At 73.0% G+C, this 55,988-nt stretch carries 53 protein-coding genes (1 of these 53 only partly in view); 34 read left to right on the plus strand and 19 right to left on the minus strand.

The genetic code is table 11. From position 1 onward, the window contains the following. Positions 1 to 69: 69 nt before the first annotated feature. On the minus strand, positions 70 to 876 hold the full coding sequence (locus AB0M36_RS12915) for a tyrosinase family protein (protein ID WP_364155953.1): 807 nt from the start codon (positions 874 to 876) through the stop codon (positions 70 to 72). A gap of 54 nt (positions 877 to 930) precedes the next feature. Then, the gene (locus AB0M36_RS12920) at positions 931 to 1,377 is read right to left on the minus strand and encodes a tyrosinase family oxidase copper chaperone (protein WP_364155955.1); all 447 of its coding nucleotides are present in this window, start codon (positions 1,375 to 1,377) and stop codon (positions 931 to 933) included. A gap of 329 nt (positions 1,378 to 1,706) precedes the next feature. On the opposite strand from AB0M36_RS12920, the gene AB0M36_RS12925 reads away from it, so the two are divergent. The 3 genes from AB0M36_RS12925 to AB0M36_RS12935 all read left to right on the plus strand — a co-directional run bounded on the left by AB0M36_RS12925 (position 1,707) and on the right by AB0M36_RS12935 (position 3,562). Continuing rightward, positions 1,707 to 2,117 (plus strand): tyrosinase family oxidase copper chaperone, encoded by a 411-nt coding sequence (locus AB0M36_RS12925; protein WP_364155958.1) that lies wholly within the window; start codon positions 1,707 to 1,709, stop codon positions 2,115 to 2,117. Between the two features lie 588 nt (positions 2,118 to 2,705). Beyond that, the gene (locus AB0M36_RS12930) at positions 2,706 to 3,068 is read left to right on the plus strand and encodes a metalloregulator ArsR/SmtB family transcription factor (RefSeq protein ID WP_364155961.1); all 363 of its coding nucleotides are present in this window, start codon (positions 2,706 to 2,708) and stop codon (positions 3,066 to 3,068) included. Beyond that, a complete protein-coding gene (locus AB0M36_RS12935) occupies positions 3,065 to 3,562 on the plus strand; it encodes an SRPBCC family protein (protein ID WP_364155963.1) in 498 nt (165 codons plus the stop codon). The genes AB0M36_RS12930 and AB0M36_RS12935 overlap by 4 nt, the downstream gene beginning before the upstream one ends. Here AB0M36_RS12935 and AB0M36_RS12940 read toward each other — a convergent pair. Together AB0M36_RS12940 and AB0M36_RS12945 are read right to left on the minus strand one after the other, a co-directional pair. Further along, on the minus strand, positions 3,538 to 4,005 hold the full coding sequence (locus tag AB0M36_RS12940; RefSeq protein ID WP_364155966.1) for a hypothetical protein: 468 nt from the start codon (positions 4,003 to 4,005) through the stop codon (positions 3,538 to 3,540). The two genes, AB0M36_RS12935 and AB0M36_RS12940, sit on opposite strands and share 25 nt — an antisense overlap. Before the next feature lie 10 nt (positions 4,006 to 4,015). After that, complete coding sequence (locus AB0M36_RS12945; RefSeq protein ID WP_364155969.1) at positions 4,016 to 4,513, minus strand: hypothetical protein; 498 nt, start codon at positions 4,511 to 4,513, stop codon at positions 4,016 to 4,018. Positions 4,514 to 4,830: 317 nt separating this feature from the next. On the opposite strand from AB0M36_RS12945, the gene AB0M36_RS12950 reads away from it, so the two are divergent. The 3 genes from AB0M36_RS12950 to AB0M36_RS12960 are packed head-to-tail and all read left to right on the plus strand — an operon-like array spanning position 4,831 to position 6,730. Beyond that, complete coding sequence (locus AB0M36_RS12950) at positions 4,831 to 5,697, plus strand: hypothetical protein (protein ID WP_364155972.1); 867 nt, start codon at positions 4,831 to 4,833, stop codon at positions 5,695 to 5,697. After that, on the plus strand, positions 5,694 to 6,116 hold the full coding sequence (locus AB0M36_RS12955; protein WP_364155975.1) for a phage holin family protein: 423 nt from the start codon (positions 5,694 to 5,696) through the stop codon (positions 6,114 to 6,116). Before AB0M36_RS12950 ends, AB0M36_RS12955 begins: the two co-directional genes overlap by 4 nt. Then, complete coding sequence (locus AB0M36_RS12960) at positions 6,092 to 6,730, plus strand: DUF3618 domain-containing protein (protein ID WP_364155977.1); 639 nt, start codon at positions 6,092 to 6,094, stop codon at positions 6,728 to 6,730. Before AB0M36_RS12955 ends, AB0M36_RS12960 begins: the two co-directional genes overlap by 25 nt. Before the next feature lie 173 nt (positions 6,731 to 6,903). On the opposite strand, the gene AB0M36_RS12965 is transcribed toward AB0M36_RS12960, so the two are convergent. After that, entirely contained in the window at positions 6,904 to 8,301 is a 1,398-nt protein-coding gene (locus tag AB0M36_RS12965; protein ID WP_364155981.1) for an aldehyde dehydrogenase family protein, read from the minus strand. 141 nt (positions 8,302 to 8,442) lie between these two features. Between AB0M36_RS12965 and AB0M36_RS12970 the strand changes: the two genes are divergently transcribed. From AB0M36_RS12970 to AB0M36_RS13030, 13 genes are all read left to right on the plus strand, one after another. Continuing rightward, positions 8,443 to 10,086 (plus strand): carbamoyltransferase C-terminal domain-containing protein, encoded by a 1,644-nt coding sequence (locus AB0M36_RS12970; RefSeq protein WP_364155984.1) that lies wholly within the window; start codon positions 8,443 to 8,445, stop codon positions 10,084 to 10,086. Next, positions 10,083 to 11,081 carry a glycosyltransferase gene (locus AB0M36_RS12975; protein ID WP_364155988.1) on the plus strand — a complete coding sequence of 333 codons (999 nt, stop codon included), beginning with the start codon at positions 10,083 to 10,085 and terminating at the stop codon, positions 11,079 to 11,081. Before AB0M36_RS12970 ends, AB0M36_RS12975 begins: the two co-directional genes overlap by 4 nt. After that, positions 11,078 to 12,655: an HAD-IIIA family hydrolase gene (locus AB0M36_RS12980; protein WP_364155991.1), complete on the plus strand. Its 1,578-nt coding sequence runs from the start codon at positions 11,078 to 11,080 to the stop codon at positions 12,653 to 12,655. The genes AB0M36_RS12975 and AB0M36_RS12980 overlap by 4 nt, the downstream gene beginning before the upstream one ends. After that, on the plus strand, positions 12,652 to 13,587 hold the full coding sequence (locus AB0M36_RS12985; RefSeq protein ID WP_364155994.1) for a glycosyltransferase: 936 nt from the start codon (positions 12,652 to 12,654) through the stop codon (positions 13,585 to 13,587). Before AB0M36_RS12980 ends, AB0M36_RS12985 begins: the two co-directional genes overlap by 4 nt. Further along, positions 13,572 to 14,798 (plus strand): glycosyltransferase, encoded by a 1,227-nt coding sequence (locus AB0M36_RS12990; RefSeq protein WP_364155997.1) that lies wholly within the window; start codon positions 13,572 to 13,574, stop codon positions 14,796 to 14,798. Before AB0M36_RS12985 ends, AB0M36_RS12990 begins: the two co-directional genes overlap by 16 nt. Beyond that, entirely contained in the window at positions 14,798 to 15,412 is a 615-nt protein-coding gene (locus AB0M36_RS12995) for an SIS domain-containing protein (RefSeq protein ID WP_364156000.1), read from the plus strand. The genes AB0M36_RS12990 and AB0M36_RS12995 overlap by 1 nt, the downstream gene beginning before the upstream one ends. Next, positions 15,409 to 16,806: a PfkB family carbohydrate kinase gene (locus AB0M36_RS13000; RefSeq protein ID WP_364156003.1), complete on the plus strand. Its 1,398-nt coding sequence runs from the start codon at positions 15,409 to 15,411 to the stop codon at positions 16,804 to 16,806. Before AB0M36_RS12995 ends, AB0M36_RS13000 begins: the two co-directional genes overlap by 4 nt. Before the next feature lie 2 nt (positions 16,807 to 16,808). After that, positions 16,809 to 17,489 (plus strand): SDR family oxidoreductase, encoded by a 681-nt coding sequence (locus AB0M36_RS13005; protein WP_364156006.1) that lies wholly within the window; start codon positions 16,809 to 16,811, stop codon positions 17,487 to 17,489. Further along, positions 17,486 to 18,418: a glycosyltransferase family 9 protein gene (locus AB0M36_RS13010; protein WP_364156009.1), complete on the plus strand. Its 933-nt coding sequence runs from the start codon at positions 17,486 to 17,488 to the stop codon at positions 18,416 to 18,418. The genes AB0M36_RS13005 and AB0M36_RS13010 overlap by 4 nt, the downstream gene beginning before the upstream one ends. Beyond that, on the plus strand, positions 18,402 to 19,370 hold the full coding sequence (locus tag AB0M36_RS13015; protein WP_364156012.1) for a DNA topoisomerase IB: 969 nt from the start codon (positions 18,402 to 18,404) through the stop codon (positions 19,368 to 19,370). Before AB0M36_RS13010 ends, AB0M36_RS13015 begins: the two co-directional genes overlap by 17 nt. A gap of 83 nt (positions 19,371 to 19,453) precedes the next feature. Next, complete coding sequence (locus tag AB0M36_RS13020) at positions 19,454 to 21,655, plus strand: TIR domain-containing protein (protein ID WP_364156015.1); 2,202 nt, start codon at positions 19,454 to 19,456, stop codon at positions 21,653 to 21,655. Then, positions 21,652 to 22,533, plus strand: a complete 882-nt coding sequence (locus tag AB0M36_RS13025) for a RyR domain-containing protein (protein WP_364156018.1) — start codon at positions 21,652 to 21,654, stop codon at positions 22,531 to 22,533. The genes AB0M36_RS13020 and AB0M36_RS13025 overlap by 4 nt, the downstream gene beginning before the upstream one ends. A gap of 23 nt (positions 22,534 to 22,556) precedes the next feature. Beyond that, complete coding sequence (locus tag AB0M36_RS13030) at positions 22,557 to 23,129, plus strand: histidine phosphatase family protein (RefSeq protein ID WP_364156022.1); 573 nt, start codon at positions 22,557 to 22,559, stop codon at positions 23,127 to 23,129. On the opposite strand, the gene AB0M36_RS13035 is transcribed toward AB0M36_RS13030, so the two are convergent. After that, complete coding sequence (locus AB0M36_RS13035) at positions 23,107 to 24,090, minus strand: DMT family transporter (RefSeq protein ID WP_364156025.1); 984 nt, start codon at positions 24,088 to 24,090, stop codon at positions 23,107 to 23,109. The two genes, AB0M36_RS13030 and AB0M36_RS13035, sit on opposite strands and share 23 nt — an antisense overlap. A gap of 25 nt (positions 24,091 to 24,115) precedes the next feature. Here AB0M36_RS13035 and AB0M36_RS13040 point away from each other — a divergent pair, with 25 nt between their 5' ends. Then, the gene (locus AB0M36_RS13040) at positions 24,116 to 25,000 is read left to right on the plus strand and encodes a LysR family transcriptional regulator (protein WP_364156028.1); all 885 of its coding nucleotides are present in this window, start codon (positions 24,116 to 24,118) and stop codon (positions 24,998 to 25,000) included. Between the two features lie 118 nt (positions 25,001 to 25,118). Next, complete coding sequence (locus AB0M36_RS13045) at positions 25,119 to 25,415, plus strand: antibiotic biosynthesis monooxygenase (protein WP_364156031.1); 297 nt, start codon at positions 25,119 to 25,121, stop codon at positions 25,413 to 25,415. A gap of 82 nt (positions 25,416 to 25,497) precedes the next feature. Here AB0M36_RS13045 and AB0M36_RS13050 read toward each other — a convergent pair whose 3' ends face one another. From AB0M36_RS13050 to AB0M36_RS13075, 6 genes are all read right to left on the minus strand, one after another. Continuing rightward, complete coding sequence (locus AB0M36_RS13050; protein ID WP_364156034.1) at positions 25,498 to 28,236, minus strand: AAA family ATPase; 2,739 nt, start codon at positions 28,234 to 28,236, stop codon at positions 25,498 to 25,500. After that, the gene (locus AB0M36_RS13055; protein WP_364156037.1) at positions 28,203 to 28,397 is read right to left on the minus strand and encodes a hypothetical protein; all 195 of its coding nucleotides are present in this window, start codon (positions 28,395 to 28,397) and stop codon (positions 28,203 to 28,205) included. The genes AB0M36_RS13050 and AB0M36_RS13055 overlap by 34 nt, the downstream gene beginning before the upstream one ends. A gap of 121 nt (positions 28,398 to 28,518) precedes the next feature. Continuing rightward, positions 28,519 to 31,284 (minus strand): IPT/TIG domain-containing protein, encoded by a 2,766-nt coding sequence (locus AB0M36_RS13060; protein WP_364156040.1) that lies wholly within the window; start codon positions 31,282 to 31,284, stop codon positions 28,519 to 28,521. Between the two features lie 110 nt (positions 31,285 to 31,394). Then, positions 31,395 to 34,643 carry a thiol reductant ABC exporter subunit CydC gene (gene cydC, locus AB0M36_RS13065; protein WP_364156043.1) on the minus strand — a complete coding sequence of 1,083 codons (3,249 nt, stop codon included), beginning with the start codon at positions 34,641 to 34,643 and terminating at the stop codon, positions 31,395 to 31,397. Further along, positions 34,640 to 35,620, minus strand: coding sequence for a cytochrome d ubiquinol oxidase subunit II (cydB, locus tag AB0M36_RS13070; RefSeq protein WP_364156046.1), 981 nt, complete (start codon positions 35,618 to 35,620; stop codon positions 34,640 to 34,642). Before cydB ends, cydC begins: the two co-directional genes overlap by 4 nt. Before the next feature lie 13 nt (positions 35,621 to 35,633). After that, the gene (locus AB0M36_RS13075) at positions 35,634 to 37,013 is read right to left on the minus strand and encodes a cytochrome ubiquinol oxidase subunit I (protein ID WP_364156049.1); all 1,380 of its coding nucleotides are present in this window, start codon (positions 37,011 to 37,013) and stop codon (positions 35,634 to 35,636) included. Positions 37,014 to 37,089: 76 nt separating this feature from the next. On the opposite strand from AB0M36_RS13075, the gene AB0M36_RS13080 reads away from it, so the two are divergent. Continuing rightward, complete coding sequence (locus AB0M36_RS13080) at positions 37,090 to 37,449, plus strand: BlaI/MecI/CopY family transcriptional regulator (protein WP_364156052.1); 360 nt, start codon at positions 37,090 to 37,092, stop codon at positions 37,447 to 37,449. Then, on the plus strand, positions 37,446 to 38,366 hold the full coding sequence (locus AB0M36_RS13085; RefSeq protein WP_364156055.1) for a M56 family metallopeptidase: 921 nt from the start codon (positions 37,446 to 37,448) through the stop codon (positions 38,364 to 38,366). The genes AB0M36_RS13080 and AB0M36_RS13085 overlap by 4 nt, the downstream gene beginning before the upstream one ends. A 24-nt stretch (positions 38,367 to 38,390) precedes the next feature. Here AB0M36_RS13085 and AB0M36_RS13090 read toward each other — a convergent pair whose 3' ends face one another. Then, positions 38,391 to 39,836 (minus strand): sensor domain-containing diguanylate cyclase, encoded by a 1,446-nt coding sequence (locus AB0M36_RS13090; protein WP_364156058.1) that lies wholly within the window; start codon positions 39,834 to 39,836, stop codon positions 38,391 to 38,393. Positions 39,837 to 40,108: 272 nt separating this feature from the next. Between AB0M36_RS13090 and AB0M36_RS13095 the strand changes: the two genes are divergently transcribed. Then, entirely contained in the window at positions 40,109 to 41,260 is a 1,152-nt protein-coding gene (locus AB0M36_RS13095) for a YibE/F family protein (protein ID WP_364156061.1), read from the plus strand. A 57-nt stretch (positions 41,261 to 41,317) separates the two neighbouring features. On the opposite strand, the gene AB0M36_RS13100 is transcribed toward AB0M36_RS13095, so the two are convergent. After that, complete coding sequence (locus tag AB0M36_RS13100) at positions 41,318 to 42,457, minus strand: hypothetical protein (RefSeq protein ID WP_364156064.1); 1,140 nt, start codon at positions 42,455 to 42,457, stop codon at positions 41,318 to 41,320. Positions 42,458 to 42,576: 119 nt separating this feature from the next. Here AB0M36_RS13100 and AB0M36_RS13105 point away from each other — a divergent pair, with 119 nt between their 5' ends. From AB0M36_RS13105 to AB0M36_RS13130, 6 genes are all read left to right on the plus strand, one after another. Continuing rightward, positions 42,577 to 44,169, plus strand: a complete 1,593-nt coding sequence (locus tag AB0M36_RS13105) for a methyl-accepting chemotaxis protein (RefSeq protein ID WP_364156067.1) — start codon at positions 42,577 to 42,579, stop codon at positions 44,167 to 44,169. 87 nt (positions 44,170 to 44,256) lie between these two features. Further along, entirely contained in the window at positions 44,257 to 44,583 is a 327-nt protein-coding gene (locus tag AB0M36_RS13110) for a hypothetical protein (RefSeq protein ID WP_364156070.1), read from the plus strand. Positions 44,584 to 44,634: 51 nt separating this feature from the next. Further along, on the plus strand, positions 44,635 to 45,300 hold the full coding sequence (locus AB0M36_RS13115) for a response regulator transcription factor (RefSeq protein WP_364156073.1): 666 nt from the start codon (positions 44,635 to 44,637) through the stop codon (positions 45,298 to 45,300). Positions 45,301 to 45,377: 77 nt separating this feature from the next. Then, positions 45,378 to 46,736 (plus strand): ATP-binding protein, encoded by a 1,359-nt coding sequence (locus AB0M36_RS13120; protein WP_364156621.1) that lies wholly within the window; start codon positions 45,378 to 45,380, stop codon positions 46,734 to 46,736. An 88-nt stretch (positions 46,737 to 46,824) separates the two neighbouring features. Continuing rightward, on the plus strand, positions 46,825 to 47,568 hold the full coding sequence (locus AB0M36_RS13125; RefSeq protein ID WP_364156076.1) for a YcnI family protein: 744 nt from the start codon (positions 46,825 to 46,827) through the stop codon (positions 47,566 to 47,568). Next, positions 47,565 to 48,125: a sigma-70 family RNA polymerase sigma factor gene (locus tag AB0M36_RS13130; protein WP_364156079.1), complete on the plus strand. Its 561-nt coding sequence runs from the start codon at positions 47,565 to 47,567 to the stop codon at positions 48,123 to 48,125. Before AB0M36_RS13125 ends, AB0M36_RS13130 begins: the two co-directional genes overlap by 4 nt. 1 nt (position 48,126) lies before the next feature. On the opposite strand, the gene AB0M36_RS13135 is transcribed toward AB0M36_RS13130, so the two are convergent. Further along, entirely contained in the window at positions 48,127 to 48,759 is a 633-nt protein-coding gene (locus tag AB0M36_RS13135; RefSeq protein WP_364156082.1) for an SRPBCC family protein, read from the minus strand. Then, on the minus strand, positions 48,752 to 49,120 hold the full coding sequence (locus AB0M36_RS13140) for a metalloregulator ArsR/SmtB family transcription factor (RefSeq protein ID WP_364156085.1): 369 nt from the start codon (positions 49,118 to 49,120) through the stop codon (positions 48,752 to 48,754). The genes AB0M36_RS13135 and AB0M36_RS13140 overlap by 8 nt, the downstream gene beginning before the upstream one ends. A gap of 82 nt (positions 49,121 to 49,202) precedes the next feature. Between AB0M36_RS13140 and AB0M36_RS13145 the strand changes: the two genes are divergently transcribed. Then, the gene (locus AB0M36_RS13145) at positions 49,203 to 49,922 is read left to right on the plus strand and encodes a hypothetical protein (protein ID WP_364156088.1); all 720 of its coding nucleotides are present in this window, start codon (positions 49,203 to 49,205) and stop codon (positions 49,920 to 49,922) included. Between the two features lie 3 nt (positions 49,923 to 49,925). On the opposite strand, the gene AB0M36_RS13150 is transcribed toward AB0M36_RS13145, so the two are convergent. After that, positions 49,926 to 50,195, minus strand: coding sequence for a DUF2277 domain-containing protein (locus AB0M36_RS13150; protein WP_364156091.1), 270 nt, complete (start codon positions 50,193 to 50,195; stop codon positions 49,926 to 49,928). 35 nt (positions 50,196 to 50,230) lie between these two features. Here AB0M36_RS13150 and AB0M36_RS13155 point away from each other — a divergent pair, with 35 nt between their 5' ends. Further along, complete coding sequence (locus AB0M36_RS13155) at positions 50,231 to 51,886, plus strand: glycosyltransferase family 39 protein (protein ID WP_364156094.1); 1,656 nt, start codon at positions 50,231 to 50,233, stop codon at positions 51,884 to 51,886. A 7-nt stretch (positions 51,887 to 51,893) separates the two neighbouring features. On the opposite strand, the gene AB0M36_RS13160 is transcribed toward AB0M36_RS13155, so the two are convergent. After that, the gene (locus tag AB0M36_RS13160; protein WP_364156097.1) at positions 51,894 to 53,951 is read right to left on the minus strand and encodes an EAL domain-containing protein; all 2,058 of its coding nucleotides are present in this window, start codon (positions 53,949 to 53,951) and stop codon (positions 51,894 to 51,896) included. 99 nt (positions 53,952 to 54,050) lie between these two features. On the opposite strand from AB0M36_RS13160, the gene AB0M36_RS13165 reads away from it, so the two are divergent. Further along, positions 54,051 to 55,196, plus strand: coding sequence for a branched-chain amino acid ABC transporter substrate-binding protein (locus tag AB0M36_RS13165; protein ID WP_364156100.1), 1,146 nt, complete (start codon positions 54,051 to 54,053; stop codon positions 55,194 to 55,196). An 84-nt stretch (positions 55,197 to 55,280) separates the two neighbouring features. After that, positions 55,281 to 55,622, plus strand: a complete 342-nt coding sequence (locus AB0M36_RS13170) for an anti-sigma factor antagonist (protein ID WP_364156103.1) — start codon at positions 55,281 to 55,283, stop codon at positions 55,620 to 55,622. Positions 55,623 to 55,732: 110 nt separating this feature from the next. Here the strand turns inward: AB0M36_RS13170 and AB0M36_RS13175 are convergent, their stop codons facing one another. After that, a protein-coding gene (locus AB0M36_RS13175) for a SigB/SigF/SigG family RNA polymerase sigma factor (protein ID WP_364156106.1) crosses the window boundary here: on the minus strand, positions 55,733 to 55,988 show its 3' end. The gene runs 503 nt beyond the window's last position; 256 of the gene's 759 nt are visible here — the last part of the coding sequence; the start codon falls outside the window, past its right edge; the stop codon is at positions 55,733 to 55,735.

Consider the following 55,988-nt stretch of genomic DNA (forward strand, 5'->3'; position numbering starts at 1 on the left):
ACCGTGCGCTGGGCGTCGGAGAGGCCGCCCGGCACTCAGGTGCCGGGCGGTGTCGCCTCAGGTCGGGACTCAGGCGTAGCTGTAGTTGAGGGTGCTGATGTCGCGCACCGCCGACGGTGTTCTGCCGATGGCGAACGGGCGCATCGTTTCGGTGTTGTCGGTGACGCCGGTGGTTCCGGTTCGGGGCTGGTAGGTGTCGATGCCGCGGCTGCGCTGCCACTGCCACCAGAGCCGGTCGACGTTGCAGTGGTGCAGCCAGAAGACCGGGTCGTTGGGTGCCTCGCGGGTGCCCATGTGGCCACCCACGTAGTTGTGAACGCGGTTGTGCAGGTCGATCTCGTTGCGGTTGCGGTAGCTGTTGCTCACGGTCGAGTTCCACGGGAACTGGTCGTAGACCGTGTAGCTCTGCACCGTGCTCACCGTCGTGGCGGTGGGACGGGTAGCGTTCTGGCCGAGCCGGCGCTGCAGGAACGATGTGGCGATGCTGCTGCGGTAGAGCGACCAGCCCCAGGCGGGGCTGAAGTTGCCGCTCGAGACACTGCCGCTGGTGATCGCGCCGAGGAAGTCGGCGGTGAACGGCGTGGCGGTGCCGGTCCAGTCCCAGTACGGGATGAAGATGTTCGGGTTGCCACTGACCGTCTGCAGGTCGAGCTCCAGCAGCCGCAGGTACTCGCGGTGCCAGGGGAAGAACGACGGCGACTGGTGCGCGTGGCTGATGTTGTCCGTGGTGCGGGCGAAGAACGAGATGTGCTGATCGATGTACCAATTGTAATTTCGTCCGTTGGCGGACGTCGTCTTGAATTGGCGCAGAGCGTTGATGAACGCGGTCTTTTCCGCGGTGGTCAAAGCGGCGACGCTCTTACGTACGACAGCCATTGTTCAGTTACCTTTCAGGTGCGGGAGAGAGGTCGGGGCGCGCGGACGCCGTGGTCAGTGGCGGTGTTCCTGCGCCGCCTCGTCGCTCAGCTCGAGGTCACCCAGGGTGTCGACGGTCTTCTTGGCCAGCTTCTTGAGGCCGTCCTTGTTGGCGTCGGCGTCGATCTCCATCGGGTCGTAGTGGTTGACGGCGCTGATGTACCCGACTCCCACGTGCGGTGCGGACCCGTCCTCCGGTACGAACAATGTGTCGATTGCGGTCAGTGCCAGCTTCTTGTTGTTGATGCGCAGCTCATGCTTGCCGTTGGAGTTGTGGACGCCCTTGATCTTCTTGCCTTTGTAGACCTCGTCGAAGTCGCGAGAGTCCGGGGCGGCGGGGCTCTGCGGGGCCGCGTCGGAGCGTGCCGCGGTGATGGTCTGCATGCCCATCCCGACGGTGGCGACGGCCACCACTCCGGCTGCGCCGTAGCGCATGACGTCACGACGGTTCAGGTCGGCCATAGAATCCTCTTCTGGAAGAAAGCCATACGATGCGGGCATCTCGTGGTTGCCTGACACCGTGGCCGGTGCATGGTCAGGAATGTCGTCGCGGCATTCTCTCGGCCGCGGTAACAGGAAAAAGCTACTGGCGACGGAAGGGGCTCGCAATGGGACGGACGTGGCAGATAACGAGCCCTTTAGCCATTGCGGAGCATCAATGGTCGGGCGCCGCCGGGCGGGCGCCCCGACGAATGGCGGGTTGGCCAGCGGGGATCGACATCCGTCACTGCACGGTGGACGATGGGTCTGCCGCACCCGGGCGGAAACAGGAAAGAAACTGAGGAGTTTTCATGCGAGTGACTGCCACCCTGGCGGCCGCACTGACGGCCGCCGCCGGTCTCATCACCACCGCCGGACCCGCCGCCGCGGCCCCCGTGGCGCATCCGGTCGAGCAGGTCGACGCCGCGTCGGCCGTCGCCCTCCGGGCCGGATTCTTCCAGCAGCTCTACCGTGGCCACCACATCATGGGGTGGGGCCACAACGAGTCGGCCTGCGCCTACATCGGCGGCGTGCAGCTGGTGCTCTACCCCCTCGGCCGCAACCAGTATCTGAGCGCGCTGCAGGCGTACGAACAGGAGCGCGGGGTCGAGGGCATCACCAAGGCCTCGGTGGACGTCCTCGGCGACGCCGACCTGCTCCCGCCCGCGGACCCGGTCGCGCACTGCCCCGAGTTCGTCACCGGTCTCCCCGTAGAAAGCTGACCGGTCTTCCCCAAGGAGAGCTGACCGGTCTTCCCCAAGGAGAGCTGACCGGTCTTCCCCAAGGAGAGCTGACCGGTCTTTCCCGGGAGAGCTGACCGCTCTCCCAGGGAGAGATAGAGGCCTTCCATCCGACGGTGGTGCAGCCGGCGGTCGTCCTTCGGGCGGCCGCCGGCTGCCGTCGTGGGCGGGGAAACTCGGCTCCTGGTGGCCGCAATCGAGGACGTCGCGGCGGATCGTGGACGCGGAGCGCGGTGGGCACGCTGGCGGGGCGAAGCGACGCGGGGCGGGGCGACGGGCGACACGGGGCGGGGTGACGCGGGGCGTGGCGACGCGGGGCGTGGCGACGCGGGGCGGGGTGACGCGGGGCGGGGTGACGCGGGGCGGGGTGACGCGGGGCGTGGCGACGCGGTCAGGGGTGACGCGGGGCGCGGCGGGCGCGGCGGGGTGCGGGCGGGCGACGCGAGGTGGGACGAGGCGAGGCGGGACGAGGCGGGGCGACGCGTGATGACGAGGCGGGCAGGTGGCGGGTCGACCCGCCACCTGCCCGGAGGCTTGCCAGACAGGTAACCCGATGGTTACGCTTTCCCGGTGGACGATGTGGCCGCGGCGATAGCCGACCCCGTGCGCCGGGAGATCCTGGTGATGTTGCGGGAGCGGCGGCTCGCCGCCGGGGAGATCGCCGACCGGTTCGCGATCAGCCGGCCCGCCGTCAGCCGGCATCTGCGGGTGCTGCGGGAGAGCGGCCTCGTCCGTGACACGCTCGCCGGCCGGCAACGCATCTACGAGCTCGACGCGTCGCGGTTCACCGATCTCGTCGCGTGGCTGGGTCAGTTCGCCCGCTCGGACGGCTGGCAGCGACGGCTCGACGCCCTGGAGACCGAGGTCTATCGCACCCGTCGCGAGCGCCGGGTGCGCGGCTCGACGGATCAACGACAGGAGAACACCGCATGACCAACTCTCCGATCGGCCGGCTCTTGCCCACCACCGACGGCCATGATCTTGTCGTGAGTCGCACCTTCCGGGCGCCCATCGAGGACGTGTGGGCCAGTGTGACCGAATCCGATCGCACCGCCCGGTGGTTCGGACCGTGGGAGGGCGATGCCGGGCCCGGCCGCACGATCAAGATGCAGATGGCCTACGAGGATCAGAAACCCTGGTTCGACGTACGGATCGACGCGTGCGAACCGCCGCGGCGCCTGGCCGTGTCGACGAGCGACGAGTCCGGCAGCTGGCGCATCGAGCTGCTGCTGTCGTACGCCGACGGCCGGACGGAGCTGCAGCTCGTTCACCACCTCGACACCACGGACGCGGTCGGCGAGATGGGCCCCGGCTGGGAGTTCTACCTCGACATGCTGGTGGCGGCGCGGGACGGCTCGCCCACGCCGACCTTCGACGACTACTACCCGGCGATGAAGCCCTACTACGAAGCGCTGCGCATGCCGTAGGCGTCGTCGTGGGCGGGCTCGGAGTAGCGGCGCGCCTCGTCGGTCGCCCAGTCCGAGCTGTCCTTGCCTGCCGCGTACAGATACTGGCCGGTGACTTCGTCGTAACGGTAGTACTCGGTGCCGGGGATTCCGTCGCTGTGTGGGTTGAGCAACCTGACGCCGGTCTCCTGGAACCAGGTGATGCCCATGCCGGCGGCGGCGTCCGGGCGGGTGAGTTCGGTGAACCGGAACTCACGGGTGCTGTCGTCCACGAACCAGTCGGACAGTGCGTCGCGGTAGGTATCGACCTGGCCGGTGCGCTGCGGCCAGCTTGTGTCGCCCTGGATCGCCAGTGCCGCCAGCGCCGCCAGCGCCGCGACCAGCGGTTCGGCCGCGGGGTTGGCCGACCGGGTATGCGGAGTGTGGTGCGGGCCGCTGACCCGAACGGGCGGGCTATCGGGCAAGGGAAACGCCCTAGTCGTCGTCATCGTCGAAGCGCCACTGGTGCTTGTAGAGGACGAGAAAGAGGGCGACGGCACCGACGGCCAGAACGGGACCGCCGATGTTGAGAAGCCACAGGCCGGTCGAGGTGCCGGTGTTCTCCTGGTTCGCCACGGTGAAGACCGTGGGATCGTCGGGATCCGTGAAGATCGTCAGGCCGGAGTAGGTGGTCAGCTTCCGGTGCCGCGGGTAGTGGATCGTGCGGTGGTAGCTGATCCCGCCGACGGCATAGGTGAGGTCGGCGGAGGTGCTGAACCGCAGCCTGGTGAGCCAGCTGACCGCGGTGACCTTGGCCTCGACCGGTCGCCCGTTTTCGATCAGGTCGGTGATCGCCCTGCTCCTGTACTCGTCGGCGACGAGCCCGGCGAGGACGAGAACAAGGCCGGCGACGCCGATCGCCACCTCGAGCGGCGCGAACCGCAGCGCCCGACGCGGATCGAACCGGCCCTTGCGCCGCCCATGCCGTGCCATCGTGTGGTGTCCCCGCCCATTCGCCGGCGATGCGACCGTCGCTGCCGATCGTAAGCACCGGGATCGTCGGTTTTTGGCCGCGTCCATTGCCGACACTCGTTCGGGCGCGATACTCACCGTGATCACCCGGTGTAGTCGGGCCGCGCGGGGGCGACCCGCGGCCGCTGCGGCGCCGAACCGCCCCGGATACCCCGGAAGAGGCGATCTATGCAGGGAGAATTCCGTTCATTGTGCAATGACAACTATGTTCGGAAACCTCGTCCAGCGGGTAGCGAAGGGGGCGACGCAGCAACGGACGAACCATGATGGAGGTAGCGATGAGTGACCCCGCTTCGGGAGTCCGCGCACCGGACGCCACCACCGCGGGCTACGGCGAGGTGCCGGTCCAGCCGGCCGTCTCGACCTACCCCGCGAACCAGACGCCGCAGGGCGCTCACTCAGACGAGGGAACCAAGGAGCAGGTCAAGCAGGCGGCGGGGGAGAGCGCGCACGCCGCGGGCCACGCCGTCGGCGAGGTGCGGGACACCGCCAAGGAGCAGGCCCAGCGGGTCGGCGCCGAGGCGAAGACCCAGATGCGCACTGTCGCCTCCGACGTGCGAGACCGGGTCGGCAGCCAGGCCCGTAACCAGAACGACAAGCTCGTCGGCGGTCTGCGACAAGCCGCCGACCAGCTCGACGAGATGCGGGGTGACCGGCAGGAGTCGCCGGCCGCGGCGGTCGTCTCCCGGATCGCCGACGGTGGCCGGCAGATGGCCGACTACCTGGACCGCAACGGGCCCGAGGGCGTCCTTCGCGAGGTCACCGACTTCGCCCGCCGCCGCCCCGGCGCGTTCCTCGCCACGGCGCTGGCCGCCGGCTTCGTGGCCGGGCGGCTCGGCAAGGGCGTCCTGAAGGCGGACGAGCCGGCCTCGAGTGAGACCGGACGCGCCGACGACGCCGACAAGCCGCGGACGGACGCCTTCGTCTCCGGCACGGGCGGCACCTACGGCACCAGCTACGGCACCGGACCGGCCGGCACGACCGCCGCGCCGAGCGCGGCCACGAGGTACACCGACCCGGCCGGATACACCGACCCGGCCGGCACCACCACCGGCGGGTACCCGGCGGCCGGCACCGAGTACGCCTCCACCGGCACGGGCAAGCCCGTCGTGGTGGACGAGGAGTATCCGGGCGGCATCCGATGACCGTCCCGTACCCGACCGACCATGACCGGGCCGAGGAGGTCTCCGCGACCTCCGTCGGCGAACTGATCGGCAACATCAGCGACGACCTGTCCCAGCTTTTCCGCCAGGAGGTGGAGCTGGCGAAGGCCGAGCTCAAGCAGGAGGCCGCCAAGGCGGGCAAGGCCGCCGGCATGCTCGGCGGTGCCGGGTTCGCGGGATACCTCGCGGTGGTGCTGCTGAGCCTGGCCCTCGTCTTCGGGCTGGGCAACGTGATGGATCTGGGCTGGGCCGCCCTCATCGTCGCCGTCCTCTGGGGCGTCGCGGGCGCGGTCCTCTACGTCACCGGACGCAAGCAGCTCAAGACCGTCGATCCCATGCCCCGCCGCACCGTCGACACCCTCAAGGAGGACGCGCAATGGCTGAAGAACCCGACCGGCTGAGGCAGGAGATCGAGGCGACGCGGGCCTCGCTGACGCGCGACGTGGATCTGCTGGCGGAGAAGACGAGCCCGAGGCAGGTGGCCCGGCGCCGCTGGACCGCGGTGAAGGAGAAGGTCATGGGTACCACCGAGCAGGCCCGCCACAGCACGTCCGGTGCCGCGCACACGGCGGCGGGCACGATGCAGGACAAAGCGTCGCAGCTGGGCGACAAGGCCTCGGAGCTGAGCGACCGGGCCGGCGAGAAAGCGCACGACGTCGCCGACGCGGTCAAGGGCGCGCCGCACGCGGTGGCGCAGCAGACCCAGGGCAACCCCCTCGCGGCCGGGATCATCGCCTTCGGCGTGGGCATGCTGGCGGCCACGCTGATCCCGGTCTCCGAGGCCGAGAAACGCGCCGGCGAGCAGCTCAAGGAGCACAGCGGCGACCTGACCGACCGGGTCAAGGAGGTCGCCACGGAGCTCAAGGACGAGGTCACCGGCACGGTGCAGCAGGCCGCCGGGCAGCTCAAGGAGACCGCCGCCGACGCCGCGCAGACGACCAAGGACCAGGCGCGTTCCTCGGCGCAGGATGCCAAGGAGCAGAGCAGGCAGGCCGTCGCCGACGCCCGTTCCTGAGGCGTCTCCTCCGCGTATGCCGCTTCCTGCCGGGGCACCCGCCTGGCAGGAAGCGGCACGCGAGGGAGCGACATGAAGATCGGTCACAAGCTGCGGTCGCCGCCGAGCGTGCCGGGTTCGACTTCGTCGAGTTCAGCGACCACGACCACCCCTGGGCCGGCGCCTGACCCGGCTCACCAACCGCCGGGCGGTGCCTCGATGTGGACCGCCTTGGTCACCGTCAGCTCGTCGAGCAGCTCCGGTCCGTACCCGAATCCCTGCCCGCTGCCGCGACGCGGATGCGCGGCACCGCCCGGGGCACCGCCGAAGACCGCGTTCACCTTCACCGTTCCCGCGGGCAGTTCGCGCCAGGCGCGCTGGGCGTGGTTCATCGAGCCGGTCAGCACGGTCGCGGCCAGCCCGTACGGCGAGTCCGCCGAGCGCGCCAGCGCCTCGGCGAACGAGTCCACGGCGACCACCGGCGCGACCGGGCCGAACGTCTCCTCCCGCACGACGGCCATGTCGTCGGTGCAGTCGGCGAGAACGGTCGGCGGGTAGTACGCACCCGGCCCCTCGGGCACCTCGCCGCCGGCGAGCACCCGCGCGCCCGCCGCGACGGCCTCGCTGACCCGCGCGTGCACCGCCTCGCGCAGCCGGGTGTCGACCAGGGGGCCGATGGTCCACCGGTTCGCCTCGGCGGTCAGCGCCGCCAGGAACGGCGCGGCCACGTCCCGGTGCGCGTAGATCCGCTCGACCGCCACGCAGATCTGCCCGGAGTTGGCGAACGCGCCCAGCGCGGCCTGCCGTGCCGCCCATCCTGGGTCCACATCGGCGTCCACGACGAGCGGATCGTTGCCGCCGTTCTCCAGCAGCGCCTTCGCGCCCGTGCGGGCGCATGCCGCGGCGATCGCCCGGCCCGTCGCGGTGGAGCCGACGTGCGCGACCACGTCCACGGCCGTGGCGGCGAGCGCCGCACCGACGGGCCCGTCGCCGTTGAGCAGGGAGAGAACCCCGTCCGGGAAGTGCGGGGCGAGCAGCCGCGCCAGCCGCCAGCCCGTCGCCGGGGTGCGCTCGCTCGGCTTGTAGATCACGGTGTTGCCGGTGACCAGGGCGGCGCCCAGCAGCCCGCAGGAGACCGCCACCGGGTCGTTCCAGGGGGTGACGGCGGCGACGACGCCGCGCGGGCCGTACGCCATCAGGTCGATCGCGTCGTCGTTGCCGGCCAGGGCGCGGCCACGGTGGGTCGGGCCGAGCTCGGCGTACTGGCGCAGGGTGCCGACACCCGCACCGATCGAGTCCCTGGCGTCGCCGGTGGGTTTGCCCATCTCGGCCGTCATGAGGCGCGCGAGCCCATCGGTCGCCGCCTCCACCGCGTTCGCCGCGGCGTGCAGTGCCGCCGCCCGTGCCGCCGGTGCCGTACGCGCCCAGGTCGGCGCGGTGTCGCGCGCGGCCTTCACCGCCGCGCCGACGTCGGCCTTGGAGGCGACCGGCACGGTGGTGACCGGCTCGCCGGTCGCTGGATCGAGGACGGTCAGAGTGCGTGTTCCGCTTCCGGGACCCCAGGTGCCACCGATGAGCTGCTCGAGGTTCATGGGCGCCGGGATGCCCAGGCCCCGATGCTCCAAACGTGCGCGCCGACGCCAGATCAGTGCAGCTCAGCGCTCGCATATGAAGTTTCGAAGAAGTCGTTGATCATGTGAGTAAGTCGCAAGGACCGGGGTACCCGGCGGCCCATGCGTGTCCTGGGAATCAACGCGATCTTCCACGATCCGGCCGCTGCCTTGATCGTGGACGGTCGGGTCGTCGCGGCGGCGGAGGAGGAGCGCTTCAGCCGTCGCAAGCACGGCAAGCGGCCCGTACCGTTCGCGGCCTGGGAGCTTCCGGAGCTGTCGGCCGCCTGGTGCCTGGAAGAGGCCGGGTTGAGGCCGGGCGACCTCGACGCCGTCGCCTACTCCTTCGACCCGGGGCTGACCCGTGACGCCACGAGCCTCGGGCTCAGCGACCCGTGGGACCACCTTCGCGTCGACTACGCCCGCCGGGCGCCGCAGTTCCTCGCCGCGGCGCTGCCGGGTCTCGACCCGGAGCAGGTCCGCTTCGTGGCGCACCATGTCGCGCACGCCGCCTCGGCGGGACTGTCCATCGCCGAGGACAGCGCGGTGCTGGTTCTCGACGGACGCGGCGAGGTCGCCAGCCACCTCGCCGGTGCCTACCGCGACGGGCGGCTCACCACGTACGCGAGCCAGGAACTGCCGCACTCGCTGGGCCTGCTCTACGAGGACCTCACCCGCCACCTCGGCTTCCTGCACTCGTCCGACGAATACAAGGTGATGGCGCTTGCCTCGTACGGCCGCCCGAGGTACCTCGACCTGTTCCGCGAGTGGGTGCACGCGAACGACGACGGCGGCTTCACGGTCGAGCGCATCGACTGGGGTGCGCTGGCCAAGGCGCGTACGGCCGAGGGCGAGATGACCGAGGCACACAAAGACCTCGCGTCGAGCGTCCAGGCGCGGCTGGAAGAGGTGCTGCTCGACCTGGCCCGCTGGACGTACGAGGCGTCCGGCGGCCTCCGGACGCTGACCATGGCCGGGGGCACCGCGCTGAACTGCGTGGCCAACGCGCGCATCGCCGCCGAGGGCCCGTTCGACCGGGTCTGGGTGCAGCCCGCCGCCGGCGACTCCGGCACCGCCCTCGGCGCCGCGTGCGCGGTGGCCCGCGACGACGGCCCGATCGCCGCGTTCACCGGCGCCGACCTTGGCCGCGGCTGGAGCGACGAGGACCTGGAGGCCGAGCTGAAGCGGGCGGCGCTGCCCTACACCCGGCCGCGGTCGATCGCCGCCGAGGCCGCGCGGGTCCTCGCCGCCAACGGCATCGTGGCCTGGCACCAGGGTCGCGGCGAGTACGGCCCGCGCGCGCTGGGGCACCGCTCGCTGCTCGCCCACCCCGGCGACGCCCACACCCAGACCCGGATGAACGACATCAAGGGCCGCGAACAGTTCCGCCCGATCGCGCCGATGGTGCGCGCCGAGCGCTTCGCCGACATCTTCGACGGGGTCTGTCCCAGCCCGTACATGCTCTTCGTGCACCGGGTGAAGCCGGAGTGGAGGGACCGTATCCCGGCGGTTACCCACGTCGACGGCACCGCGCGCGTGCAGACCGTCCACACCGACACCGAGCCGGTGGTCGCGGAGATGCTGGCCGAGTTCGAGCGCCGCACCGGCCTGCCGGTGGTGGTCAACACCTCGCTCAACACCGCGGGGCGGCCGATGGTGGACACCCCGCGCGAGGCGATGGAGTTGTTCGGCTCCGCACCCGTCGACCTGCTCGCCCTCGGCCCGTTCGCCGTGCACCGCGCCCGGGCGTTCGAGGACGGTCGATGACCGGCGTCTCGGTGGTGGTGCCCACCCTGGGACGGCCCAGTCTGACGGCCCTGCTGGGAGCGCTGGCCGCGGGTGAGCCGGCGCGCGGGACGGTGGAATTCCTGCTCGTCGACGACCGGCGTGACGCGACGCGAGAGCTACCGGTGCCGCCCGGCGTCGACTGCGAGGTCCTCACCGGACGCGCCGCCGGCCCCGCTGCCGCCCGCAACGTGGGTTGGCACGCGGCGCGCCACAAGTGGGTGGCGTTCCTCGACGACGACGTGGTGCCGGACCCGGACTGGCTCACCCGCCTGCACGACGACCTGACCGGCGCCGGCCCCGACGTCGGGGGAGTGCAGGGCGTCCTGCGGGTGCCGCTGCCCACCGGGCGCCGCCCCACCGACTGGGAGCGGGTCACCGCCGCGCTCGCCGACGGTGCCTGGATCACCGCGGACATGGCGTACCGGCGTGCCGCGCTGGGCGCCGCCGGTGGCTTCGACGAGCGGCTGCCCCGGGCGTTCCGCGAGGACGCCGAGCTTGCCCACCGGGTGCGACAGGCGGGTTACCGGCTGGTCCGGGGAGCGCGGACGGTCACCCACCCGGTGCGTCCGGAGAACCGCTGGGTCAGCGTACGCACGCAGCGCGGCAACGCCGACGACGCCCTTCTGCACCACCTGTACGGCCGCGGCTGGCGTACCCGGCTCGAGATCCCGCCGGGACGCCGCCGTCGGCACCTGGCGGTGACCGCCGCGGGGGCTCTCGCCGCGGCGGTCACCGTCCCCGCCCTGCTCACCGGTCGCCGTGCCTGGACGGTCGCCGCGGGCGTCGCGGCGGTGGTCTGGGCCGCCGGCACCGCGGAGTTCGCCGCCGCCCGGATCGCGCCGGGACCGCGCACCGCCCGCGAAGTCACCACGATGGTGTTGACCAGCGTGGCGATCCCACCGGTCGCCACCGTCCACTGGCTGCGGGGCTGGGCCCGCTGGCGCGGCGCCCGTCCACTGGGGTCCGCACGGTGAGCGGGCTCTACGACGCGGCGCTGTTCGACCGGGACGGCACGCTGATCGTGGACGTGCCCTACAACGGGGACCCCGCGCTGGTGCGGCCGATGCCCGGCGCGCGGGAGGCCCTGGACCGGCTGCGGACCGCCGGGCTGCGGCTGGGCGTCGTCACCAACCAGTCCGGGCTGGCCCGGGGACGGTTCACCGCCGCGCAGCTCGACGCCGTCCACGCGCGCGTCGAGGAGCTGCTCGGACCGTTCGACGTATGGCGGATCTGCCCCCACGACGACGCGGCGCTCTGCCGCTGCCGCAAGCCCGCGCCGGGGATGATCGAGGACGCCGCGGCCGCCCTCGGCACCGTCGCGCAGCGCTGTGTCGTCGTCGGAGACATCGGCCGGGACATGGTCGCCGCCGGCGCGGCCGGGGCCGCCGGCATCATGGTGCCCACCGAGGTGACGCTGGCACCCGAGATCGCCGCCGCGCCCGCCGTCACCGACGACCTGACGGCCGCCGCCGATCTGATCCTGCGACGGCGGGCGCTGGTGACGCCGGTCGTCCGCCGCTCCCGGGCGGGCACTGTGCTGGTCGTGCGGTCCGACTCCGCCGGTGACGTGTTGCTGACCGGTCCGGGCATCCGCGCGGTCGCGGCCGGCGCCGAGCGTGTCGTGCTGCTCTGCGGCCCGCGCGGCCGGGCCGCCGCCGAACTGCTGCCCGGCGTCGACGAGATCGTCGAGGCCCGGCTGCCCTGGATCGACCCACAACCGCGGGCCGTCGACGCGGCCTTCGTCCGGGACCTCACCGATCGGCTCGCCGCGACCGGCGCCGAGGAGGCCGTCGTCTTCACCTCGTTCCACCAGTCGGCGCTGCCACTGGCCCTGCTGCTGCGCGCCGCCGGGGTCGGCCGGATCACCGCGATCAGCGAGGACTACCCCGGGTCGCTGCTCGACGTGCGGCACCGCGTACCCGTGGGTGTCCCGGAGGCGGAACGGGCGCGCTCGGTCGCCGCCGCCGCGGGGTTCGCCCTGCCCGACACCGACGACGGCGGACTGCGGATCACGCTCGGGCCGGTCCGTGACGACGGGGACTACCTCGTGGTGCACCCCGGCGCCTCCGTCGAGGCCCGCTCGTGCCCGCCGGAGACGATGCGGGCCGTCGTCGCCGCTCTCGCCGCGGAGGGGCACCGGGTTCTGGTGACCGGCGGGCCGGAGGAGCGGAACCTCGCCGCCTTCGTGGCCGGCGCCGCCGCCACCGACGCCGGACCGACCACCATGGCCGGGCTCGCGGGCCTGCTCGCCGGCGCGGCCGGCGCCGTCGTGGCCAACACCGGGCCGGCCCACCTCGCCGCCGCGGTCGGCATCCCGGTCGTGAGCCTCTACGCCCCGACGGTCCCCTTCGGCCAGTGGGGGCCCTACCGGGTGCCTCACGTCCGCCTCGGCGATTCCGCCGCCGCCTGCCGGGACACCCGCGCCACCCGCTGCCCCGTCCCCGGGCATCCCTGCCTGTCGACCGTCCGGCCCGCCGATGTGCTCGCCGCGCTGCGGCTGCTCGGGGTGCGGAGCCCGGAGAAGCGAACGGAAGAGGTCGCCGCGTGAACATTCTGCTCTGGCACGTGCACGGCTCCTGGACGACGTCGTTCGTCCAGGGCAAGCACCGCTACCTCGTCCCGGTCAACGCCGGGCGCGACGAGTGGGGGCGCGGCCGGGCCCGCACCTTCGACTGGCCGGACACCGTCGAGGAGATCGACGTGGGCGCCCTGCGGCCGGACGACATCGACGTGATCGTGGTGCAGCGCCCCGAGGAGCAGATGCGCGTCGCACACCTGCGCGCGCCGAAGATCTACGTCGAGCACAACACCCCCAAGGGCGACGTCCCGAACTCGCGGCACCCGATGGCCGACCGCGACGACCTCGTCGTCGCCCACGTCACCCACTTCAACGAGCTGTTCTGGGACACCGGCGCCACCCGCACCACGGTGATCGAGCACGGCATCGTCGAACCCGCCGCCCGCTGGACCGGCGAGCTCGAGCGGTTCGCGGTCGTCACCAACGAGCCGGTGCGGCGCCACCGGGTCACCGGCACCGATCTGATGCCGCGGTTCGCCGCGGTCGCACCCCTGGACGTGTACGGCATGGGCGTCGCCGGCCTGCGGTTCGAGAACGTCACAGCGTACGACGACCCGCCGCAGGCGCGGATGCACGAGGCGATCGCCCGGCGGCGCGCGTACCTGCACCTGTGCCGGTGGACCTCGTTGGGGTTGAGCCTGATCGAGGCCATGCAACTCGGGATGCCGGTCCTGGCCCTGGCCACGACCGAGGCCGTCGCCGCCGTGCCGGGCGACGCGGGGGTGCTCTCCACCCGGGTCGCCACCCTGGTCGACGCGGCGCGGTGGCTGATCGACGAGCCGGAGGCGGCCCGCCGGATGGGCGCCCGCGCCCGCCAGGTCGCCCTGGCCCGCTACGGCCTCGACCGCTTCCTCGCGGACTGGGACCGACTGCTGGAAGAGGAAACATGCGCATCGCGATGATCTCGGAGCACGCCAGCCCGCTGTCCGCCCTCGGCGGCGTCGACGCCGGCGGCCAGAACGCCCACGTGGCCGCGCTGGCCGCCGCGCTGGTCGAGCAGGGTCACGAGGTCCGCGTCTACACCCGCCGTGACGATCCGGCGTCGCCGCCGGTCGACGGGACGCACGGCTTCGACGTGGTGCACGTGCCTGCCGGGCCCGCGATGACGCTGGCCAAGGACGACCTGCTGCCGTACATGGGCGAATTCGCCGAGTGGATCGCCGCCGATTGGCGCGGCACCTGGTCGCCCGACGTGGTGCACGCGCACTTCTGGATGAGCGGGTTGGCGGCGGTCACCGCCGCCCGCGCCTGCGACGTGCCGGTCGTGCTCACCTACCACGCGCTCGGCTCGGTGAAGCGCCGCCATCAGGGCGTCGCGGACACCAGCCCGGAGCACCGGATCTCCTACGAGTGTCAGCTCGGCCGCGTCGTCGACCGGGTCGTCGCGCAGTGCCGGGACGAGGTCCGCGAGCTGCGGCTGATGGGCGTGCCGCGCGGCCAGCTGGCACTGGTGCCCTCCGGCGTCGACACCACGCTGTTTCGCCCCGACGGGTCGGCCGAGCCCCGCGACCCGGACCGGCCGCGCGTCCTGACCGTCGGGCGGCTGGTCGCCCGCAAGGGCTACGAGGACCTCGTCCGGGCCATGCCCGCGGTTCCCGGCGCCGAGCTGGTGATCGTCGGTGGACCACCCGACGGCCGCCTCGACGACGACCCGTACGCCCGCCGCCTGCGCGCGCTGGCCGAGCGGTGCCGCGTGGCCGACCGGGTCCGGCTGGCCGGGGCGGTGGCCGCCGCGGACATGCCGCGCTGGTACCGCTCCGCGGACGTGCTCGCCGCGGCGCCCTGGTACGAGCCGTTCGGACTCACCCCGCTCGAGGCGATGGCGTGCGGCGTACCGGTCGTCGGCACCGCCGTCGGCGGCCTGACCGACACGGTCGTCGACGGCGTCACCGGCGACCTCGTCCCGGCCCGCGAGCCCCGCGAGCTCGGCCTGGCCCTGCGCCGGCTGCTCGGTGACGACGTGCGCCGCGTCTCGTACGCGTCGGCCGCGGCCGAGCGCGCCGCGCGTTCCTACTCGTGGCGGCGCGTCGCCACCCGGATCGCCGCGGTCTACGCGTCCGTCGCGGGCCCGCACCTGACCAGCACGGAGTCCCACCGAGAGGCGGTTGTGTGATGGATCCGTTGGACACCCATGTGCGCGGCCTGGCGGCGGCGCTGGGGCCGTACCGGGCCGTGGCGGCCGGGCGGCTCGCCCGGTGGGGCGCCCAGCTCGCCCACCATCTCGGCACCGGCGGGCGGCTGCTGGTCGCCGGCAACGGCGGCAGCGCGGCCGAGGCCCAGCATCTCGCCGCCGAGCTGGTCGGACGGCTGCGCGACGAGCGGATGCCGCTGTCGGCCATCGCCCTGACCCCGGACTCCTCGACGGTCACCGCGATCAGCAACGACTACGGCTACGACGAGGTGTTCGCCCGCCAGGTGCGCGCGCACGGCCGCCCCGGCGACGTGCTCGTGCTGATGTCGACCAGCGGCCGCAGCCCCAATCTCGTGCGGGCCGCGAACGCCGCCCGCGAGCTGGGCGTGCGCACGTGGGCCCTGGTCGGCGACGGGCCGAGCCCGCTCGCCGAGGCCTGCGACGAGGCGCTGTGTTGTCCCTCCGACGACTCGCAGGTCGTGCAGGAGCTGCACCTCATCTCGGTCCACGTGATGTGCGAGTACCTCGACCGGGCGCTGCCCGCGGTCCTGGGCGAAGCGGTCTGCGCCCGGCGCGAGGCGGTGCTGGTGTCATGAGTCGCCGGCCCCTACTGGTCGTGGTCGGCGACACCCTGCTCGACCGCGACATCGACGGCGCCGTACGCCGGGTCGCCCCGGACGCGCCCGCCCCGGTCCTCGACGAGAAATCGGTCGCCGACCGCCCCGGCGGTGCGGGCCTCGCCGCCCTGCTCGCCGCCGGCCGGGACCACGACGTCGCGCTGGTCACCGCCCTCGCCGACGACCCCGCCGCGGCCCGGCTCACCGAGCTGCTCACCGCCGCCGGCGTCGCGGTGTACGCGCTGCCGCTGCCCGGCGCCACCCCGGAGAAGATCCGCCTGCGCGCCGGCGGCCACGTCCTCGTGCGCCTCGACCGTGGCGGCGAGCCGGAACCGCCCGGCGCCGCGCCCGAGGCCGCCCTCGAGGTGCTCCGCGCCGCCACCGCCGTCCTGGTCAGCGACTACGGCCGCGGCCTCACCCGGCAGCCGGACCTGCGACGGGCGCTCGAGGAGACCACAGCGCCGATCGTGTGGGACCCGCACCCGCACGGCGCCGCGCCGGTGCCGAACGTGCGCCTGGTGACCCCGAACGAGTCCGAGGTCCGCGCGCTGACCGGCGACGCCGGCGGCGGCCCGATGCTCGCCGCCGTCCAGCGGGCCGGGCAGCGGCTGCGGCATCGCTGGCGTGCCGGCGCGGTGGCGGTCACCGTCGGCCGGGCCGGCGCGGTGCTCTGCCACCAGGGGCCGACGCCGCTGGTGGTGCCGGCCCCCGACGAGGCGGACGGGGACACCTGCGGCGCGGGGGACCGGTTCGCCGCCACTGCCGCTCTCGCGCTCGCCCGTGGCGCGCTCGTTTCCGAGGCGGTCCAGGAGGCCGTCGCCGCCGCGACCGCGTACGTGGCCGCCGGCGGTGTCACCACGGCGCTGGCCCCCGCGCGCAAGCCCGAGCGCCGGGAGCGGATCGGCGCGGAGGAAGCGGGCCGGCTGGTCGCCGAGACCCGGGCGCGCGGCGGCACGGTCGTGGCCACCGGCGGCTGCTTCGACCTGCTCCACATCGGGCATCTGGCGACCCTGAAGGCGGCCCGCAAGCTCGGCGACTGCCTGGTCGTCTGCCTCAACTCCGACCGCAGCGTTGCCGCGTTGAAGGGGCCGGAGCGCCCGCTGACCGCCGAGGTCGACCGGGCCCGGCTGTTGGCCGCCCTCGACTGCGTCGACGCCGTCGTGATCTTCGACGAGCCGACGCCCGAGGCGGTGCTCACCCGGCTGCGCCCCGACGTGTGGGTCAAGGGAGGCGATTACGCCGACGGCGGACCCGACCTGCCCGAGGCCGCGCTCATGCGCCGCTGGGGCGGCCAGACCGTGATCGTGCCCTATCTCGACGGTCGCTCCACCACCGGAACAATCGCCGCGGCACAGGCCGCCACCAGGAGGTAACCATGGACGCAGTCATCGTCACCGGCGGCTCGAGCGGCCTCGGCGCCGCCGTCGTCGCCGCCGTCGTCCGGGCCGGCGGCCGTCCGTTGGTCATCGACCGGCAGCCTCCGTCGGAGGGCGTCGAGTGGGTCGAGTGCGACCTCGCCGACACCCGGGCCGCCGAGGCCGCCACCCGGAAACTGATCGAGCGGGCCGGCGGCGGCGTCGACGGCGTGGTCACCGCGGCCGGCATGGATGTGCCCGGGGCGCTCGCCGACATCCCGGGCGAGACCTGGGACCGTATCGTCACCATCGACCTGCTCTCCACCGCCGCGGTCATCCGGGCCGCGATCCCGGCCCTGAAGCGGACGCACGGCGGCGTCGTCACGATCGCGTCCACGCTGGGCGTCAAGGCGGTCAGTGACGCGACCGCGTACTGCGCCGCGAAGTTCGGCGTCGTCGGGTTCACCCGGGCGCTGGCGGCCGAGCTGGCCGGGCAGGTCAACGTCACCCTGGTCATCCCGGGCGGCATGCGTACGAGGTTCTTCGACGACCGCGACGAGCGCTACAAGCCCGGGCCGGACGCCATCCTCAACGATCCCGCCAACGTGGCGAACGCCGTCATGTTCGCGCTCGGCCAGCCGGCCGGGTGCGCGGTCCGCGAACTGGTCATCGCCGCCGAGCGGGAGACCTCGTACCCGTGATCCTCGTGCTGCGCGCCCTCGGCGTGGGCGACCTCGCCACGGGGGTGCCGGCCCTGCGGGCGGTCCGGGCCGCCTTCGGTTCCCGGACCCTCGCCCTGGCCGCTCCCACCTGGCTGACGCCGCTGATCGCGCTGATCGGCGGCGTCGACCGCATCGTGCCCACCGACGGGCTCGGTGCCCCGCTGCCCGCGTTGCCGCCGGTGGAGGTGGCGGTCAACCTGCACGGCCGTGGTCCGCGGTCGCACCGCCTGCTGCAAGCGGTGGAACCGGCGGAGCTCTGGGCGTTTGCCAGCCCGCGGGCGGGGCATCTCGACGGTCCGGCCTGGACCGAGGAGGAGCACGAGGTGAATCGCTGGTGCCGGCTGTCGCGCCACTACGGCGTGGCCGCCGATCCGACGGACCTGACGCTGGCGGCGCCCGTGGTGGACGTGCCGCGCGGCGTCACCATCGTGCACCCGGGCGCGAAGTCGCCGTCGCGCCGCTGGCCGCCCGAGCGGTTCGCGGCCGTGGCCGGGGCCCTGGCGGCGGCCGGGCACCGGGTGCTGGTCACCGGCGCGGACGCCGAGCGGGAGCTCGCCCGGCGGGTGGCCGGGCTGGCCGGGTTGGGGCCGGACGCCGCCGTGCGCACCGGCCTGGACGAACTGGCCGGGCTGGTCGCCCACGCCCGGCTGGTGGTCAGCGGCGACACCGGCGTCGCGCACCTGGCCACCGCGTACCGTACGCCGTCGGTCGTGCTTTTCGGCCCGATGCCGCCGCGCCGCTGGGGCCCGCCGCCGCGACGGCCGTGGCATCGCGCGATCTGGCACGGCACCCGGGCCGAGCGCGGCGACCTGCCCGGCCCGGAGGTCCATCCGGCGCTGCTCGCCGTCACCGTGGAGGAGGTTCTTCAGGCGGCCGGCGAGGTGGAACGCCATGCGGTTACGGCGTAGCGACCTCGGGCGGCCGGGCTACTCGCGCCGCCGCAGCGGCAAGGGCTTCCGCTACCTGGACGTCGAGGGCGAACCCCTGACCGACGACGCGGCGGTGGCCCGGATCAAGGACCTCGTCATCCCGCCGGCCTGGACCGACGTGTGGATCAGCACCGACCCGCGCGGGCACATCCAGGCCACCGGCACCGACGACGCGGGACGCAAGCAGTACGTCTACCACCCGCACTGGCGCACCGTCCGCGACGAGAAGAAGTTCGACCACGCGCGGGAGATCGCCGAGCGGCTGCCGGAGATCCGCTCCCGGCTGTGCGCCGACCTCAGCGGACGCGGCCTCACCCGCGACCGGGTGCTGGCCGCGATCGTCCGGCTGCTCGACATGGGAATGTTCCGGGTCGGCAACGACCAGTACGCCCAACGTGACGACGACCCGTCCTACGGCCTGTCCACCCTGCTCCCCGAGCACGTGCGGACCAGCGGCGGTTGTGTGGTGCTGGAGTTCACCGGCAAGTCGGGCAAGGAGCACGCCCACCCGGTCGAGGACGGCGAGGTCTGTCAGGTGCTGCGCGACCTGCGGCGGCGGCACCGGGGACAGCGTCGGCTCTTCGCCTACTGGGACGCCCGGGCCAGACAATGGCGGGAGATCCGCGCCGACGACGTCAACGCCTATCTGCGGGAGATCAGCGGCACGGAGATGACCGCGAAGGTCTTCCGTACCTGGCACGGCACGGTCAAGGCGGCCGATGAGCTGGCGAAGGCGGGACCCAAGGAGTCGGAGTCGGCCCGCCGGAAGGCCGTCTCGCACGCCATGAAGGAGGTCGCCGGACTGCTTGGCAACACGCCGGCGGTGGCGCGCGGCTCGTATGTGGACCCGCGGGTGGTCGAGGCGTACGAGCAGGGGCGCACGGTGGACGAGCCCACCGAGGAGGCGGTTCTCGACCTGCTCACGGACTGAGTGTCACGCCCTTGGTCCGTTAGGGTGGTTCCCTTCGCCCGCGCCGGGAGGTCAACATGGCAGGACCGGCAGAAGGAGGGACGGTGGGTTCCGCGCAGATCCCGACGTACTTCAGTCACAGCTACCGTCCGGCCGACCGGCTGCTCAACGCCTATTTCCTCGACTACTTCTGGGACAACGGTTTCGCGTTCGCCGTCGACTCCGGCACGAAGCCGCTGTCGACGACCCAGCTCGAGGTCATGATGCGCTTCAGCGCCGCCTTCGTGGCCGTCGTGACCCGACGCCGGGAACCTTCCTACCTGTGCTCGCCGTTCATCGTCTACGAGTACGGCCTGGCCGTGCAGGCCGGCAAGCCGCGACTGGTGATCGCCGAGAAGGGGGTGCCCGAGAAGCACTTTCCCGAGGCCACGCACACCGTCTACTTCGACCGCGACCGGCTCGTGCCCGGCAGCGACGCGGGTGAGCAGGTCCGCGGGCTCGGCCAGCAGGTGGCCCGGCTGGCCGAGGAGAGCCGGCCCTACACCTCGATCGGGGACCGCCCGTTGGGCGCCGTCGGGGTCGTCCTGCCGCGCGGCCGGGTCTACCGGGAGGCGGCGCGCCGCATCGAGGAGTTGATCGATTCGGCGGGCTACACCGTGCAGCGGGTCGATCCCGGCGACCTCAACGCCGTCGGCGCCGCCCTGCGGTTCGACACGATGGACTTCGTCGTCCACGACGCCGGCCGCGCCTCCGGCTGGCTGCTGCCCTTCCTGCAGGGTCGGTTCATCCCGGCGATCCGGCTCGTGCACCAGCCGTCCGCGGGACCGCCGGCGGTCGTGCACCCCCTGCTGCGCAACGAGGTGCTCGCGGACGCCACCAAGGGTGGCCCGGCGCCGGAGGAGACGGTGGTGCGCTGGAGCACCCTCGCGGACATCGAAAGGGCCTTCCACCGGCTGCCGGTGCCGCGGCGCCAGTTCCGCAGCGCGGAGGAGGGTAGTCGCTATCTCTACAGCCTCGGCCGGTCGCTGGACGAGGCGGTCTTCCTCAGCAGCGCCGGCGAGGACCACGAACTAGCCATGGAGGTCGGCAGGGCGCTCGACCTCAAAAACGTCCCGCTCTTCCACTACCAGTTCCGCAACACGATCCCGCTGGGCGCCCGCTGGGCCGATCAGCTCGACGACCTGATCCGCGGCAGCAGCATCTTCGTGGCACTGATCAGCAGGCACTACCTGGAGAGCCCCTACTGCGCCAAGGAGCTGGCGACCGCGCGGGCGGCCGAGGCGGAGGGGCTGCTGACGATCGTGCCGTACTACCTGGACGAGTCCGGCGACACGTCGATCACCTCGCAGGGCGCGACCCTGACCGACATGCGCGACGCTGAGCGGGCGAAGAAGGTGGCGGAGGACATCGACGGGCTCCTGCTACGTCCCCGGCAGTCGCGCAGCCCCCGCCGCGCGACGCCGTCGGACGGCCCGCCCGCGCCGGTGGACATCGCCGTGCTGACGATCCTGCTGGAGGAGTACCAGGCCGTGCTCGCCCTGCTCGAGTCCCCGGAACGCCACTTCGGCAGAACTGACGCCGAGCGCAACCGGTGCGACTGGCACACCGGCCGGATCGGCGGCGCCGACGGCTTCCGGGTCGTCCTGGCCCGGGTGACCACGGGCAACGCCGGCGCGGCCGTCAACGCCGTCCGCACCATCGAACTGTTCAAGCCGAAGTACGTCCTGGTGGTCGGCGTCGCCGGGGCGATCGACGAGCGGCTGCACCCCGGCGACGTGGTCGTGGCCAGCCAGGTCGTCGGCTACGAGTACGGCGCCGCCGGGCCCGGCGGCTTCGAACCGCGCAGCACCCGGGTCTGGCCGACCGACGACGCGCTGACGACCACCAGCGGGTCGGTCGCCGCGACCAGCCCGGATTGGGCCCGGCGCCTGCGGGCTCTGCCGCCGGACGGCACCCCCGTCCGCCCGGCGGTCCTGGTCGGCCCGGTGGCCTCCGGCGACAAGGTGGTCGACGACCTGCGCAGCGAGTCCTTCGCGCCCGTGCTGGCCCAGCGCCCGGACCTGGTCGCCGTCGAGATGGAGGCGGCGGGCGTGTGCGCTGCCGTCCACGACGCCGGAGACGTCCGCTTCGCGATGATCCGCGGAATCTCCGACCGGCCGATGCGCGGTGCCGCGCCGGACGCCTCCCGCTCCGGTCAGACCGCGCAGCGGGACATGTGGAAGGCGTACGCGGCGGCCACCGCGGCGGCGTACACGGAATTCCTCATCTCCCGGGCGTGGCCCGAACGGCCGCGGGGGTCCGCGTGAGCGGGGATCCGCCCTGGCGGCCCCGACCGCTGGACACCTCGGGCACCCGGTTGCCCGCCGACCTGCGTGCTCTGGTCGAGGTGCTCGCGGAGAACAACCACGACGTCTGGGGTGCCGGACGGATCCGCGACGGCTGGCGTCATGGCGCCGAGCGCGACGACCGGGCCCGGACCAACCCGACCCTGGTGCCCTACGCCGAGCTGCCCGAGTCCGAGAAGGACGTCGACCGCGGCACGGCCGTCGAGGTCCTCAAGGTCCTGCTGACACTCGGCTATCGGATCGCTCGTGGACAGCGGGCGGCGACCGGAGAGGATGGTGCGGTGAGCGACTCAACGGTGACCACCGGCAAGCTGCTGCTCGTGGAATACGAACGGCTCAAGGAGGAGCAGAAGACCCGCATCGGCTTCCGCGACAACCTGATCTACGCCACCCTCGCGTCGATGGCCGGCGTCGTCGCGGCGACCCTGGCACCGCGGGGGCACAGCGGCCTGCTCCTGCTGCTGCCGCCCGTGTGCGTGATCCTCGGCTGGACCTACCTCGTCAACGACGAGAAGGTCTCCGCCCTCGGGCGCTACCTGCGCCTGACGCTCGCACCGAAACTCGCCGAGCTGGCCGGCGCGTCCGACGAGGACGCGCCCGGCATCTTCGGCTGGGAGATCGCCCACCGCTCGGATCCCGACCGCCGGCTGCGTAAGGTGTCCCAGCTCGTGGTCGATCTGGGCACCTTCTGTCTGCCCGCGGTGAGCGCCCTGGTGGTCTTCTGGGTGAACGGTCCCCACCGCGTCGACCTCGCGGTCGTGTCGGTGGCCGAGCTGCTGCTGGTGCTCGCGCTGGCCGTCCAGATCGTCAGATACGCTGACCTCGCTCGAGGCCGCTGACTGCTGCTCGGAGGGATGTGTCGATGGCTCGCACACGGCTGTACCTTGTCCGTCACGGCGAGCAGGACCCCGCCTCCGATCACGCCCCGACGGGCGGACTCTCTCCGCTCGGACGGGAGCAGGCGGACCGGCTGGGCCGTCGGCTCGGTACGGTGCCGTTCACGGCCGTCCACCACAGCCGACTGACCCGGGCGACCCAGACCGCCGACATCGTCGCCGGCCATCTCCCGCGGGTGCCGCGGCATGCCTGTGACTACGTCGTGGACCGCACGCCGGTGCCCTCACCGGGGCAGCTCAGTGCATATCCGGACCGGTGGCACGCGTGGTTCGACGGCGTGCCCGCCGACGAGCGCGACGAGGACGCCGTGGCCCTGCGGGCCGCTGTCGAGCACTTCGGCGTCGTCGGCGAGAAGGACCGGGACGAGCTGCTGGTCACGCACAACTTCGTGATCGGCTGGTTCGTGCGCCACGTGCTCGACGCGCCGGTGTGGCAGTGGATGAGCCTGAACCAGGCCCACTGCGCGATCACCGTCGTGCAGTGGTCCGACGATCGACCGCCGGCGCTGATCAGCTTCAACGACACCGGTCATCTGTAGCCGGCGACGAGCGGAAGAGGCCGGGTGAGCGGGTCACGGCCACGCCGAGCAGGCAGAGGGCTCCGCCGGCCAGGGCGAGCATGGTCGGCACCTCGCCCAGCAGCGCCCAGGACATCAGCACGGCGATCGCCGGGACCAGGTAGGACGACGAGCTGAGCTGCCCGGCGGTCATCCGGTGCAGGGCGTACGCCCACGTCGCGAACGCCACCGCGGTCGGGAACAGGCCGAGGTAGACCAGGCCCAGCGTGGCCGGCGCCGGCGCGGCCGCCACCTCGTGGATCAGCGTGCCCGTCCACGGCAGGCAGACGGCCGCGCCGGCCAGGCAGCCCAGCCACGTCGCGGTGAACGGGTCCACGCTGGTGAGTGCCTGCTTCTGGAGCACCACCCCGATCGCGTAGAGGCCGGCCGCGCCCAGCGCGAGCAGCACCCCGGTCAGGTCGCGGCGGCCGGTGGAGGTGGCCGCGGCGATGGTGGCGACGCCGCAGAAGGCGATGGCGAGGCCGGCGACCAGGCCGCGCGGGAAGCCCTCCTTGAGGTAGACGCCGGCGAGCACCGCGATCAGGATCGGGCCCACGTTGACCAGCAGCGCGGTCGTGCCGGCGTCCAGGTGGTGCTCGGCGGCGTTGATGAAGATCGCGTACACGCCGAACCACAGCGCGCCGTACGCGAGGACCAGCAGCAGGGGACGGCCTCGCGGGACGCGCCTCGGCCTGAGCACCGCCACGGCGGACAGGGCGAGCGACCCGACGGCGAGCCGGCCGAGCGCGAGTGACCCGGGGCTGTAGTGCGCGCCGATGGAGCGGATCGCGATGAAGGCGGACGCCCACAGGACCATGGTGATCCCGGCGGCGACCAGGGGCAGCGCGGCGGTCGTCCGGTGCTGCTCGGCGGTGGTAACGGTCATGGGTCCACCCTGCGGCAGCTCCCACTTCAGCACCAGCAAATACTTCTTCCCAACCATTAAGCAGAACTGTATGGTCGACCGCGTGCTGGACGTTCATCGGCTTCGCGTGTTCCGGGCCGTCGTGGCCAGCGGTTCGGTCAACGCCGCCGCCGCCAACCTCGGCTACACCCCGTCGGCCGTCAGCCAACATGTCACGGCGCTGCAACGGGAGACCGGGCTGGTGCTGCTCGCGCGCAACGGGCGCGGTGTCGAGCCGACGGCCACCGGGCTCACGTTGGCCGGGCGCATCGACGGCGTCCTCGCCCACCTCGGTGACGTCGAGGCCCTGGTGTCGGACCTGCGGGCGGGCCGCACCGGCACGTTGTCGGTCGCCTACTTCGCGTCGGTGGGCGCGGCGTGGATGCCGACCGTGACGCGGGCGCTGCTGCGCGACTTCCCGGACCTCAGGCTCGCCCTCGAGCTGCGCGACGACTTCCCGACCGGGTCGGCCAAGCGGCCCGACGTCCAGATCGCGGTCGCCGGACCCGACTTCACGGGTACGAGGGAAGCCCGGGCCCACCACCTGCTGGACGACCCCTACGTGGCCGTGGTTCCCGCCACCCACCCGCTCGCCGGCCGACCCGAGATCGAACTGGCCGCGCTCGCCGCCGAGAGCTGGATCGACAACGACTTCGCCCGGGGCTGGTGCCGCGACAACCTGCTCCAGACCTGCCAGAGCGCCGGCTTCAGCCCGTCGTTCCGCGTCGAGGCGCACGACTATCCCACGGCGATCGCGTTCGTCGACGCGGGCATCGGCATCACCGTGCTGCCCCGACTCGGCGCGACCAGGCTTCCCGCCGGCGTCGCCGTGGTGCCGGTCACCGCCCCCACGCCGGTCCGGTCGATCTTCGCGCTGGTCCAGACCGCCGTGGAGTCCGCGCCACCGGCCCGCCGCCTGCTCGAGGTGCTGCGGGAATGCGCCCGATAGCCTATGGTCGCCGCGTGCTCGTACGTACCCGCTGGACCATGCCCCACTCGCCGAGCGCGTTGTGGCCGTTACTCTGCGACTCGTTCCATATGGAGTCGACCAACCTCGGCTTCCACGGATGATTCTCGAGCACGCGCCGCTGTCGGTGAAGCCGGGCCAGGAGGAAGCGTTCGAGGCGGCCTTCTCACGGGCGAAGGACATCATCGCCGGCATGCCCGGGTTCGGACGTCTGACGCTGTCGCGATGCCTGGAGCGGCCGAGCGCGTACCTGCTGCTGGTGGAGTGGAATCGGCTGGAGGACCACACGGTCGGCTTCCGGGGCTCGGCGGAGTACCAGCAGTGGCGGAACCTGCTGCACCACTTCTACGAGCCCTTCCCGACGGTGGAGCACTACGACGAGGTTCTCACCGCCTGACGGCGGTGGGCGAGCCGGACCGCCGGGTCAAGGTTGTTGGTCGCGGCGTTCCAGGCGCGCCGGCGCGGTGGTTCGTCGGAGGTCAGAGACGCCCGATGCGGTCGCCCACCTCGGTGCGGGACGAGACGCCCAGCTTCCGCAGGATGTTCGAGACGTGCACGGCGGCGGTTTTCGGTGAGATGTAGAGCCGCCGGGCCAGGTCCGTGTTGGTCAGCCCGTCGCTGATCAGCACCGCCACTTCCCGCTCGCGCGGGGTCAGGGCCGCCGGGCCCGTGACCGCGGGCGCCGCGTCGACCGGTGCCATGCCCAGCTGGGCGCGGACCTGGGCGAGCTGGGCCACCCGCCAGCCACGCCATTCGGCCAGCAGGGGTGCGGCCGCCTCCACCTGCGCGGTGGCTTCCTCCCGCCGGTCGTCGGCGAGCAGGCAGCGGGCGGCGGCCACCCGTACGGTGCCGCGGGTCGCCGGCCCCAGGATGTGGGCCTCGACGATGGACAGGTAGCCGGTCAGCGCCTCGGTGCGCTTGCCGCGCGCCTCCGCGAGCTGGGCGTCGACGAGCGTCCGGTAGGCGTCCCAGACGTCGGCGTCGAGCAGGGCTGTGCCCATCTGGTCGAGCCGGTGCGCCGGTAGGCCGACGTTCAGCGCGGCGGAGATCAGGTCGTGGGCCTGTTCGCCGCTGCGCCACGTCTGCTCGGTGAGGGCCGCGATGAGTTCGGCCAGGGACGCTTCGGCGTGCGGGAGGTCGCCGCGACGGCAGGCGAGGTGGAACGCGAGGCCGGGTATCGCGCCCGGCGGGTTGTTGGGCAGCGCCGCCAGGTCGGTGATGAGCCGCTCGACCTGGTCGAGTTCGCCGGCCTCCAGGTAGAGCCCGGCGAGGAAGTGCCCGTGGTAGTCGGCCCAGCGGCCCCGACGCCGGTAGCCGCGGTCCTGCTCGCGCCCTTCCTCCAGCGCGGCGATCGCGGCGCGCAGGTTGCCGGCCCGCAGGGCGAGCCGGGCCCTGCCCTGAAAGTACGTGGCCACCGCTAGCGACTCGAAGCCGGCTCGCTCGGCGTCGACCCGCATCCGTTCCAGGGACGCGGCGTGCTCGACCGGCGAGGTGGGTGGCTCGCCGTGCACCAGGGCGTTGAGGGCACGGGCGGCCAGGACCCACTCGCCCGCCTCCTCGGCCTCGTCGACGAGGGCGGACAGGATCTTGCGGCCGGCGGCGGCGGTCGGGGGACGCTCCGTGAGCGTGGAGCCCTTCTCGAGGAGCGCGGCCAGCCGGACGGCCGGCAGGTCGAACTCGTCCGCCAGTGCCAGCGCGCGGTCGGACCAGAGCAGCGCCGCGTCCAGGTCGTCGCGCAGGTAGGCCGACTGCGCGATCGCGGTCATCGCCCGCGCCTGGTCGGCGCCGGGCGGGAGCTGAGCGATCAGGGTCCCGATGTCGTGGGTCAGCGCGCGCATCTCGTCGGTTTCGCGGGACTCCCACGCGATGCGGACCAGGAGGTAGAGCGACTCGGCGCGGTCGGTCATGGTGGCGGCGAGGTCACGCCAGCGCCGGCCGTAGCGCAGGGCGTCGTCGAGCAGTCCGGCCAGCCAGGCCGCTCGGGCGGCGGAGGCGAGCAGGTCGGTGTCGTCGGGCACCTCGTCGAGGCCCATCTCCGCCAACTGCAGGGCCTGGTAGGCGGAGCCGATGGAGAGATAGAGCGCGGTGCCGCGACGGGCCGCGGCGACCATGTCGTCGTAGCGGCCGGCGCCGCGGGCGTGGTGCGCCACCATGGCGGGGTCGGAGGCGCCGCTGCCCAGGAGCACCTCGAGGGCCGCCTCGTGCAGCCGGCGGCGCTGTCGGCCGAGCATCTGGTCGGCGATCGCCTCGCGCACCAGCGCGTGCCGGAACGCGAACTCGTCCTCGCCGGACTCGACCAGGACGCCCCGGGTGACCAGGTCGCGCAGTACGGCGACGAGCTCGTCCTCGCTGGCACCCGTCACGTCGGCGAGCAGGTCGAACGGAATGCGGTGCCCGAGCACGGTGGCGGCCTCGACGATGCGGTGGCTGACCGGGTCGAGGTCGTCGACCTGGCGGCGGAGCACCTCGGCGAGGCTCCACGGCAGCGGCTGCTCGACCAGCGCCTCCACGTCGTGTCCGGGCAGCGCGCGCAGCAGCTCTTCCAGGAAGAACGGGTTGCCGCCGGTGCGGTGGTGCAGCGCCGTCGCGGCGCGCAGCGGTGCCGGAGCGCCGGTAGCCGCCGCCAGCAACGCCGCGGTCTGTGCGGGGGTGAGGCGATCCAGCCGTACGTGGGTGACCGTGTGCCGGCGCTCCATGGTGGGCAGCAGGCCGGCCACCGGTTGGCGGCGGGTCACCTCGCCCGGCCGGTACGTCCCGATGAGCAGCCGGGGCCCGCGCTGGTCGGCGATCCGCTCGAACAGTGCCGCGCTCTCCGAGTCCGCCCAGTGCAGATCCTCGAAGACGATGACCGCGGGGGAGTCGCCGATCAGGTCGGCCAGGATGGCCAGACCGGTGTGCAGCCGCTCGACCGGGCTGCACGCCGGGTCCGCGAGGGCCGCGAGCTGCTGCTCGTCGACCTCCGGCCGGCCGTCGATGGCGTCCAGGAGCACCTCGTACGGCCGGGACAGTGAGCCGGGTTCCGCCTGGCCGATGAGGACCACCGTCTCCGCCGGCACGGACTCCAGCAGCTCGTGCACCAGCCGGGTCTTCCCGATACCCGGCTCGCCCGCGATGATGGCGACCGCCGGCTCCCGCGCCGAAGCGAGCCGCGCCAGCCGGCGCAGCTCGCTTTCCCGCCCGATCATCACCGGGCTGGCACCACCGCGGATGGTTCGCACGACGCCAGGGTACCGGCGGGCCGTCCGCGCACGGCCGGGGTCTTCCGGGCCCGGCGGGCCCGGCGCGCGCTGTCGAGCAGGCGCCACCGGTCGGCCTCGGCGATCAACTCACGGTGCCGGTGGTTCGCCAGGGCCAGCAGCAGATCGGGGTGCGTCAGCATGGGGTGTCTCCTTGTCAACCGTCGATGGATCAATCCTCGGTCGACGAGCGAGCCGCCACATCGGAAGCGCTTACCTATCTTCGCTGGTCAGACGCGCCTAGGCATGCCTAGGCGCGGGCGTCTACGGATAGGTGTACCGGTTGTTCGCCGTGATCGGGCTGGTCCCGGCCGGCGTGACGACCTGGATGTTCACCGACGTCGCTTTCGCGGCGGCCGGGAGGGTGACCCGGAGCTGGGTCTCCGACACGAAGGTGAAGGGCACCGACTTGCCGGCGGCCGTGACCCGGGTGGTCCAGAGGAACCCCTTACCGTTGACGGTCACCGTCCGCGGCGGGTACTGCTGGCCGCTCGCGGCCACCCCGAAGACCGAGGGGACGACCGCGGCGATGTACCGGAAAGCCGTCGAGCCGTGCGTCGGACTGGTGCCGACGGTCGTGACGACCTGGACGTGGGCCACCACGCCGCCGGCCTGCGCCGGCAGGACGGCGCGGATCTGGGTATCGGACAGCACCGTGAAGCTCGCCGGGAGCTTGCCGACGGTCACACGGGTGGCCGAGCGCAGGTTGGTCCCCGTGATGGTCACCGTCGTGGCGGCGTGCGACGGTCCCGCGGTGGCCGACAGGGTGCCGACCGCCGGCGGCGGCGGGTTGACGTAGGCGAGCCGGGCGGCGGGCACGACGGCGCTGGTCCCGTGGGTTCCGGTCACCGTGACGTCGACGGTGCCGACGGCCCGCCTGGGCGCCGTGAACTGCACCGTCGTGGGGGTCACCCGGACCGCCTCGCCGGCGAGGGTGCCCACGTTCACCTTGGTGATCCCGGTGAGGTTCGTTCCGGTGAGGGTGACGACCGTGCCGCCCGTCGTCAGCGCGGTGGACCTGCTCATCGCCGTGATGGCCGGGGCGGCGTGGTAGGTGAAGCGCGAGGTCGCGCCGGCGGCGCTGGCGCCCGCCGGGTTGACCACTCTGACGTCGACCGCGCCGCCGCCCGGGTACGCCGGAACGGTGGCGACCAGCTCGGTGACGCCCTTGATCACCACCGACTTGAACGGCGCGGTGACCGTACCGAATCGGATGCTGGAGGCAGCGTCCAGGTTGGCGCCGCTAATTCTGATGACGGCGCCTCCGGTTGCCCGGCCGCTCTGCATGGACAGCCGGGTGACGGTGGGCGCCGACACGCGGAGCGGAAGCTGCCCCACGGTCTGCATGAACTGATCGGCCGCGCGGGCCTTCGGCGCCTGCGACAACGGCTGATCCTGGTGCTCGCGCAGGCCCGAGGCGCCGTACCGGGACGGCGTCTCGGCGCTCAGGAACAGGGCGAACATGCCGCCGCCCAGGTCCCGCCACAGCTGCAGGTACTGCGCGTACAGGTCGCGCATCCGCTGGTGGCGGTTCGCCTGGGTGAACAGCGCGATCAGCGTGGCGTCGTCGCGGTCGAGGGCGTTGAGGTGCTGACCGCCCTCGTACGCCACGAGGCTCAGCCCGTACTGGTCGGCGAGGTTCTTGTAGGTCTTGATCTGGGCGCGGATCGGCCCGTCGATGGAGCGTTGACAGGCGTCGAGCAGCCGGTCGACGCCGCCGGCGAGCACCTGGGTGCGCACGGCGGTGGCCTTGGAGTCGTACGGAATGTAGGACGTCGGGTCGCCCGGGATCCACCGGTCGGCGCAGTGGAAGTAGGGGGCGATCGCCACGGCGTCGGCCTGGGTGTAGGCCGGGCGGTCTCCGATGACCTCGTCCTTCCACTCCAGCATCGTGCGGCCCACGGTCTCGTTGGCGGACTGGGTGGCAAGGACCCGGACGAGGCGACTGTCCGACTCGGCGCCGAAGACCTCCCGCCAGATCCGGAAGATCTCCACGGAGCGGCGCGCCTGGTAACGCATGCCGGCGATCCAGGGCACGTCGCTCAGGCCGAGGTCGAGGCCCTTGCGTTGGGCGTAGAACGACTGCGGATATTCGTACGTGCCGTTCCACACCTCGTTGGAGTACTCGATGTAGGCCTTGCGGTTCTTGTCCAGGCTGGCGCGCACCGCACCCGCGAACTTGCGCACGAAGTCGTCGGTCGCCTGGTGCGGCATGTTGAACCAGGCGTCCGCCCCGACCCGGTTCGCCAGTTGCGCCATCAGTTCGGGCGTCACGCCGCGGGTCTGGGTGGACCGGGCGACCGTCGGATAGTCCGTCCACTCCTTGAACGGCGAGCCGCCGTTGGTGAGCATCCAGGTCATGAAACGCAGGGATTTCATGCCGGAGAGACTCTTCAGGAAAGCCGGGTGGAAGACCTGGGCGGCGCCGCTGACCGCGTCGTACCCCGGCATCCAGATGTGGATGTTGCGGACGTAGTTCGACGGGTTGGTCCGGGTGATGGCCAGGAAGCGATTGCCCGCCGCGCCGGGCTCGTACTGGATCCAGTTCGTGCCGCGGTTGAGGATCTGGCCTCCGCCCCAGATGGTCACGTCGCCGTCGCCCTCCCAGGTGACGTGGTAGTGCTCCTCGTGGGCGCCGGCCGGCCAGGCCGGAGCGTCGGCGGAACGGGTGAAGATGGGCGCGTCGACGTACTGGTCGGCGGCCAGCCGCGTCACCCAGCCGTTGGCGTCCGTCTCCAGCTTCGGGCCCTCACCCCACTTGTAGTTGGGGCGGCAGTTGTAGGCCGTCACGCCCGGGCAGGTCGTCGCCTGGCTGACCCAGTCGCGGGCCGTGCGGAACACGTCCACGAACGGCGTCTCGACGGTCCAGTCGGTGACGCCGGCGAGGTTGACGCCGGCGCGGGGTTCGGCGGCCGTCCGCGCGGCCGGCGTCGCGGCCAGCGCGGGCTCCGCCGGCACGTGGAGCACCGCGGCGGTTCCCGCCATCAGCCCCAGAGCCGCCGCCGCCAGCCGGCGCCGAACTCCGCGCATCCGGACACCCCGCATGTGGCCACGCTCCCCACCTGGTGGCGGCCGCCTGCCGCCATACAGCACCGATCATCGACAGCGGTGGGCGGATTCGAAGTCTCGGCGGGCTGTCGCTACCGACGAGCAACCGGCCTGAGACATCGCCGAGAGGCGGTCACGGTCGGCGAGAGTCGCCCGTCGCGCAGTCGGTAGGCGGCGTCCACCCGATCGAGCCCCTCGGTGCGGTGGGTGAACAGCACGACCGTGCACCCCTGGGCGGCGTCGAGCAGGTCGGCCATCAGTGCCGCCGCGCCCGCCTCGTCGAGGCCCTCGGTCGGCTCGTCGAGCAGCAGCAGCCGCGGCTCCGCGAGCACCGCGCGGGCGGTGGCGAGCCGGCGGCGTTGCCCGCCGGACACCGTGCCGCCGCCGGCGCCCAGCCACGTGTCCAGGCCCTGGGGCAGGCCGGCGAGCCACGGCCCCAGACCGACGCGGGTCAGCGCCGCACCCAACTCCGGGTCCGTCGCGGCGGGCTTCGCCAGTCGCAGGTTCTCCCGTACGGTCGAAGCGAACACGTGATCGGCCTCGTCGCCGACGAGCACCGTGCGCGCGGGCCGGCTGACCGTTCCGGCCCGCGGGTCGAGCAGTCCCGCGAGGACCGCCGCCAGCGTCGACTTCCCGCCGCCGGACGGGCCGAGCACGGCCACGGTCGCCCCCGGCGGCAGGTCGAGGTCGACGCCGCGCAGAGCCGGGCGGCGCTCGGGATCCCAGCCCGCGACCAGCCCCCGCACGACGACACCGGCGGACTCCGCGGGCGTCCGGGTGGCCGAGGGGCGCTGCTGACGGATGTCGGCCAGCCGTTCGCGCGCCCCGGCCGCGCGGCGCCGCGCGATCGCCGCGTCGGGCAGGGCGGACGTCGGCTCGCCGAGCGCGACGACCGCGAGCAGCAGGACCGCCGCCCATTCCGGTGAGATCCCGCTGGTGTCCCGCAGGACCACGGCCGTCCCGACCACGGCCACCCCCGTGCCGAGCAGGTTGAGCGCCGCCGCCGCGCCGGCCGCCCGTGCCGCCCGCGTCTCCCACCGGGCGAGCGTGCGACTGCGCCGATCGGGTACGTCCAGCGCGTGTCCGCCCCGCCCGGCGAGCTCCTCGATGCCGTCCACGGTCTCCACGACGGCGTCCCGCAGCTCGGCGCGGGCGCGTCCGGTGGCCGCCTCCGTGCGGGTGGCGTGCCACGCTGCCAGGGCGGGCGCCCCGACGGCCGAGATCAGCAGCCCGGCGCCGAGCGGTAGCGCCACCGCGGGTACTCCAGCTACGGCGACGGCCGTGGCCACCGCCAGCGTGAGCGCCGCGCTCAGTGCGGGCAGCCGGCCGCGCAGCAGTCCGTCGACCCGCGCGTCGACGTCGGCGCCGATTCGGGTGAGCAGGTCGCCCCGGCGCCGGGTTCCGGGTCCGGGCACGCGGGGGATCAGGTCGGCGAAGACCCGCGAGCGCCAGTCTGCGAGCCGCGCGAAAGCCACGTCGTGCGAGACCAGGCGTTCGAGGTAGCGCAGCAGCGGCCTCGCGACGGCGGAGCCCCGGACCAGCACGACCGCGGTGGACAGGGTCAGCACCGGTGGCAGTGCGGCGGCCCGGACCAGCAGCCAGGCAGCGGCCCCGGTGAGCACGATGCCCGCGAGCCATGCCGCCGTCCCCAGCGCCACCGCCGTCCCGGGGCCCACCACCATCTTCCTAGGACGCCTTACGGGGTGTGACCCCCGCTGCGGGGGAGCCGCCGCGGGCGGCGCGGTGAGGGCAGACGCGCCAGCGGCCGTGGCGTCCACCCGCGGTGGTGTCACGTCCACGATGCGATCGGCCTCGGCCAGCAGTGCGGGCCGGTGCGCCACGACCAGCACCGCGCATCCCCGCCGCGCAGCCGCCCGCAACTGGACGATCACCACGCCCTCCGCCGCCGCGTCGAGGTGCGCCGTCGGCTCGTCCAGCAGAAGCACCACCGGCCGCCGCGCCGCCGCCCGCAGCAGCGCGGCCAGCGCCAGGCGTTGCCGCTGGCCGGCGGACACCCCCGACCCGTGCTCACCGAGCACCGTCGCCGGCGTGACCTCCTCTTCGAGCCCGACCATCCGCAGTGCCGACCGGACCTCGTCCGGCCGGGCACCGGGAAACACGTCCGCGACCGTGCGCACGTGCGGCAGCGCCGGGCGCTGTGGCAGGTAGAGCACCCCCGGGCCGGTGAGCTCGACCCGGCCCGCCGTGGCCGGATGCAGGCCGGCCAGGACCCGCAGCAGCGTCGTCTTGCCCGCGCCGGACGGCCCGCGCAGCGCCACGATCTCGTGATCGCGGACGATCAGGGCGTCGAGGGCGAGGGCGTCCGCGTGCGCGTCCGGATAGCGCACCCGCAGCCGGGAGGCGCACACGCCGGGCCGGTCGCCGTCGCCGGCACGAGCTGGCAGGTACGCCGCGTCCTCGCCGAGCATCTCGTCCACGTCGGCGATGACCGCGGTCGCGTCCGCGCTCGCGTGGAACCGGGCCGCGACCTCACGCAGCGGCCGGTATGCCTCCGGCGCCAGCAGGATCACCAGCAGGGCCGCGCCGAGTTCCATGCCGCCGGCGGCCACCCGCAGGCCGGCCTCGACCGCGATGAGTCCGACGGACAGGGTGCCGAGCAGGTCCAGTGCGGTCGAGGAGAGGAAGGCCACGCGCAGCACCCGTACGGTGGCGGATCGATGGTGGTCGGTGAGCTCGCGCACGACGGCGGTCTGGCGATGCGCGCGCCCGAAGATCCGCAGGGTCGCGAGCCCGTGTACGACGTCGAGGAAGTGTCCGGCCAGGCGGGAGTCGGCCGCCCAGGCCTCGTCCGCGCGTTTGCGCGTCGCCCAGCCGATCAGGGCGCCGAGCACCGGCACGAGCGGCAGCGTGACGAGGGTGATCGCCGCCGAGGCCGGGTCCACGACGGCCATGGCGACGACGACCAAGCTCGGCAGCGCGGCGGCGAGCACCAGGGCGGGCAGGTAGCCGGTGAACCAGGGCCGCAGCGCGTCGACGCCGCCGGTCAGCGCGGCGGCGAGCCGCCCGCTGCCGAAGGACGCGACCCGGGCGGGGCCGTGGCGCAATGCCGCGCGCAGCGTCGTGCGGCGCAGTTCGTCGGTGACCCGGGCCGCGGTTCGCTGGGCGACGACCTGCTCCGCCCAGGTCAGGGCGGCGCGCGCGACGAAGGCCGCGGCCAGCAGCGCGATGGCGTCGCGGCCGGTGACGATCCGGGCCAGGGCGACCGCGACCGTCACGGTCGCGACCGCCTGTCCGGCGCCGATCAGGGTCAGAACCCCGATTCCCGTACGCCCGGAGCGCGCGTGCCGCAGCAGTCGCGGATCGACCGGTGCCGGCCTCACGACGGCACCCGCTCGCTGGCGACCCGGTTGCGGAACACCCAGTACGAGTACGCCTGGTAGACGAGCACTCCGGGGAGCACGACCGCGCCGGAGACGCTGAGCAGCCGCAGCGCCGAGTCGGTGGCGGCGGCGCCGGTCGTGGTCAGCGACCAGGCCGGGTCGAGGGTGCTGCGGAGCACCACGTCGCCGTGGACGGTGAAGACGGCGACGACCGCGGCGGCGACGCCGAGGGCCGTGCCGGCGAAGGCGACCAGTTCGCGGCGGTGGCGGGCGACGAGCGTGACGCCCATGCAGAGCACGGCGGCCGCGAGCACGAGCCGGGAGCCGCCGAGGACGCCGGCGGTGCCGAGCAGCACCGTCCCTGCGGCGGCGAGGCGGACGCTCCAGCGCCGGGCCCGAGCGTGGACCGGTCCGGTGGTGCGCAGGGCGAGGAAGGTCGCGCCGATCAGCAGCGCCGCGAACAGGGCGGTGGCGGCGCCGGCGACGGCGGGCAAGGTGGCCAGCGGTGCGAGGCTGCGGGCGGGACCGTCGCCGGTGACCTGCCCGTCGGCGCCCAGTGCCAGGCCGTGCGTGAGGATGCCGAGGACCGCGCCCCACAGGGCCACGATGCCGGCGGAGGAGACCGCCAGGGCGGTGTCGCAGCGGCGCCGCCACCGGGGGCCGTCGACCTTGCCGCGGAACTCCAGGGCGACGCCCCGGACGGCGAGCAGCAGCAACAGGGCGGCCATCGGCAGGTAGAGGCCGGAGAGCAGGGCGGCGTACCAGTCGGGGAAGGCCGCGAACGTCACGCCGACGGCGGCGACCAGCCAGACCTCGTTGCCGTCCCAGAAGGGTCCGACCGTGCGGACGACGGCGCCGCGTTCGTGGTCGTCGCGGCCGAGCAGCGGGCCGAGCATGCCGACCCCGAAGTCGAAGCCCTCGAGGACGAAGAACAGCACCCAGCAGAGGACGACGAGCGAGAACCAGATGGTGATCATGCCGGTCTTCTCCTCAGTAGACGGGTGCGGGGATCTGGGCGGCCTCGGCGGGTGCGGGGTCCGGGGCGAGTGGTTGCCGCGACAGGTGGCGGATCAGGCGCAGCCAGACGACGGCGAGGATCCCGTAGACGACCGTGAAGCCGAGCAGCGAGCCGGCGACCTCGGCACGGGTGAGTCCCGGCGAGATGCCGTCGGCGACCCGGGAGATGCCGAACGCGAGCCAGGGCTGGCGGGCCGTCTCGGTGAAGATCCATCCGAAGGTGTTGGCGGCGGCGGGCAGGATCGGGATCAGCGGCAGCAGCCGGGGGAGCAGCGGGTGTCCGGGGCGGCCCTTGCGGGTGCTCCAGAGGTGGAACGCGGCGACGGCGGCCGCGAGCATGCCGATGCCGATCATCAGTCGGAAGGACCAGAACGCGACCGGGATCATGGGTACGTAGCTGCCGGGGCCGTACTGGGCGGTGTACTGCGCCTGGAGGTCGTCGATGCCCTGGACGGTGGCGCCGGGGTCGCCCGCGGCGAGGATCGACAGCAGTCGGGGGATCTGGATGCTGAGGAAGGGCTCGCCGCCGTCGGGGGAGCCGAGGGCGAACAGCGAGAACGGCGCGCCGGTGGTGGTGGCGTAGAGGGCCTCGGCGGCGGCCATCTTCATCGGCTGCACCTCGGTGATGACCTTGCCGAGGTGGTCGCCGGTCACCGCCGTCAGGGCGCCGCCGGCGGCGGTGAGCCAGGCGCCGAGCCGGGCCAGGGTCCGGTGGGCGGGTTCGCCGCCGTGCCGCTGCCGCCACACGCCGATGCCGAGCAGCAGTGAGCCGCCGGCCATCGCGGCGCCCGCGAGGGTGTGCGGGAAGGCGGCGAGGTTGACCTCGTTGAACAGCAGCGCGCCGAAGTCGTCGAGGCGGGCGCGGCCGGTGACCGGGTCCAGCGAGTACGCCACCGGGTTCTGCATGAAGGAGTTCGCGGCCAGGATGATGAAGGCGGAGAGCACGGTGCCGACGGCGACGACCACGATGGTGGCGACGTGCGGTCCCCGGGGCAGTCGGTCCCAGCCGAAGTACCACAGCGCGAGGAACGTGGCCTCGAGGAAGAACGCCAGCATGCCCTCGATCGCGAGGGTGGGCCCGAAGACGTCACCGTAGAAGCGGGCGAAGGCGCTCCAGCCCATGCCGAACTGGAACTCCTGCACCAGACCGGTGACCACGCCGACGGCGAAGGTCACGATGAGCAACTTGCCGACGAACCGGGTGAGGTCGCGGTAGCGCTCCTTTCCGGTACGCAGCCAGGCGATCTCCAGGCCGGCGGCGGTGGCGGCGAGGCTGATCGACACCGGCACGAAGAAGTAGTGGTAGATCGTCACGACCGCGAACTGCAGCCGCGTCAGCTCGAGCACATCCACGCCGTCATCCCTTCTACGACATCTCGTAGTAGATACTACGACGTGTAGTACGACGACGTGCAGTAGAGTGGGTCACATGGCTTTGGGGGACCTCGAGCGCGAGGTCATGCAGCAGTTGTGGGACGCCGGGGAGCCGCTCACGGTGCGGCAGGTGCACGAGCGGCTCAGCCGTTCGCGCGACCTCGCCTACACGACGGTCATGACCGTGCTGGACCGGCTCGCCAAGAAGGGCGTGGTCCTGCAGCAGAAGGCCGACCGCGCCTATCGGTACGCGCCCGCGCAGTCGCGCGAGGAGATGACGGCGGCGCTGATGCTCGACGCGCTCAGCGCCGCCCCCGACGGCGTCCGCGACGCGGCCCTGGCCCACTTCGTCGGGCGGATCGACCCGTCCGCGCTGACCGCCGCGATCGAGGCGGCCCGGAAACCCGCCGGTTGACCGCGCTGCTGCTCGGCGCCCTCGGGCTCACCCTCTCCCTGGTGGTCCCGGGGGCTCTCGCCGCGGCGCGCTGGCCGGACAGGGCTCCGGCCGCGGCGGTCGTGCTGTGGCAGAGCATCACCCTGGCCGGCATTCTGTGCGCCCTCGGCGTCGTGCTCGCCGCCCCGCAGGAGCTGGTCCACGAGCTCGGGTCGGGCAAGCCGGTGGGCGTGGCCGCCCTGATCGCGGCCCTGGGCGTCGCGGCGCTGATCATCATTCGCCTGCTGGTCTCCCTCGCCGGAGTGACCTACCGCTCGCGCACCCGCCGCGCCCGGCACCGCATGCTGGTGGACCTGCTGGATGACGCCGAACGCCACGGCGAGCTGCCCGCCGAGGTGCCGCCCGGCCTGCGGGTGCTCGACGGCCCGCTGCCGTTCGCCTACTGCCTGCCCGGGCGCAATCCGCGGGTCGTGGTCAGCGGGGGAGCGTTGCGGATCCTCGACAGCTCGCAGGTCGCCGCCGTGATCGCGCACGAGCAGGCGCACCTGCGCCACCGCCATGACCTGGTGATGGAGTCGTTCACCGCCTTCTATCGGGCGGTGCCGCGCCCGCTGCGCAGTCGGGCGCCGCTGGACGCCGTACACCTGCTGGTGGAGATGGTGGCCGACGACGCCGCCCGGCGCCGGTGTGGGGCGGAGCCGCTGCGCACGGCCCTGGCCGTACTCGGCGACGCGGTGAGCCCGGACGCGCCGGCCGAGGCGCGTGGCGACGCGGAGCAGGAACGGCGCCGCAGGACGGCCCGGCTCGCCGGCCCGGACGGTCGCTCCCTGGCCTGGTCAGCACTCTCCGTGACACTGGCAGTGAGCCTGCTGGTATTACCCACAGTGATCATCGTCGTGCCCTGGCTCGGACGAGCGCTGATGGCCTGGCCGTTCTGAGCTGATCCCGCCGACGTCCTCCGCTCACACCCAGGGGGCCGTGACCTCTTCCTGCACGTAGACCGTCACGTTGTTGCGCCCGCGTCGCTTCGACCGGTACATCGCCGTGTCCCCGTGGCGCATCAGCGTCTTGGCGTCCGTACCGCCGGGATAGGCCAGGGCGACACCCACGCTGACGCCGACGTCGAGCCGCAGGCCCGCGACGGCCGCGTGCGCCTCGATGCCCTCGACGATGCGCCGGGCGACGTGCAGCGCCTCGCTGGCGTCGCCGATGCGGGTGAGCAGCACGCCGTACTCGTCGCCGCCGATGCGGGCCGCCGTGTCGGTCTCCCGCGTCGTGCGCTTGATGACGTGCCCGATCGTCTGCAGCAGGCGGTCGCCGACGTCGTGGCCGTAGGTGTCGTTGACCGCCCGGAAGCCGTCGACGTCGCAGCAGATCAGCGCCACCGGGTACTGGTAGCGGGTGCCGTGTGCGAGGGCCCGCTCCAGGTCCCGCTCGAGGGTCGGGCCGTTCGCGAGGCCGGTCAGGCCGTCGTGCGAGGCCGCGTACGCCATGCCGTCGTTGGTCACCCGGCGCCCGGTGATGTCCCGGTGGTGGCTGACGATCGCGTGCACCGCGGGGTGGGCCAGCATGTTGCGGGCGATGATCTCGTGCCACTGCCAGGAGCCGTTGGCGTGGCGCACCCGCAGCTCCGCCGAGTGCTCGACGGTGCTGTCGGAGGCCAGCAGCCGGGTGAACAGCTCCACCGAGGCGGCCTCGTCCTCGGGGTGGAACAGCCCGCGGAGCACCTGGCCGCGCAGCTCCTCCGGTTGGTAGCCCATCACCGGCCGGGCCGCCGGGCTGACCCACGAGACGTCGCCCACGGCGTCGCTCAGGGTGATGACCTCGGAGCCGTCGCGCACCAGCGCCCGGAACCGGTCCTCGCTCAGTTTCGCCGCCGCCTCCACCCGCTCGCGCTGCGCGACGAGCTCACCCAGCGTGCGGGCGGTCGTCGCGGTGCCGACCGCGACCAGCAGGGCCAGGCCGTGCGACTGGTAGCCGGTCAGATAGCTGGGCACCACGTCCAGGGCGACCAGCAGCTGCCCGACGGCGAGCGCGGCGACGCCGGAGACCGCGGCGGGCCTCCAGGCCCGGGAGCCGGAGTGCCGCAGGTGCACCGAGAGGATGTGCAGGTGGGCAACGGCGAGCAGGGCACCCCAGCCGACCAGGTACATCGCGGCGGTGGCCGCGAGGATCTGCACGGGAATGCGCAGCCACAGGCGGCGACGGGGATCGCCCCCGGACAGCCGGCGCTGGATCAGGGGCTGCGTCCAGACCGCGCCGACGACGATCGGCACGGCGATGACCCACAGCGGCGCGTCACCCGCCAACCCGAACTGGCGCAGGACGATGACAGCGGCCAGCACCAGCAGGTGCGTCAGCCCGTTACGGACGAACCCTGCCGCTATCGCCACGATCGGGTTGTTCACGTTCGTCGTCCTCGCCTAGTCGCAGGCCGGCGCGTCCGCGCGCGGTAGACCCACCAATCGACCGGTCCGGCGGACATCCAAGGGTCCGGCCCGGGAAAAGCGGGCCGACGGCCGGCGACCGGCATAATCGCCTGTCATGAGCGACGCCCCGGCCCACCGCCGCCCGCGACCTCCCGCCACGACCGGTGAGTAACGGCCACGGGCACAGCCATAGCAATAGCAATAGCCACAGCCACGGCCACGGCCACGGCCACGGCCACGGCCAGGGGCCGATGCCCGCCGCGTCCCGGCGCACCCGGCGGATCCTCACCGCCGTCCTCGTCCCGGCGGCGCTCGTCACCCTGGTGGCGCTCGTGCTGCTCTGGCCGGACAGCGTCCGCGACGAGGCCGGCAGCGGCGGCGGCCAGCGGGCCCTGGGCACGGTCACCGCCGTCGCCGAGCGGGTCTGCCCGGCCGGGTCCGCGCAGCGGCGGTGCGGTTCGGCGACCGTACGCGTCACCGAAGGGCCCGGCGCCGACTCCCGGCAGGAGGTCGACCTGCCGCAGGGGCCGGGCACGACGGCCCTGCACGCGGGCGACGACGTGGTGCTGCTCCACTACCCGGACGCGGTGCCGGGCGGGCGCGCGTACTCGGTCGTCGACCGGCAGCGCGCCACCCCGATGATCGTTCTGGTGGCGCTCGCCGTCGCGGTGATCCTGGCGTTCGGCCGCCTTCGCGGGGTGACGTCGCTGGCCGGGCTGGCGGTGAGCTTCGCGGTGCTGCTGTTCTTCGTCGTCCCGGCCGTCCTGGATGGCTCCCCGCCGCTGCTCGTCGCGGTCGTCGGCGCGTCGGCCATCATGTTCGCCGCGCTGTACCTGACCCACGGCGTCAACGTCCACACGTCCGTGGCGGTGGCGGGCACCCTCGCGAGCCTGGTGCTCACGGGAGTGTTGGGAGCGGTGTTCACCTCGGCGATGCACCTGACCGGTACGGGCAGCGACGACAGCGCGTACCTGTCGGTGACCCGCGCCGGCCTCGACCTGCGGGGCCTGCTGCTGGCGGGCATCGTGATCGGCGCCCTCGGCGTGCTGGACGACGTCACCGTCACCCAGGCGGTGACGGTCGCCGAGATGACGCCCGGTGCCACCGGACGCTGGGAGCTCTTCCAGGGGGCGATCCGGGTGGGCCGGGCCCATGTGGCGTCGGCGGTGAACACGATCGTCCTGGCGTACGCGGGGGCGTCGCTGCCGTTGCTGTTGCTGATCGCGGCGGGCAGCGAACCCGTCGGCGATCTGCTGACGAGCGAGTTCCTGGCGCAGGAGGTGCTGCGCAGCGCGGTGGGCACGATCGGACTGGTGGCGTCCGTGCCGATCACGACAGGGTTGGCGGCGCTGGTCGCCGACCTGAGTGTGGCGCCGGTGCGCCGGGCCCGGCATCGCGGCTGACACATAAACACGTCACGGCCGGGCCCGAGGGCCCGGCCGTGATCGTGGTAGCGCTGGTTACTGAGCCGCTGTCTCGTACAGCTTCTCCGGGGCGACCGCGCCGACGAGGAGCCGGCCGTCGTCGGTGAGCAGGGCGCTGAACAGCGCGCTCTGCAGCAGCCGGCCGCTGCCCCAGGAACCGCTGACCTTCGGCAGCACGTTGAGGATCGCCTCGAGCTGCTGCGGGCCGTCGCCGCCCTCGGCGTCGCCGGTGGGCATCTTCGTCACCAGGACGGACGTCCAACCCTTGCCGACGACCTTGGTGCCCTCGGGCGCCTCCGGCTTGCCGGCCTTGGCTCCCGCGCCCTTCTCCTTCGCGGCCTTCTCGACCTCTTCGCGCTGCTTACGCAGGTCGGACTCGCTCGGGGTGTCGACCTTCGTGCCCGGCGGCGGGTTGAACGTGAACTGCTCGGCGTCCGGCGTGGCGAAGCTGACCTGCTGGAACGCGATCCGCACCGCCGGGTCGTTGGCGCCCTTGGCGTAGACGTCCACCCCGAGCGGGATGTGGTGCTCCGCGTCGATCGCCAGGCGGACCTGGCCGACCAGCGACGCGGTGTCCCGCGGCGCGAGCACCAGCTCGTACGCGTCGCGCCCGGCGACCTTCGCCGCGCCGGTCGTGGTGACCGCCGTGGTGGGGTCGATGGCGGCGAGCGCGGCGTCGGCGGCTTCCTTCGGAGTCGACGGCACGCCCAGCGGCGGCGCCTGCTTCTCGTGCTTGCCGGCGTCCGCCGGGATCTTGTAGTGGGTGGCCGAGCCGGCGGAGCTGCGCCACACCCACACGTCGGAACCGTTGCGGACGACGTCCGTCTCGCCCAGGGTGCCGAGGACCGCGAGGCGCAGCTTGTCCTCTCCGGCGTACCAGACCCGCGCGGTGTTGCTGCCCGCGACCAGCTTCATCAGGTCCGCGTTGCCGCCGCCACCGGTGATCCCGGGCAGCGTGGGCAGCCCCAGGTCCGCCGTCTGCACGATCGTGCCCGACAGCCCCTCCACCTTGGCGTTCTGTACGTCGACCAGGAGCTGGGCCGCGCTGCGCTCGGGCAACGTCGGGTCGGCGCTCGCCACGATCGTGCCCGCCGCCGCGCCGCCACCGATGACGACTGCCGCCGCTGCCGCCGGAACCAGCCAGCGCAGTGCCGGCCTCGACTTGAAGACACTCACGATGTCCACCTTCCGTTGTGTGCCGTAATCCTGCGCCGGATGTGCTGTGACGCCGCTGAGAGAGTCCCCTAAGGGTGGCTCAGTGGTGGGGCGAAAGTGCCGAACAGCATCTCGTGGGTGTGAAACGGAGTTCCCTCGCGGACCTCAGCATCAATGTCAAGATCCTCGCGGCGGTCCTGGTCGGGACGGTGATCTCGCTGGCTGTCGGTGTCGTCGGCCTGATAGCGCTGAACCAGTCGAGCGGTGCCGCGCAGGCGATCTATGGCACCAACGTGACCAATGTGACCGCGTTGGGCGATCTCCGGCACCACATGGCGCAGGCCCGAGAGAATCTGGCCAACCACGCGCTCTCGCAGGACGCCGAGCACACGAAGACCTACGCCGAGGCGTTCGCCAAGGACCTGGAGGCCGTCGACGCGGCCTTCGTGACCTACGAGGCGGGGGATCCGGCCGCTGACCGCGCGATGATCGAGGATCTGAGGGCCGACTGGGACGCTTGGGCGAAGGTCGCCAAGGAGAAGCAGATTCCGGCCGGCGAGCGTAACGACCTGCTGATCTGGCAGAAGACCCGCGACGAAGAGGTCAAGCCGTTGTTCACCGAGATCAACGGGCACGTCGACGAGCTGACCGCCAAGGAGTCCGCCGACGCGGCGAACTCGGCCAAGGACGCTGAGTCCGCGTACGAGACCAACCGCCTGGTCTCGATCACCATGATGGTGGTGGGGGCGATCGTGGCGATGGGCGCGGGGTTGTTCGTGGCCCGGCAGATCGTCCGGCCGCTGAACCGGGTCAAGGACGTGTGCGACAGCCTGGCCGCGGGCGACCTGACCGTCACCGCCGGGCTGACCTCCCGGGACGAACCCGGTCAGATGGGTGCCGCGCTCGACGTGGCGGTGGGCCACCTGCGCGATACCGTGACATCGATCGGCGGGTCGGCGGTGACGCTGTCGGCCGCCTCGGAGGAGCTCTCCGCGGTGAGCACCCAGTTGCAGTCGAGTGCCGGTGATGTCGCCGCCAGGGCGAGCAGTGCCAGCGCCTCCACCGAGGAGGTGAATGGCGGCGTGCAGGCGATCGCGGCCGGCGCCGAGCAGATGCGGGCCTCCATCGCCGAGATCGCCGTCAACGCCTCGCGTGCCGCCGAGATCTCGCTGCAGGGCCTGACCGTCGCGGAACGCACCAACAGCCAGGTGGCCGAGCTGGGCACCGCCAGCGCGGAGATCGGTGACGTGGTCAAGCTGATCACCAGCATCGCCGAGCAGACCAACCTGCTCGCGCTCAACGCCACCATCGAGGCGGCCCGCGCCGGCGAGCTCGGCAAGGGCTTCGCCGTCGTGGCCGGTGAGGTCAAGGAGCTGGCCCAGCAGACCGCCAAGGCCACCGAGGAGATCACCAACCGGATCAACAACATCCAGGCCTCCAGCGGGTCCGCGGCGCAGGCGATCGGCGAGATCACCGCGGTCATCGGCCAGATCGGGGACTACACCACCACCATCGCCTCGGCGGTGGAGGAGCAGACCGCGACCACCAGCGAGATGAGCCGCTCGGTCGCCGAGGCCGCGAACGGCAGCGGGGACGTGGCACACACCGTCGCCGGAGTCGCCGAGGTCGCCGGTGCGACCGCCGACGGCGCCGCGGCCACCCATCAGGCCGCGACTGACCTGACCCGCCTGGCCTCCGACCTGACCAAGGTCGTCCAGGGCTTCCGCCACTAACACAAGAGCCGGCCTTGAGCTGGTGCTGAGACTCCGCACCGATGTCTCTCCTGCAAGCAACGGGGAGCGTCGCGAAGGAGACCTCAGATGCCGATCACCGCCGAACTCGAGGACCGCCTGGTCTACGGCCTTCGCCGGCCCACCCTTGGCGACGCGCGGGACAGCCTGCGCGGCACCGTGGACAACGCCGACGCGGTGTGGAACGAGCTGCTGGCGCAGACCGGCCTGGAGGGTTCGGAGACGACCACCGCCGCCCTGTCCGCGATGGCCCAGGCGATGCTGGGCCGGGGCGGCGGCGTCGGGATGTGCGGCAACGCCCTGCACATCCGGATCACCGCCTACGACGCCCTCGGCGCGGTCGAGGACCTGATCGCCGCCTCCGTGACGAGCGGGTCCCGCGCCGGCCGGCTGTGACCCCGCTGAGAACCGATTCTCCCGCTGGGCCGCGCATGCCAAGGTAGGGGTGTGCGGTTGCTGGTGGTGGAGGACGAGGAGCGGCTCGCGAGCGCGCTCCGCCGGGGGTTGCAGGCCGAGGGCTTCGCCGTGGACGTCGCCGGCGACGGCGCGGACGGCCTGGAGATGGCCCGGCACGGCGACTACGACGCGATGATCCTTGACGTCATGCTGCCCCGGCTCTCCGGATACCGGGTGGTGCGGCAGCTGCGCGCCGAGCAGAAGTGGCTGCCGGTGCTCATGCTCTCGGCCAAGGACGGCGAGTACGACCAGGCCGACGGGCTCGACTGCGGAGCCGACGACTACCTGACCAAACCCTTCTCGTACGTGGTGCTGCTCGCCCGCCTGCGCGCCCTGCTGCGCCGCGGCACGCCGGAGCGGCCCACGGTGCTGCGGCACGGCGACGTCGAGCTCGACCCGGCGCTGCGCAGGGTCACCGTCGCCGGCGCCGAGGTGGTGCTGACCGCGCGCGAGTTCGCGGTGCTCGAATACCTCCTGCGCCGTCCCGGCGAGGTCGTCTCCAAGACCGAGCTGCTCGACCACGTGTGGGACGCGGCGGTGGACACGGCCGCCAACGCCGTCGAGGTGTACGTCGGCTACCTGCGCCGCAAGATCGGCCGGGACCGGCTGGAGACGGTCCGCGGCGCCGGTTACCGGCTCGCCGCCACCGGGAACTGAGCGTGACCCCGCCGCGTCGGCTGGGCCTGAGCCTGGGCCGGCTGAAACTGAGCCGGTTGAGTCTGCGGGCGCGCCTGCTGCTCGTGTCCGTCGTCGTGCTTTTCGTCGGGCTGGCCGCGGGCGGCGCCGTGCTCGTCGCCACGATGCACTACGCGCTGATGCGCACGGCCAACACCGAGGCACTCGAGACCGCCCGGTCGGTGGCCGTGCTGGCGGACACGGGAACGCTTGCCGACCCGCTGCCGGCCGCTCCCGCCGTACGCGTGCAGGTCGTCAACGCCGCGGGCCAGGTGCTGTTCGGCTCCGCGGGCACCGACCGGCTGGTGCCGATCCTCTATCCGCGCGAGCTGCGGGAGCTGCCGGACGGCGAGGGCAGGCCCATCCCCGGCTCCCGGATCGGCTTCGAGGGGGAGGTCCGCGTGGTCGCCCTGACGGCGGGGCCGCCGGACGGCCGCGTCACGGTGCTCGTCGCCCGGCCCACCGACGAGCTGACGCAGAGCGTGCACCTGCTGCGGATCACGTTGCTGGTGACGTTCCCGCCGCTGGTGGCGCTGCTCGCGCTGGTGGCGTGGCGGGTCGTGGGCGCGGCGCTGCGCCCGGTCGAGGCGTTGCGGGCGGGCGCGGAGGACATCACCGGCGGGGCGCGGCCGGGGCGGCTGCCCGTGCCGGACTCGGGCGACGAGATCCACCGCCTGGCCGTGACCCTCAACGACATGTTGCACCGCCTGGAGGCCGCCCGGGCCCGGCAGCGGTCGTTCGTCGCGGACGCGGCGCACGAGCTGCGCAGTCCGCTGACCAACATGCGCACCGAGCTGGAGGTGGCTCAGCGGCTGCCGGACAGCACCGACTGGCCGGAGCTCGCCGGCGACCTGCTCACCGACGTGCACCGGCTCAGCCGGCTGGTCGACGATCTGCTGCTGCTCGCCCGTGCGGACGACGCGACGACCCGGGCGGTGCGGCCCGCCACCGAGGAGATCGAGCTCGGCGGCCTGCTGGCCGAGGTGGCGGCGCGCTACGAGGTGGCGTACGAGCGGCCGGCCGTGCCGCTGCTGGTGACCGGCGAGCGGGACGCGCTCGGCCGGGTGGTGGCGAACCTGCTGGACAACGCCGTGCGCCACGCCCGGTCGTCGGTGCGCCTCGAGGTGCGCCCGGACGGGACGGACAGGCGGATCTCCGTGGTCGACGACGGCCCGGGCATTCCGGCGGCGGACCGCGAGCGGGTCTTCGACCGGTTCACCCGGCTCGACGACGCCCGGGCCCGCGACGCCGGCGGCTCCGGCCTCGGGCTGGCCATCGTGCGCGAGCTCGTGCGCCGCCACGGCGGCACCGTGACGCTGCGCGGGGCGGTCCCGCCGCCGGGGCTGCACGCCGAGGTGTGCCTGCCGGGGCAAGCCGCCGTTTCCCCGCCGGCTGATGACGCTGCCCGCGTACGGTGAAAATCGCGGGAACTTTTCACCTTGCCCGGCCGACCAATGACCGTGCCCGGCGCCCCCGCCGGGACCACTTGAGTCGGAAGGCCCTGAGATGTCCCTGCTGAAGCGTTCGGCCGCGATCGGCGCAGCCGTCGCCGCGCTCACCCTTGCCCTGGCGACCCCCGCCGCCGCGCACGTGACCGTGAACGCGAACTCCGCCATCCAGGGCGGGTACGCCAAGGTCACCTTCCGGGTGCCGAACGAGTCCGACACGGCGTCGACCACGAAGGTGGAGGTCAACCTGCCGACCGAGACGCCGTTCGCGTCGGTGTCGCTCAAGCCGGTCGCCGGGTGGACCATGGTCGCGGTGAAGGCCAAGCTGGCGACGCCGATCCAGGCGCACGGCTCACCGATCACCGAGGCCGTCTCCAAGATCACCTGGACCGCCACCGGCGACGCCGCGATCAAGCCAGGGCAGTTCCAGGAGTTCGACGTGTCGATCGGCCCGCTGCCGAAGGTCGACAAGGTCGTCTTCAAGGCGCTGCAGACCTACTCCGACAACACCATCGTGCGGTGGATCGACGAGCCCACCACCGACGGCACCGATCCGGAGAAGCCCGCGCCGGTGCTGAAGCTCACCGCGGCCGCCGCCGACGCGCCCGCCGCCGCCACCGGCCCCACCGTGACGACGACCGCCACCGCCGACAAGAGCGACGACAAGGCACCGTGGGTCGGCATCATCGGCATCGCTCTGGCTCTCGCGGCGCTGGTCCTGGGCCTGCTCGCGTACCGGCGCTCCGGCGCGACGGCCGCACCCGCCACGGGTTCGAAGCCAGCCGGCACGTCGGCGGAGTGACCGACGAGGAGGTGACCGGCTGGGCGCTGGCCGCCGGCCGCGGCGACGCGGACGCGGCGGCGGCGTTCGTCCGGGCCACCCAGCGCCAGGTGCGCCGCTTCCTGCACCACCTGGCCGGCCCCGGCGAGCTCGACGACCTGGTCCAGGAGACCTACCTGCGGGCGCTGCGCAGCCTGCCCGGCTTCGCCGCCCGCTCGAGCGCCCGCACCTGGCTCTACACCATCGCCCGGCGCGTGGCGGTCGACCAGGTGCGCGCGGCCGTGGTGCGGCCCCGGCTCGCCCCGGTCGAGGACTGGCAGGCCGCCGCCGATGTGGCGACGGCCGCCGACCGGCCACGCTTCGAGGAACACCTGGCCCTGCGTGACCTGCTGTCCGGCCTGGCGCCGGAACGACGGGAGGCGTTCGTGGCGACCCAGGTCCTCGGCCTGTCGTACGCCGAGGCGGCCGAGGTCTGCGGCTGCCCGGTGGGCACGATCCGGTCCCGGGTCGCCCGCGCCCGCGAGGATCTGGTGACCCACCTGGCCGGCGCGGACGACCGGGTGACGGGCACCGGCTGAGTCAGGCGCCGGTGTAGGCGGCGTACGTCCGCTCGGCGGCGGCCCGGGCCTGCTCCGGGTCGTCGCCGGCCGCGATGGCGGCCTCGGCCCAGGCGTCGGCGCTGAGCCGCATGAACTCCCTGCCCTCCGGCGACGCCATCCAGGCCGGGCCGTCCTTCGGGTCGAGGGCCGTGGCCGGGTCGGTGAGGTGGTTGGCCAGGCCCCACAGGCCCAGCTCCCAGCCAAGGCCGGTGGCGCCCGGCCCGTACTGGTCCCACAGCTCGGCGGAGACGTGCGCGACGTGTTCCAGCTCGAAGCGCGTGCGTCCGTCGCTCTCCGGGGTGAGCCGGACCTCGATCCAGCTCACCTCGTTGTTGTACTCCCAGGTGGCGGCGAAGCCGGTCGGGCGTTCGCAGCGGCTGATCGTGCCGCCGGCGTTGCCGTGCAGCTGGTAGCTCCCGCCCTCGCGCAGCTCGCCGGTGATCGGCATGAACCAGCGCGGGATGCGCTCGGCGCTGGTCACCGCTTCCCAGAGGTCCTCGATGTCGGTGTCGTAGACCTGGCTGATCGTGGCCACCTTGGCCTCGCCGGCCTCGAGGCGGCGGTCGCCGACGGTCCGCCGCACCTCGTTGATCTGCTGCTTGACCTCAATCATGGGCTGCTCCCGGGTTGTCGTCGTCGTGGGCGGCGAGGCGCCGCTGTCGCTTGCCGCGGGCCACCTCGGTGGCCAGCGCGTCCAGGTGGGGCGTCCAGAACCGGCGGAACCGGCCGAGCCAGGCGTCGGCCTCGCGCAGGGCGGTGTCGTGCACCGCGTAGAGCCGCCGGGCGCCGTCGGGGCGCACCGTCGCGAAACCGTTGTCGCGCAGCACCCGCAGGTGCTGGGAGACGGCGGGCTGGGACACGCCGAACTCGGCCCGGATGACCTCGGTGAGCGCCCCGGAGGAGCGCTCACCGTCGGCGAGCAGCTCCAGCAGGCGGCGGCGTACGGGGTCGCCGAGGACGTCGAACGCGTGCACGCGCCGAGATTATCAGGTGCAACTTATATAAGCCAGTGCTTAATTCTGGGTGCTGTGCCGCCGATCTTGGGAGGATCGGGCCATGCGATCGGCGCGGGTCCTGGCGGCCGTCCTGCTGCTGACCGGCTGCGACGGGGACGCGCCCCGCGCGGAGCCGGAGCCGGTGCCACCGCCGGCTGCCTCGGCCGACACCGGATGGGGCCTGCCATCCGGTCCTTCGCCCCGCCGGACCACCCGGGAACCGGTCACGGCCACCGCGGCGCCGGCCACCGGAGGATGGGAGGTGACGGTCTACTACACGGCGGTGGAGAACTACCACTCCGGCGAGCCCGAGACCGTCACCGGGTGCCCGGGGCTCGACTGCGCCGACGGCGACGAGGACCTCGGCGCGTACAAGTCCGACTTCGTCGAGGCCGTCCAGGAGGAGGGCACCGGGCGTACGGCCGGCGGGGAGTATCTGAACTGGTCCCACGACATCGGCTACTGGCTCGACACCCAGCCGCGCGACACCGCCGGCCGGGCCCTGCGGCCGTTCGTCTCCGCCGCCGCCGATCCGCAGGTGCTGGCCCGGGGCACGCGCTTCCGGATCACCGGATGCGGCCACCAGGACGACGGCTCGCGCGCCACGGAAGCCGTCTGCGCGGCACTGCGCGACGCCCGCTGGACGGTGACCGACGAGTTCACGCCGGGTCTCGGCGGCGACAAGCACATCGACGCCTACATCGGCGAGCAGACCGGACCCGACTTCACCGACTCGCCGTGGTACCTGACGCTGTACGACGCGACGCTGCGGACCGGGTGAGGACTACGACGCGTAGCGCTGCCGGGACCGCTCGCGCGCCTTGGCGGCCTCGATCTCCCGGTCCCGTGGTGGCGCGGCGGTGACCAGATCGTCGAGCAGCGCGGCGGTCGCGGCCGCCACCGCCGCCACGGCCTTGTCGAAGGCGGCCTGGTTGCGCTGGGAGGGCTTCGTCGAGCCGGCGACCTTTCGGACGTACTGCAACGCGGCCGCGTGAACTTCCTCTTCGGTGGCCGGCGGCTCGAAGTTGTGCAGCTGACGGATGTTTCGGCACATGGGCCGAGCGTAACCGCGCCGGGTAGGTTTCAGCGGTGACCACGGACGTCGAGGAGCGCACCACCGCCGAGCCGGCCCCCGCCCGGCCGCGCCGGCGATGGCTCGTGCCGCTGCTCGCGGTGCTGCTGCTCGCCCAGCTGGCCGTCGCGATGGTCACCACCGCTGTGCAGCAGACGCCCACCATCGACGAGCCGGTCTACGTCGGCACCGCCGTCACCTACCTCGAGCAGCACAGCCTGCGCTACAACCCCGAGCACCCGCCGCTGGGCAAGCTGCTCATGGCCGCCGGGCTGGCGTTCGCGTCACCGGAGCTGGATCCGGCGTTCCGCGGCGACCAGACCGCGCTCGGCCGTCACGTGCTGTACGAGGCGGGTAACGATCCCGACGAGCTCATGCTCCTGGCCCGGCTCCCCATCATCGTGCTCACCCTGCTGTTCGGGCTGGTCGTGTTCGCGTTCGCCCGTGACCTCACCGGCGCCGCCGGGGGAGTGCTGGCCCTGGCGCTGTACGCCTTCTCGCCCGACGTCATCACGCACGGCTCGCTGGCGACCCTCGACGTACCCGCGATCGGTTTTCTCCTGACGGCGGTCTGGCTGACCTGGCGGGCCCGCGCGGGCAAGCGCACCGCGCTGTTGCTGGCGTTGGCCGGCGCCGCCCTTGGCGCGGCGCTCGCCACCCGGATGAGCGTGCTGCCGGCCGTGCCGGTCGTGCTGCTGCTCGCCCTGCTGGCGACGCCCGCGTGGCGCCGGGGGGTGGCGACGCGGGAGCGGCTGCGCGGGCTCGCGCTGGCCGCCGGGGTGGGCGTCGTCGCGGTCGTGATCGTGTGGCTCAGTTACCTCGCCGTCGACCCCGGCCTGCGCTGGACCCCGCCGCCCGGGCTGCCCGACGAGGGGCTGCGCGGGCTGCTCACCGGTCTGCTGCCGCTGCCGGAGGCGTATCGCGACGGCATGCGCGTGCAGTTCGCCTTCGAGGACTCGACCTTCAGCGGCTTCCTCTTCGGCCGTCACTACCAGGGCTCACTCTGGTACTACCTGCCGGCCGCGCTGCTGGTGAAGACGCCGCTGGGCATGCTGGCGCTGTTGGCGGCCGGGGCCGTGGCGTTGCTCGCCGTGCCCCGGCTGCGGTCGGCGGCGCCCTACGTCCTCGTCCTTCCGGCACTGTTGCTCGCCGTGGCGATGACCGGCGCCCGCGACTTCGGCACCCGGTACGCCATCTTCATGCCGATGTTCCTGGCCGTCGCGGCCGCGGCCGTCGTGGCCCTGAAGTGGCGGTGGGCGGCCGTCACCGCCGGCGTGCTCGCCGTCCTGGTGGCGGTCAGCTCGCTGCGGACCTTCCCGTACTACCTGCCGTACTCGAACGAGGCCTTCGGCGGGCCGGAGCGCACCCACCTGCGCCTGCACGACTCGAACGTCGACTGGGGGCAGGACCTGGGCCGGCTCGCCGACCGGCTGCGGGAGCGATATCCCGGCGAACCGGTGTGGCTGGTCTACAAGGGCGCGGGCGTGCCCGAGGCGTACGGGATCAGCGCGAAGAACCCGCTCAAGGTTCCCCCCGAGGACGTGCACGGCCTGCTCGTGGTCTCGGACAGTTCCATCGCGAAGGCCACCGGGAAGCTCGCGACCCTGCTGCGCACCAGCGGCGAGCCGATCGACGAGGTGGGGCACTCGATCAGCATCTTCCGGCGGCCGTGACCGGGGCTCAGGGGCGGGCGACGGCCCGGTGGCGACCCGGTGACGGCTGCCCGCCGGCCCGGTCGCCGGCCGCCATCGCGGCGCGGGCCGTGTGTTCGGCGCGGGTGCAGGCCTCCGGCAGCTTGTCCGCGGGCACCGGCCGGCTCAGCGCGAAGCCCTGCGCGTAGTCGCAGTTCATGTCGCGCAGGCGGATCAGGGCGCCGGCGTCCTCCACGCCCTCGGCGACCACCGACAGACCCAGGTTGTGGCCCAGGTCGATGGCGCTGCGGACCATCACCGCGTCCGGGGTGCCCGCGTCCTGGCCCAGCTCCTTGATGAACATCCGGTCGATCTTCAGCTCGTCGGCCGGCACCTGCCGCAGTTGGGCGAGCGAGCTGAAGCCCGTGCCGAAATCGTCGACGGACACGCTGACGCCGTGGTCGCGGATCTGGCACAGGGCTCGCACGGTGCTCGCCGGGTCGGCCATGATGCTGGTCTCGGTGAGTTCGAGCCGCAGCAGTTCGGGCGGCAGCCCGGCCGCCGCCACGGTGTTCAGCACCGCCGGCACGAAGCCCGCGTCGACGAGACAGCCCGGCGACACATTGACCGCCACGCAGTAGGGGGTGCCCGCCAGTCGCCAGGCGGCGGCCTGGTGGACCGCCAGGGCGAGCAGGTGACAGGTCAGGCGCACCTCGAGGCCGCTGGTCTCGGCGATGGTCAGGAACGCCGCCGGCGGCAGTAGCCCCCGCTCCGGGTGCTCCCAGCGGACCAGGGCCTCCACCGAGGTGACGACGCCGTCGCTGAGCCGTACCTGTGGCTGGTAGTGCAGCCGCAGCCGACCCTGGGGATCTCCGTCGTCCAGCAGGCCGCGCAGCTCCGCCAACAGCCGCATGCGGTCCTGCGTGCCGGTGTCCGCGCGGGCGTCGTAGACCGCGACCCCGCACCCGCTGGCCTTCGCCCGGTACATGGCCGCGTCGGCATGGCGGAACAGCTCTTCGCCGGAGGCGTCCGCGCCGCCCAGCGCGATGCCCAGGCTGCCGCTGATCGCCGCCGGTCCCTCGTCGAGCACGAAGTTGCGTCGCAGCGCCTCCACCATGCGCTCGGCCAGGGCCGTCGCCGCGTCGAGGTCCGTCACCTGGGGCAGCAGCACGGCGAACTCGTCGCCGCCGAGGCGTGCCACGACGCCGGACTCGCCGGCGGCAGCGCTCAGCCGCCGGCCGGCCTCGAGCAGCACCTGGTCGCCGGCGTGATGGCCGAGGGTGTCGTTGACGGCCTTGAAGCCATCGAGGTCGACGACCATCAGCGCCATCTCGTGCTCGCCGGTGTGCGCGTCACGCAGCGCGGCGCCGAGGCGCCGGCCGAACAGGGTGCGGTTGGGCAGGCCGGTCAGCGGGTCGTGCAGGGCCAGGTGGCGGCTCTCGTCGGCCTGCTCGACCAGCCGGCGCTGATAGCCCAGCACGAGCCGCATGATCATGCCGACCAGGGCCAGGCCCGCGGCGAAGCCGACCGCGGTGCCGGCCAACAATCTTCCTTGGGTACGGCGCAGCGCGGTCACCTGCTGCTGCGCCGAGTCGTGGTAGGCGCGCGCCACATGGTCGACGTCGTCCTGCAGCGAGTAGAACGCGGGTGTGACCTCGAGGCGATCGAGCTGCGCGTGTCGCGGGTCGCTGTCGGCGACGAGTGCCATCAGGTGCGCCGCGAGCCCACGGTAGGCGGTCTGCTGCTCCCGCAGGCGCAGGGCGTCGACGCGGGCCCGCCCGTCACCGGTCTCGACCACCTGGGCAAGGGTCCGGTCGGCCTCCTCGGCCACCCGGTCGAAGCGCTTCCGGACGGCGACCGAGGGCTCCACCTGGTAGTGCCGCAGGTTCACCTCCTGCATGGCGATGGCGATCCGGGCCTCGGTGAACAGGGCGGCGACCACCAGCGCACGCTGCTGCTCCTCGGTCGCCCGGGTGGTGTGCAGCGTGCCCTGCAGCACGTACGCCGCCAGCGCGAGCAGCACCGCGGCCAGGGCAGCGGTGGTCGCGGCGCCTCGGCGTACGAAGCCGATGACGCGGGTGCGCAACGCACCAGAGGGCCTGACCACGAGGCACTGATCGGCATTTGGGGTGGCCGCTCAAGGGAATGCCCTCTCGATCACAGCTCTCAGGTGCCTGAGAAACGGACCGATCAGGATATTATGCGCATGGTGACCGGTGCCGCGGCGGCACTCCTGATGGCGGTGACGTCCGGCTGCGCGAGCTCCGGGGACACCAAGAGCGTAAGCGTCCCGGCGGCGGAGGTGATCCGCCTCGGCACGCTCGTGCCGCTCACCGGGCGCAGCAGCCCGTCCGGCGAGGCCATGGTGAACGCCGCCACGATGGCGGTCGACGAGGCGAACGCGAAGGGCGGCGTGCTCGGCCGGCGCGTCGAGCTGGTGGTCGGCGACGACGCGTGCGACCCGGGGACCGCCGTCACGGCGGCCCGCGATCTGGTCGCCAAGGACATCGCGGTGTCGGTGGGCGGGTACTGCTCCAGCGCGACCGTACCCACGTTGAAGATCTTCCGGACGGCGGGCGTACCCATGGTGGTCGCGCAGTCGAACTCCACCGACCTGCTGGCACCGAAGTACGACAGTGTCTTTCTCATCTGCGGCACGGTCGAAGCCGAGGCGGACTTCGCGGTGGACTGGGCGAAACGGCTCGACGGCACCAGGCTGGCGGTGGTGCACGACGGCACGAGCTTCCCCGTCACCCTCGCCCGCTCGACGGTCCAGTCGGCCAAGCGCGAGGGCCTGGCCGTCAGCAGCGAGCTCGAGCTCAGCCAGGGGGCGCCCAGCTACACCCGGATCGCCGAGGCGGTAGTCCGGGGCGGTGCGGACGTCGTCTACTACACCGGCTACTACGCCGAGGCGAACCAGCTCATCACCGACCTGCGCCGCCGCGGATTCGACGGCCGGATCCTGGTCGGCGACGGGGCCACCGACGGCCCCCTCCTCGAGGGCCTGAACGCCGCGGAGAGCCGGGACCTCTACGGCACCGCCATGATCTGGCCGAAGCTCATGCCCGAACTGAAGGAGTGGTCGCAGCGTTACCGCAAGGTCGTGGGCTCCGATCCGGGTCCGTCGACGGTCGAAGCGTACGACGCCGTCAACGTGGCCCTCGACGCCATCCGTCGGGCCGGCGGCACCGATCGGGAGGCGGTGCGCAAGGCGATCGCCGAGACGGACCTGACGGCGATGTCGGGACAGGTGAGCTTCAACCCGGACGGATCGCGCAAGACGCCGAGCTTCCTGCTGCTGCACGCCGCCGGGAAGAGCTTCACGCGCGTTCCCCAGCCCTCGGGATCCTGATCCGGCACACTTTCGGGCGAGATGGGCGCGTCGATGCGTAACCGTTGCTCTATAGCAAGCATGTAGCCTCTACAGTGCACTTCGATGCCTGTGCCGCCGTTCGCGATCGTCGAGCACCCCGCCGACGCCGGGGTCGCCTGCCTTTCTGTGCGCGGAGAGGTGGACGTCGAGTCGGCCGAGGAGTTGCAGGGCGTGGTTGCCCGCGCGGCGCGGCGGCCTGGGGTGCGGAACGTGGTCCTGGACCTTCGGGCGGTCACGTTTCTCGACGCCATGGGTGTCGCGTCGCTGGTCAGGGCCGCGCTCGACGCGGCGGATCGGGGAGTCCGGCTGCGGACCGAGGGGGCGGGCGGCATCGTGCGCCGGGTGCTGGAGATCACCGGCGTCTCCGACTGGCTTGACGCGGCGTCGGTGGGGCGGCGTTTCTAGTCCGCTTGGTCGGCGCTTCGTCTTGCTTGCCTGGCGCTTCGCTTTGCTTGCCTGGCGCTTCGTCTTGCTTGCCTGGCGCTTCGCCTTGCTTGCCTGGCGCTTCGCCTTGTCTAGCCGGCATTGAGTGCTGTGCGGAGCTTGGCCAGCGCGCGGGCGATCAGTCGGGAGATGTGCATCTGCGAGACGCCGATCCGGTCGGCGATCTCCGTCTGGGTGAGGTTGCCGTAGAAGCGCAGCGACAGGATCATCCGTTCCCGCTCGTCGAGGGCCGCCATCGCGGGCCCGAGCGCGATCCGCAGTTCCGCCAGCTCCAGGTCGTGGTCGTGCGCGCCGAGCAGGTCACCGAGTGACGTCGTGCCGTCCTCG

This window comes from Actinoplanes sp. NPDC051346, from assembly GCF_040682215.1.
GTDB lineage: Bacteria > Actinomycetota > Actinomycetes > Mycobacteriales > Micromonosporaceae > Actinoplanes.

What these genes read in the sequence shown, in the direction of transcription:
- AB0M36_RS12915 (WP_364155953.1), bottom strand. Translation starts at nt 876, where the DNA reads ATGGCTGTCGTACGTAAGAGCGTCGCCGCTTTGACCACCGCGGAAAAG.
- AB0M36_RS12920 (WP_364155955.1), bottom strand. Translation starts at nt 1,377, where the DNA reads ATGGCCGACCTGAACCGTCGTGACGTCATGCGCTACGGCGCAGCCGGA.
- AB0M36_RS12925 (WP_364155958.1), top strand. Translation starts at nt 1,707, where the DNA reads ATGCGAGTGACTGCCACCCTGGCGGCCGCACTGACGGCCGCCGCCGGT.
- AB0M36_RS12935 (WP_364155963.1), top strand. Translation starts at nt 3,065, where the DNA reads ATGACCAACTCTCCGATCGGCCGGCTCTTGCCCACCACCGACGGCCAT.
- AB0M36_RS12945 (WP_364155969.1), bottom strand. Translation starts at nt 4,513, where the DNA reads ATGGCACGGCATGGGCGGCGCAAGGGCCGGTTCGATCCGCGTCGGGCG.
- AB0M36_RS12950 (WP_364155972.1), top strand. Translation starts at nt 4,831, where the DNA reads ATGAGTGACCCCGCTTCGGGAGTCCGCGCACCGGACGCCACCACCGCG.
- AB0M36_RS12955 (WP_364155975.1), top strand. Translation starts at nt 5,694, where the DNA reads ATGACCGTCCCGTACCCGACCGACCATGACCGGGCCGAGGAGGTCTCC.
- AB0M36_RS12960 (WP_364155977.1), top strand. Translation starts at nt 6,092, where the DNA reads ATGGCTGAAGAACCCGACCGGCTGAGGCAGGAGATCGAGGCGACGCGG.
- AB0M36_RS12965 (WP_364155981.1), bottom strand. Translation starts at nt 8,301, where the DNA reads ATGAACCTCGAGCAGCTCATCGGTGGCACCTGGGGTCCCGGAAGCGGA.
- AB0M36_RS12970 (WP_364155984.1), top strand. Translation starts at nt 8,443, where the DNA reads ATGCGTGTCCTGGGAATCAACGCGATCTTCCACGATCCGGCCGCTGCC.
- AB0M36_RS12975 (WP_364155988.1), top strand. Translation starts at nt 10,083, where the DNA reads ATGACCGGCGTCTCGGTGGTGGTGCCCACCCTGGGACGGCCCAGTCTG.
- AB0M36_RS12990 (WP_364155997.1), top strand. Translation starts at nt 13,572, where the DNA reads ATGCGCATCGCGATGATCTCGGAGCACGCCAGCCCGCTGTCCGCCCTC.
- AB0M36_RS12995 (WP_364156000.1), top strand. Translation starts at nt 14,798, where the DNA reads ATGGATCCGTTGGACACCCATGTGCGCGGCCTGGCGGCGGCGCTGGGG.
- AB0M36_RS13000 (WP_364156003.1), top strand. Translation starts at nt 15,409, where the DNA reads ATGAGTCGCCGGCCCCTACTGGTCGTGGTCGGCGACACCCTGCTCGAC.
- AB0M36_RS13005 (WP_364156006.1), top strand. Translation starts at nt 16,809, where the DNA reads ATGGACGCAGTCATCGTCACCGGCGGCTCGAGCGGCCTCGGCGCCGCC.
- AB0M36_RS13015 (WP_364156012.1), top strand. Translation starts at nt 18,402, where the DNA reads ATGCGGTTACGGCGTAGCGACCTCGGGCGGCCGGGCTACTCGCGCCGC.
- AB0M36_RS13030 (WP_364156022.1), top strand. Translation starts at nt 22,557, where the DNA reads ATGGCTCGCACACGGCTGTACCTTGTCCGTCACGGCGAGCAGGACCCC.
- AB0M36_RS13035 (WP_364156025.1), bottom strand. Translation starts at nt 24,090, where the DNA reads ATGGTTGGGAAGAAGTATTTGCTGGTGCTGAAGTGGGAGCTGCCGCAG.
- AB0M36_RS13045 (WP_364156031.1), top strand. Translation starts at nt 25,119, where the DNA reads ATGATTCTCGAGCACGCGCCGCTGTCGGTGAAGCCGGGCCAGGAGGAA.
- AB0M36_RS13055 (WP_364156037.1), bottom strand. Translation starts at nt 28,397, where the DNA reads ATGCTGACGCACCCCGATCTGCTGCTGGCCCTGGCGAACCACCGGCAC.
- AB0M36_RS13060 (WP_364156040.1), bottom strand. Translation starts at nt 31,284, where the DNA reads ATGCGCGGAGTTCGGCGCCGGCTGGCGGCGGCGGCTCTGGGGCTGATG.
- cydB (WP_364156046.1), bottom strand. Translation starts at nt 35,620, where the DNA reads ATGATCACCATCTGGTTCTCGCTCGTCGTCCTCTGCTGGGTGCTGTTC.
- AB0M36_RS13080 (WP_364156052.1), top strand. Translation starts at nt 37,090, where the DNA reads ATGGCTTTGGGGGACCTCGAGCGCGAGGTCATGCAGCAGTTGTGGGAC.
- AB0M36_RS13095 (WP_364156061.1), top strand. Translation starts at nt 40,109, where the DNA reads ATGCCCGCCGCGTCCCGGCGCACCCGGCGGATCCTCACCGCCGTCCTC.
- AB0M36_RS13110 (WP_364156070.1), top strand. Translation starts at nt 44,257, where the DNA reads ATGCCGATCACCGCCGAACTCGAGGACCGCCTGGTCTACGGCCTTCGC.
- AB0M36_RS13125 (WP_364156076.1), top strand. Translation starts at nt 46,825, where the DNA reads ATGTCCCTGCTGAAGCGTTCGGCCGCGATCGGCGCAGCCGTCGCCGCG.
- AB0M36_RS13135 (WP_364156082.1), bottom strand. Translation starts at nt 48,759, where the DNA reads ATGATTGAGGTCAAGCAGCAGATCAACGAGGTGCGGCGGACCGTCGGC.
- AB0M36_RS13145 (WP_364156088.1), top strand. Translation starts at nt 49,203, where the DNA reads ATGCGATCGGCGCGGGTCCTGGCGGCCGTCCTGCTGCTGACCGGCTGC.
- AB0M36_RS13150 (WP_364156091.1), bottom strand. Translation starts at nt 50,195, where the DNA reads ATGTGCCGAAACATCCGTCAGCTGCACAACTTCGAGCCGCCGGCCACC.
- AB0M36_RS13165 (WP_364156100.1), top strand. Translation starts at nt 54,051, where the DNA reads ATGGTGACCGGTGCCGCGGCGGCACTCCTGATGGCGGTGACGTCCGGC.
- AB0M36_RS13170 (WP_364156103.1), top strand. Translation starts at nt 55,281, where the DNA reads ATGCCTGTGCCGCCGTTCGCGATCGTCGAGCACCCCGCCGACGCCGGG.